Annotated in this window: 41 protein-coding genes (2 of these 41 cut by a window edge); 27 read left to right on the top strand and 14 right to left on the bottom strand. The window is 54.5% G+C overall.

Annotated features, from left to right (window positions below):
- From H6G52_RS04790 to H6G52_RS04770, 5 genes are all read left to right on the top strand, one after another.
- Positions 1 to 2,016 carry the 3' portion of a PhoX family phosphatase gene (locus tag H6G52_RS04790; RefSeq protein WP_190526796.1) on the top strand. 186 nt of this gene lie to the left of the window's left edge, so only the last 2,016 of its 2,202 coding nucleotides appear in the window; the start codon falls outside the window, past its left edge; its stop codon occupies positions 2,014 to 2,016.
- Positions 2,017 to 2,309: 293 nt separating this feature from the next.
- Positions 2,310 to 3,920, top strand: a complete 1,611-nt coding sequence (locus H6G52_RS04785) for an iron uptake porin (protein ID WP_099531593.1) — start codon at positions 2,310 to 2,312, stop codon at positions 3,918 to 3,920.
- 644 nt (positions 3,921 to 4,564) lie between these two features.
- Positions 4,565 to 5,935 carry an ATP-dependent protease ATP-binding subunit ClpX gene (gene clpX, locus H6G52_RS04780; RefSeq protein WP_099531592.1) on the top strand — a complete coding sequence of 457 codons (1,371 nt, stop codon included), beginning with the start codon at positions 4,565 to 4,567 and terminating at the stop codon, positions 5,933 to 5,935.
- A 142-nt stretch (positions 5,936 to 6,077) separates the two neighbouring features.
- Positions 6,078 to 6,932, top strand: coding sequence for an alpha/beta fold hydrolase (locus H6G52_RS04775; RefSeq protein ID WP_099531591.1), 855 nt, complete (start codon positions 6,078 to 6,080; stop codon positions 6,930 to 6,932).
- Positions 6,933 to 7,123: 191 nt separating this feature from the next.
- On the top strand, positions 7,124 to 7,912 hold the full coding sequence (locus H6G52_RS04770) for a glycoside hydrolase family protein (RefSeq protein ID WP_190526794.1): 789 nt from the start codon (positions 7,124 to 7,126) through the stop codon (positions 7,910 to 7,912).
- A 54-nt stretch (positions 7,913 to 7,966) separates the two neighbouring features.
- Here the strand turns inward: H6G52_RS04770 and H6G52_RS04765 are convergent, their stop codons facing one another.
- Complete coding sequence (locus H6G52_RS04765) at positions 7,967 to 8,938, bottom strand: DUF3598 family protein (protein WP_242026200.1); 972 nt, start codon at positions 8,936 to 8,938, stop codon at positions 7,967 to 7,969.
- On the opposite strand from H6G52_RS04765, the gene pyk reads away from it, so the two are divergent.
- Together pyk and clpP are read left to right on the top strand one after the other, a co-directional pair.
- Positions 8,892 to 10,655 carry a pyruvate kinase gene (gene pyk, locus H6G52_RS04760; RefSeq protein WP_190526793.1) on the top strand — a complete coding sequence of 588 codons (1,764 nt, stop codon included), beginning with the start codon at positions 8,892 to 8,894 and terminating at the stop codon, positions 10,653 to 10,655. The two genes, H6G52_RS04765 and pyk, sit on opposite strands and share 47 nt — an antisense overlap.
- A 1,052-nt stretch (positions 10,656 to 11,707) precedes the next feature.
- Positions 11,708 to 12,316, top strand: a complete 609-nt coding sequence (clpP, locus tag H6G52_RS04755) for an ATP-dependent Clp endopeptidase proteolytic subunit ClpP (RefSeq protein WP_099531589.1) — start codon at positions 11,708 to 11,710, stop codon at positions 12,314 to 12,316.
- Positions 12,317 to 12,582: 266 nt separating this feature from the next.
- Here the strand turns inward: clpP and H6G52_RS04750 are convergent, their stop codons facing one another.
- Positions 12,583 to 13,713 (bottom strand): metallophosphoesterase, encoded by a 1,131-nt coding sequence (locus H6G52_RS04750; protein WP_190526791.1) that lies wholly within the window; start codon positions 13,711 to 13,713, stop codon positions 12,583 to 12,585.
- 325 nt (positions 13,714 to 14,038) lie between these two features.
- Here H6G52_RS04750 and psb34 point away from each other — a divergent pair, with 325 nt between their 5' ends.
- Positions 14,039 to 14,218: a photosystem II assembly protein Psb34 gene (gene psb34 / locus H6G52_RS04745; RefSeq protein ID WP_190526789.1), complete on the top strand. Its 180-nt coding sequence runs from the start codon at positions 14,039 to 14,041 to the stop codon at positions 14,216 to 14,218.
- 579 nt (positions 14,219 to 14,797) lie between these two features.
- Here the strand turns inward: psb34 and H6G52_RS04740 are convergent.
- A complete protein-coding gene (locus tag H6G52_RS04740; protein WP_190355580.1) occupies positions 14,798 to 15,313 on the bottom strand; it encodes a hypothetical protein in 516 nt (171 codons plus the stop codon).
- A gap of 306 nt (positions 15,314 to 15,619) precedes the next feature.
- On the opposite strand from H6G52_RS04740, the gene hetZ reads away from it, so the two are divergent.
- From hetZ to H6G52_RS04725, 3 genes are all read left to right on the top strand, one after another.
- Positions 15,620 to 16,798, top strand: coding sequence for a heterocyst differentiation protein HetZ (gene hetZ, locus H6G52_RS04735; RefSeq protein ID WP_190526787.1), 1,179 nt, complete (start codon positions 15,620 to 15,622; stop codon positions 16,796 to 16,798).
- Positions 16,791 to 17,909, top strand: a complete 1,119-nt coding sequence (locus tag H6G52_RS04730) for a hypothetical protein (protein ID WP_190526785.1) — start codon at positions 16,791 to 16,793, stop codon at positions 17,907 to 17,909. The genes hetZ and H6G52_RS04730 overlap by 8 nt, the downstream gene beginning before the upstream one ends.
- Positions 17,910 to 18,200: 291 nt before the next feature.
- On the top strand, positions 18,201 to 18,437 hold the full coding sequence (locus H6G52_RS04725) for a NifU family protein (RefSeq protein ID WP_099531583.1): 237 nt from the start codon (positions 18,201 to 18,203) through the stop codon (positions 18,435 to 18,437).
- An 824-nt stretch (positions 18,438 to 19,261) separates the two neighbouring features.
- On the opposite strand, the gene H6G52_RS04720 is transcribed toward H6G52_RS04725, so the two are convergent.
- From H6G52_RS04720 to hemF, 3 genes are all read right to left on the bottom strand, one after another.
- Entirely contained in the window at positions 19,262 to 19,486 is a 225-nt protein-coding gene (locus H6G52_RS04720) for a DUF4327 family protein (protein ID WP_099531580.1), read from the bottom strand.
- Positions 19,487 to 20,070: 584 nt separating this feature from the next.
- Entirely contained in the window at positions 20,071 to 20,430 is a 360-nt protein-coding gene (locus H6G52_RS04715) for an STAS domain-containing protein (protein ID WP_099531579.1), read from the bottom strand.
- Between the two features lie 306 nt (positions 20,431 to 20,736).
- Positions 20,737 to 21,753 (bottom strand): oxygen-dependent coproporphyrinogen oxidase, encoded by a 1,017-nt coding sequence (gene hemF / locus H6G52_RS04710; RefSeq protein ID WP_242026213.1) that lies wholly within the window; start codon positions 21,751 to 21,753, stop codon positions 20,737 to 20,739.
- A 942-nt stretch (positions 21,754 to 22,695) separates the two neighbouring features.
- Between hemF and H6G52_RS04705 the strand changes: the two genes are divergently transcribed.
- From H6G52_RS04705 to H6G52_RS04665, 9 genes are all read left to right on the top strand, one after another.
- Positions 22,696 to 23,775, top strand: coding sequence for an Mrp/NBP35 family ATP-binding protein (locus H6G52_RS04705; RefSeq protein ID WP_099531576.1), 1,080 nt, complete (start codon positions 22,696 to 22,698; stop codon positions 23,773 to 23,775).
- Positions 23,776 to 23,876: 101 nt separating this feature from the next.
- Positions 23,877 to 25,136 (top strand): rod shape-determining protein RodA, encoded by a 1,260-nt coding sequence (gene rodA / locus H6G52_RS04700; RefSeq protein WP_242026199.1) that lies wholly within the window; start codon positions 23,877 to 23,879, stop codon positions 25,134 to 25,136.
- A gap of 293 nt (positions 25,137 to 25,429) precedes the next feature.
- A complete protein-coding gene (locus tag H6G52_RS04695) occupies positions 25,430 to 26,251 on the top strand; it encodes a sterol desaturase family protein (protein ID WP_190526781.1) in 822 nt (273 codons plus the stop codon).
- Positions 26,252 to 26,475: 224 nt separating this feature from the next.
- Positions 26,476 to 27,141, top strand: a complete 666-nt coding sequence (locus tag H6G52_RS04690; protein ID WP_190526779.1) for a riboflavin synthase — start codon at positions 26,476 to 26,478, stop codon at positions 27,139 to 27,141.
- 331 nt (positions 27,142 to 27,472) lie between these two features.
- The gene (locus H6G52_RS04685; protein WP_190526777.1) at positions 27,473 to 28,204 is read left to right on the top strand and encodes a GUN4 domain-containing protein; all 732 of its coding nucleotides are present in this window, start codon (positions 27,473 to 27,475) and stop codon (positions 28,202 to 28,204) included.
- Positions 28,205 to 28,400: 196 nt separating this feature from the next.
- On the top strand, positions 28,401 to 29,849 hold the full coding sequence (locus tag H6G52_RS04680; protein WP_190355609.1) for an IctB family putative bicarbonate transporter: 1,449 nt from the start codon (positions 28,401 to 28,403) through the stop codon (positions 29,847 to 29,849).
- Positions 29,850 to 30,057: 208 nt separating this feature from the next.
- A complete protein-coding gene (locus tag H6G52_RS04675; protein WP_190526774.1) occupies positions 30,058 to 31,467 on the top strand; it encodes a trypsin-like serine protease in 1,410 nt (469 codons plus the stop codon).
- Positions 31,468 to 31,528: 61 nt separating this feature from the next.
- Positions 31,529 to 32,386, top strand: a complete 858-nt coding sequence (locus tag H6G52_RS04670) for a GNAT family N-acetyltransferase (RefSeq protein WP_190526772.1) — start codon at positions 31,529 to 31,531, stop codon at positions 32,384 to 32,386.
- A 272-nt stretch (positions 32,387 to 32,658) separates the two neighbouring features.
- Complete coding sequence (locus H6G52_RS04665) at positions 32,659 to 38,070, top strand: ATP-binding sensor histidine kinase (RefSeq protein ID WP_190526770.1); 5,412 nt, start codon at positions 32,659 to 32,661, stop codon at positions 38,068 to 38,070.
- Between the two features lie 41 nt (positions 38,071 to 38,111).
- Here H6G52_RS04665 and H6G52_RS04660 read toward each other — a convergent pair whose 3' ends face one another.
- Both H6G52_RS04660 and plsX read right to left on the bottom strand, forming a co-directional pair.
- Complete coding sequence (locus H6G52_RS04660; protein ID WP_190526768.1) at positions 38,112 to 39,134, bottom strand: beta-ketoacyl-ACP synthase III; 1,023 nt, start codon at positions 39,132 to 39,134, stop codon at positions 38,112 to 38,114.
- A complete protein-coding gene (plsX, locus tag H6G52_RS04655; protein WP_190526766.1) occupies positions 39,134 to 40,171 on the bottom strand; it encodes a phosphate acyltransferase PlsX in 1,038 nt (345 codons plus the stop codon). Before plsX ends, H6G52_RS04660 begins: the two co-directional genes overlap by 1 nt.
- Positions 40,172 to 41,169: 998 nt before the next feature.
- Between plsX and H6G52_RS04650 the strand changes: the two genes are divergently transcribed.
- From H6G52_RS04650 to H6G52_RS04640, 3 genes are all read left to right on the top strand, one after another.
- Positions 41,170 to 43,023 carry a diguanylate cyclase domain-containing protein gene (locus tag H6G52_RS04650; protein WP_190526764.1) on the top strand — a complete coding sequence of 618 codons (1,854 nt, stop codon included), beginning with the start codon at positions 41,170 to 41,172 and terminating at the stop codon, positions 43,021 to 43,023.
- A gap of 212 nt (positions 43,024 to 43,235) precedes the next feature.
- A complete protein-coding gene (thrS, locus tag H6G52_RS04645; RefSeq protein ID WP_190526762.1) occupies positions 43,236 to 45,074 on the top strand; it encodes a threonine--tRNA ligase in 1,839 nt (612 codons plus the stop codon).
- Between the two features lie 187 nt (positions 45,075 to 45,261).
- Positions 45,262 to 45,750, top strand: coding sequence for a hypothetical protein (locus H6G52_RS04640; RefSeq protein WP_190355570.1), 489 nt, complete (start codon positions 45,262 to 45,264; stop codon positions 45,748 to 45,750).
- Positions 45,751 to 46,107: 357 nt separating this feature from the next.
- Here H6G52_RS04640 and H6G52_RS04635 read toward each other — a convergent pair whose 3' ends face one another.
- Positions 46,108 to 46,506, bottom strand: a complete 399-nt coding sequence (locus tag H6G52_RS04635) for a polymer-forming cytoskeletal protein (protein WP_099534580.1) — start codon at positions 46,504 to 46,506, stop codon at positions 46,108 to 46,110.
- 799 nt (positions 46,507 to 47,305) lie between these two features.
- Here H6G52_RS04635 and H6G52_RS04630 point away from each other — a divergent pair.
- Positions 47,306 to 48,268 (top strand): DUF72 domain-containing protein, encoded by a 963-nt coding sequence (locus tag H6G52_RS04630; RefSeq protein WP_190526760.1) that lies wholly within the window; start codon positions 47,306 to 47,308, stop codon positions 48,266 to 48,268.
- Positions 48,269 to 48,306: 38 nt separating this feature from the next.
- Here the strand turns inward: H6G52_RS04630 and H6G52_RS04625 are convergent, their stop codons facing one another.
- From H6G52_RS04625 to H6G52_RS04610, 4 genes are all read right to left on the bottom strand, one after another.
- The gene (locus H6G52_RS04625) at positions 48,307 to 48,477 is read right to left on the bottom strand and encodes a hypothetical protein (RefSeq protein WP_190355568.1); all 171 of its coding nucleotides are present in this window, start codon (positions 48,475 to 48,477) and stop codon (positions 48,307 to 48,309) included.
- A 720-nt stretch (positions 48,478 to 49,197) separates the two neighbouring features.
- The gene (gene hemG / locus H6G52_RS04620; protein ID WP_370567672.1) at positions 49,198 to 50,688 is read right to left on the bottom strand and encodes a protoporphyrinogen oxidase; all 1,491 of its coding nucleotides are present in this window, start codon (positions 50,686 to 50,688) and stop codon (positions 49,198 to 49,200) included.
- A 580-nt stretch (positions 50,689 to 51,268) separates the two neighbouring features.
- Positions 51,269 to 53,278: an AarF/ABC1/UbiB kinase family protein gene (locus tag H6G52_RS04615; protein ID WP_190526759.1), complete on the bottom strand. Its 2,010-nt coding sequence runs from the start codon at positions 53,276 to 53,278 to the stop codon at positions 51,269 to 51,271.
- A 192-nt stretch (positions 53,279 to 53,470) separates the two neighbouring features.
- Positions 53,471 to 53,701: a hypothetical protein gene (locus H6G52_RS04610; protein WP_190526757.1), complete on the bottom strand. Its 231-nt coding sequence runs from the start codon at positions 53,699 to 53,701 to the stop codon at positions 53,471 to 53,473.
- 460 nt (positions 53,702 to 54,161) lie between these two features.
- On the opposite strand from H6G52_RS04610, the gene H6G52_RS04605 reads away from it, so the two are divergent.
- Both H6G52_RS04605 and H6G52_RS04600 read left to right on the top strand, forming a co-directional pair.
- Complete coding sequence (locus tag H6G52_RS04605) at positions 54,162 to 54,413, top strand: hypothetical protein (RefSeq protein ID WP_099534583.1); 252 nt, start codon at positions 54,162 to 54,164, stop codon at positions 54,411 to 54,413.
- A 291-nt stretch (positions 54,414 to 54,704) separates the two neighbouring features.
- On the top strand, positions 54,705 to 55,634 hold the full coding sequence (locus tag H6G52_RS04600) for a Cof-type HAD-IIB family hydrolase (RefSeq protein ID WP_190526755.1): 930 nt from the start codon (positions 54,705 to 54,707) through the stop codon (positions 55,632 to 55,634).
- A gap of 61 nt (positions 55,635 to 55,695) precedes the next feature.
- Here H6G52_RS04600 and H6G52_RS04595 read toward each other — a convergent pair whose 3' ends face one another.
- Positions 55,696 to 56,097: a VOC family protein gene (locus tag H6G52_RS04595; RefSeq protein WP_199291598.1), complete on the bottom strand. Its 402-nt coding sequence runs from the start codon at positions 56,095 to 56,097 to the stop codon at positions 55,696 to 55,698.
- A gap of 728 nt (positions 56,098 to 56,825) precedes the next feature.
- Here H6G52_RS04595 and H6G52_RS04590 point away from each other — a divergent pair.
- A protein-coding gene (locus H6G52_RS04590; protein WP_190526754.1) for a calcium-binding protein crosses the window boundary here: on the top strand, positions 56,826 to 57,671 show its 5' portion. 1,386 nt of this gene lie beyond the right edge of the window; only the first 846 of its 2,232 coding nucleotides appear in the window; it begins with the start codon at positions 56,826 to 56,828; its stop codon lies off the right edge, out of view.

Genomic DNA, 57,671 nt, shown 5'->3' with positions numbered 1-57,671 from the left:
ATTGCCAGCCACTGCACGTTTACGGTGCAGGATAATTTGGTGCTGCCTGAGGGATTTACCTATGACCTGTTGGCGGTTTGGGGCGATCGCCTTGGAAACGGCCATGTGGGCTATAACAACGACTACCTGGGATTTGTGGCCACCGATCGTGATCGGGGAGATTTGGTGGTCAATTTTGAATATGTTTGCGCCAAGCCTTGGTTAGAGGCCTACGAAACGGTGATGGGGCGATCGCTCCCGATCGAGCCGGTGACCCGTGCCCTAGCCCAGGCCGGTGGTCAAGGCCTGGATTGGGGGCAACTGGCCCCCGCAGATCCCCTCCGCGAGGCCCTGCGGCAAATTGCCACCGCCGCTCTGGAAGACTTAGGGATCGGGGTCATCAGTATTCAGCGCGATCGCACTGGGCGCTGGCGGCGGCAACCGTCCCGCCGAGAACGGCGAGTGACAGGCCTTTCGGGACTAACTGACGGGCACTACCTGCAAGCCACGGGCCCCGCCACGGCCATTTTCCGAAAGGCCACCATGCGGGGCTACAACGACCAACTGGGCGATCGAATCATTGGCACCTTTGCCAACTGTGCGGGTGGCACTTCTCCTTGGGGAACGGTTTTCAGCGCCGAAGAAAACTTTCAAGACGTGGTGGTGGAGCCAGTTCACGCGGATGGCAGCTCCTTTGCCCCTGAAACACTCCGATTCAAGATGGACACCGACGACTTCATAGGCTGTGGCAGCCTGTTGGGTCTGGCGGGCAATAAATATGGCTGGATGGTGGAAATTGACCCCAAAAACCCTCAGGACTACGGAACCAAACACACCTGGCTGGGACGGTTTCGCCACGAAGCGGTGGCCCTGCGAGTTGTCCCCGATCGCCCCTTAGCAATCTATTCCGGGTGCGATCGACGGGGTGGCCACATCTACAAATTTGTGAGCCAGGGCCGGGTGCGCAACCCTCAAGACAAACGCAACTCCCAACTGCTTCAGGAAGGAATGCTTTACGCGGCCCAGTTTGATCCCGACGGGACAGGGCGTTGGATCCCCTTAGCCCCGGATACGCCAGTGGATCCGGTTTTGCCCAGCCATTGCGTCGGGGGAATGGTCACCTTGCCCCAGCGGCCGGCGGGTGGCATTACCTGGGTGCGAGATGATGCGGTGGCCCTGGCCTTCAAGGCGAAATTTGCCACCCTCGGAGACCTATATGAAGGCACACCCGCAGAACGCCAAGGCGCAATTTTAATTGATGCCCACTTTGCAGCCAATGCAGCCGGAGCCACTTGCACGGCTCGGCCGGAGGATACGGAATTGGCGGCCGATGGCTCGGTGCTAATTGCCTTCACCTCCGGTTCCACCAACAGCCTGGACGGTGGCCCCGATCGCCGCGTCTTTGTGGGGCCCCAAGGGGAAGGAGCCTATGAGTATGGTTGGGTTGCTCGCCTGGTGGAAACTGATCAGGATCCGGCGGCCCTCACCTTCCGCTGGCAGTTGATCGCCACAGGTGGGGAACCGGCGGCCGGAGGTTTGGGGTTTGCCAATCCCGATAATTTGGCCTTTGACCCGGGGGGTGATCTCTGGATGGTGACGGACATGAGCGGCGATAAACAAAATCGTCCGGTTCCTGCCGATCGCCGCGACTCCCAAGGCCAGCCCCTGAGCCAATCGAATCTCAGGGCTATCTATGGCAACAATTCCCTTTGGTGGTTGCCAACGCGCGGGCCAGCGGCCGGTTTGGCAATTCCCTTTGCCTATGGGCCCATGGAAACGGAACTAACGGGGCCTTGCTTTTTACCCGATCGCGCCACCCTACTGATTTCGGTGCAACACCCTGGCGAATTTGGCGGTACTCGTCGCCAGGATGCCACTCAAGTGGTGGAACTGGCGGTGATGGCCACCGATGGTACGCCTTTTATGCAGCGGCGCACTGTTCCGATTGGCTCCAATTGGCCGGAGGGTCATCGCAACCGACCGCCCCGACCGGGAATTGTGGCCATTCGTCGCGAAGATTTACAGCCCTTTTGCTAGTTGCACCCAATTTTGGGGGGTAGCTCTCCGGTTCGCTTGGATCCAAAAGATGCCAAAAACTTGAGATGCCATCAAATTTGACTGGATTTGATCGAATTCGATCAAGTTCGATCGAATCCTCCTGACCTTCCCGATTACCGATGAAATCAGGGGTTTCAGACCCTCCTTAACCGTAATTTTCGAGAATCTTTTCCAAGACTCGGTTCCGCCTCTTGTCGGTTCGATCTATAATCGCCACAGGAAGTGTACTGACTCAGTAACACTTTCACTGGTATCGGTGTGAGGAAACGCGAATGAAACTGTTCTGGAATGCACTGCGCCTGAGCCCGGCTGCTGCTGGCCTCTCGCTGTTGCTTGCTCAAGGCGCTTTTGCCGGTGAAGCAACGACCCAAACCAATATTGACGCTAGCCCTTCGGCGATCGAGCTTGGCCTGCAAGACGATCTCGCCAGCATGGACCAAGTGACCTCCGTGTCGCAATTGTCCGACGTGCAACCCACTGACTGGGCTTTCCAAGCGCTGCAATCGCTGGTTGAGCGCTATGGTTGCATCGCCGGTTATCCGGACGGCACCTTCAAGGGCAACCGCCCCTTGAGCCGCTACGAGTTTGCCGCCGGTTTGAACGCTTGCCTCGATCGGATCAACGACCTGATCAAGGCCGCTACCGATCCCCTGGCCACCAAGGAAGATCTGCGCAAGCTGCAAAAGCTGCAAGAAGAATTCGCGGCTGAATTGGCTGCCCTGCGCGGTCGCGTGGATGCTCTCGAAGCCCGCACCTCCGAGCTGGAAGCCAACCAATTCTCCACCACCACCAAGCTGACCGGTGAAGTGGTGATGGCCGTGGCTGCTGGCCTGTCGGATATTGTTGGTGATGACGACAACGACGAAGCAGACAACGCCACCTTCTCGCACCGCGTGCGCTTGAACTTCAACACCAGCTTCACTGGTAAGGACTTGCTGCGCACCCGTCTGCAAGTGGGTAACGTGCCTCGTTACTACAGCAGCGAGACCAACATGGCTCGTTTGGCTTGGGAATCGAACACCAGCAACAACTTCATCCTGGATGAGTTGTACTACCGCTTCCCCCTGAACAGCGCCAACACCTGGCGCGCCTTCGTGGGTACGACCGGTCTGGACATCGACGATATCCACTACACCGCCAACCCCCTGTTGGAATCCTCGGCTGATGGCGCTCTGTCGCGCTTCGGTCGCTACAACCCCTTGTTCCGCCAGCCCCAAGGCGCTGGTATCGGTGTGAACTACAAGGGCGAACGTTTCCGCTTTGCCGCCAGCTACCTGGCCAGCGAAGCCAACGATCCCCAAACCGGTGCTGGTTTGTTCGACGGTAGCTACAGCGCTGCTGCGAGCTTGTACTACTCCCCCAGCAAGACTTGGGATATCGGTCTGCTGTATGCCTACGCTTACCACAGCACCGATGCTCGCACCCGTCCGAGCTTGACCGGTGGTACCGGCAGCTTCCTGGGCGACAACCCCTTCCGCGACCCCACCACCGCTCACAACGTGGGCGTGCAAACCACCGCGAAGCTGAGCAAGAACTTCGTGCTGAGCGGCTGGGCCGGCTGGACGTTTGCTAACGCTGAAGACAACGGCGATGGCAACGCTGACCTGTTCAACTGGGCTTTGACCTTCGCGTTCCCCGACCTGTTCAAGGAAGGCAGCGTGGGCGCTCTGATTGTGGGTCAACAGCCTAACCTGTACAACGCCGACAACACTGTTGGTGGCGAAGATGATGACAATTCCTGGCACATCGAAGCTTTGTACAAGTTTGCGGTTAACGACAACATCTCGATCACCCCTGGCGTGATTGTGGTGACCGACCCCAACAACGACAACGACAACGACACTGCTGTGTTGGGTGTGTTGCGGACTGTCTTTAAGTTCTAAGTTGCAACCCCACTGCCGCGTTGAAATGACGGTGTAGTGGCCAATCAAGCTGGGCAGCAATCTCCGATTGACTAGCCCAGCTTATTTAAGGGCAACTTTAGAAACAGTGCTTGGCTGAACCCGTTTGTGGGAGCCGGCACAATCCAAATGAAGCCATTTTCAAAAGAGTAAGTGTTACCCATGCACTTGCTCTTTTGTTTTGGTTGCTTTTCTGGGTGGGGGCGCTTGTGTGGCGCTTCCATTGACGATCGGGATTATGGGGGTGGGGGCGATCGGGATCCTGAAAACTTCAGGGCAGCGCGATCGTTCGGCGTGCCTTTGCCAGGTTTTCAACGGCTTGCGGAGTGCTTGAGGCATAATGGAAAAAGGTATCCTCTGGTTAGATGTTTGCTCTCGCATTGTGACCATTAGGGTGACCACGCGCCCAAAGCCAGCGTTTGGCCAGCGGAAATGTTCGTGCGATCGCCCCTGAGACGGAACTCAGGTTCTGTCAAGGGTTCCACCGGTTTACGGGTGGAGCCAGGGACTTTGCAAATCTGCCATCAGCCAGATCTTGATTCACTACCAGCGCAGCACCCCTTTGCCATGAGCCAATGCCATGGGCAAATGCGGTAACGAGTGCGCGACTTCGAGGGGCAACCTGTATGTCGAAATTTGACTCCCATCTCAAGTGTTCGTTTTGTGGCAAGTCCCAAGAGCAAGTCCGCAAGCTTATTGCTGGGCCGGGAGTCTATATCTGCGATGAGTGCGTAGATCTGTGCAATGAGATTTTGGACGAAGAACTCTTCAACGGTGGCACGGCAACCCAAGCGCCGCCTCGTCCTGAACCGGCTGAGCGGACGCGCACCCGCACTCCCCGCACCACACCCCATCGGGTGCTGAAGCCCCGGGAAATCAAGAAATACCTCGATGACCATGTTATTGGCCAAGACGAAGCCAAAAAAGTCTTGTCAGTGGCGGTTTATAACCACTACAAACGGTTAGCCTGCTTGCAAGAAGCCGAAAATGGTCAGGGATCCGCAACAAGCCCCAGTAATCCTAGTGCGCCCGCTTTGGATGATGGGGTGGAACTCCAAAAGTCCAATATTTTGCTGATGGGCCCCACGGGGTGTGGCAAGACGCTGCTGGCTCAGACCTTAGCCAAAATTTTGGATGTGCCCTTTGCAGTGGCTGATGCCACAACCCTGACGGAGGCGGGCTACGTTGGGGAAGATGTGGAAAATATTCTGCTGCGTCTGTTGCAGGTGGCGGATTTTGACGTGGAGGAAGCCCAGCGCGGCATCATCTACATTGACGAAATTGATAAGGTGGCCCGCAAGAGCGAAAACCCCTCCATTACGCGCGACGTATCTGGGGAGGGGGTGCAACAGGCCCTGCTGAAGATGTTGGAAGGGACGGTGGCGAATGTGCCGCCTCAGGGGGGCCGTAAGCACCCTTACCAGGACTGCATCCAAATCGACACCAGCAATATTTTGTTCATTTGCGGTGGGGCGTTTGTTGGTTTGGAGAAGGTGGTGGAGCAGCGCACGGGCAAGAAGTCGATGGGCTTTGTGCGAGCGGGCGAAACCCAATCCCGGGAGCAACGCACGGCGGATACCTTGCGCCACCTGGAACCGGAAGACCTGGTGAAGTTCGGGATGATTCCAGAGTTTATTGGGCGGGTGCCGGTGCTGGCGGTGGTGGAGCCGTTGGATGAGGAGGCGCTGATTGCGATCCTGACGCAGCCGCGTAATGCGCTGGTGAAGCAATATCAAAAGCTGCTGCGGATGGATAATGTGCAATTGACGTTTGAGCCGGATGCGGTGCGGGCGATCGCCCAAGAGGCCTATCGACGGCGAACGGGGGCGAGGGCCCTGCGCAGCATTGTGGAAGAGCTGATGCTGGATGTGATGTATGAAGTGCCGTCGCGGAAGGATTTGACCCGCTGTCTGATTACGCGGCACATGGTGGAGCATCGATCGACTGCGGAGTTGTTGTTGCACCCGTCGTCGCTGCCGAAGCCGGAGTCTGCCTAGCCCTTCGGAAATTGGACTAGCTCAGCTCATTGGGCTAATGGCCCGATCAAGCCTGATGTTTGGGGCTTGGCACCCGATCTCGAAGTTTGATCTTGTGATCCACTAACCGTTTTGCATTAACCTTCTTTGCTGCTCTGCAACCATGGCCTATGTGGAGGTGCGCGGAACAGCGCATTATTACGAGTGGATTCGACAGGGGGGCGCAACGACCCCAACCGGCCGGCCCATTATGGTGTTTTTGCATGGCTGGGGCGGTTCCGGGCGCTATTGGCGATCGACTGCGGCGGCCCTGAGCGATCGCTTCGATGCGCTGATTTATGACCTGCGGGGATTTGGTCGATCGCGCTTGCCCCAAGACCACCCCCCGGCCGATTCTCCTGACTACTGGTTGGAAGCCTATGGGGAAGATTTGATCGCGCTGCTCGATCGCCTGGGCATCACGGAACCGGTGTATCTCAATGCCCACTCAATGGGGGCTTCGGTGGCCGTGTTGCTGATGCGGCAATCGCCCGATCGGATTCGGCAAGCCATCCTGACCTGTAGCGGCATTTTTGAATATGACGCGGCGGCCTTTGCGGCCTTTTACCGGTTTGGGGGCTATGTGGTGCAATTTCGCCCCCCTTGGCTGTCTCGCTTACCCCTAGCGCCACAACTGTTCATGGCGCGGTTTTTGCACCGCTCCATTCCGATCTCGGAGCAGCGTGCTTTCCTGGAGGACTTTACTCAGGCCGATCGCGCGGCGGCCCTGGGCACGATCTTCACCTCCGTTAGCCTGCGAGCCGTGGAAGAGATGCCCGCTGCCTTTGCGGCCTTGCCTGTGCCGACCCTGTTGGTGGCGGGACAGTTTGATCAAATCATTCCGCCGCGCCTGGGACAGCAGGCCGCTGCACTCAACCCTCGCATTACCTACCGCGAGCTGACAGCCACGGGGCATTTTCCAATGCTGGAGGATCCGGAAACTTACCTAGCCACAGTGCGCCAATTCCTGCATGGATGAAGCTGAGGTGGACAAGGGTGTTGTGGGGTGATTCCCCTCAGCCTGCTGGAAGATCGGGCTTTAGAATGTGCCTGAGGGGAGCGGTGGACTCAGGTATCGATCAAAACCAGACCGTTCGTCGATTCAGGCTCAGTTTCCCGATCGCCCAATTTTGCCCCCTTGCCTCCGGTGCTCTATCCGGCTTCTGGCCCATGCTTGACCATGCCAACAGTTCGCCTACCGAGTTGCCACCCAAGTTGCCCGCACCCTCACCCGCAGAGGGATCGACGACCTTTTGGGGATCTTTGGTCAACGGGGCGATCGCGGCGGGCAGTGCCATTACCCTGTTGTGGTTGGGCTTGAACCTGTCGGAGTTGTCGCCATCGGGGGCAAATTATTTGGGCCCAGCCTTGAAGCTGAGCGAAGGCGTGGCCATTCCACCTCTGGCCATGCAAGGCGGAGACCCTTACCTGCGGGCCTTGATGCGGACAATTTCCGTGAGTGAGGCGAATGGCCGTGATCCTTACGCAATGCTTTACGGCGGCCGACGGGTTCGGAACCTGAGCCAGCATCCCCAGGAATGCGTGACGATTTTGCTGGGGCCCAATATGGGCAATTGCTCCACGGCGGCGGGTCGCTATCAAATGCTCGATCGCACCTGGTTTGAAAAGGCGAAGGCCTATCACCCCGATCGCCACAGTTGGGGCGTTTTGGGCCGCTACAGTTTCGAGCCGGTTTATCAAGACTGGGTGGTCTATCGCTGGCTGAACGATCGGGCTGCTTGGGGAATTGATTTGCGCCAGGCCTTGCGCCAAGGCCAGCTCGATCGAGTGTTGCGCCGTTTGTCCGGGACTTGGACTAGTTTGGGCTACGGCATTGAAACCAACCGCATGACCCGTTTGCTGCCCAGTGCCTATCGTCAAATTTTGCGAGAAGAGTTGAAACGAACTCAGGGGCCCGCCCAACGCCCAGCCCAATCCAGCCCTGCACCAACGCCCTAGCCAGATATGGCGTTCGATCGCGCCTCGCCACTGGGCCAGGGTTGTTGGGGCAACTTAGGCGACGCGCTCTTCAGTCACCAGAGTTAGGCTAGCCCAGGCTCCTTGGGCATCGTAGCTGCGGATCAGCCGTTGGCGCAGATTGGGGTTGATTAGCCAACCGGCCTCCAAAAAGAGCGGCTGTCGATAATTGAGTTGCGTGGGAAAGGTGGCCGAAATCCCGTTGGGCAGCAGGAGCACTGTGCTGTTGCCTGCGCGGAACTCCAGCCGATTCCCCGTGATCGCCGCGTCAGAGCCGATCGCCTGATTCCCGAACTTGAGCGTTTGCACCAGTCGATCGCCCGATCGCCGAACTTCCAAGTGCGACATGCCTGTTTGGGCCGGCTGAAAATCGGGATAGACCGTCACCCACTGTCCTTGCCAAACCCCTGGCAGCGCGGTTAACAGCGCTTCAGGCGTGAGCGGCTCCCCCGGCGGCAAGGTTGGCATAGGATCCAGGGTTTCCCGAATCAGGGAAAGGGGCATTAACTGCGCCGCCTTGTCGTAGCGAATCACGACCCGCACCCGCAAGGGCCGAGCCACCAATCCCAACTCGGCCCCAAATTCGGAAAAGGGCCCTAATTGCATGGAACCTTGGGAAAATGCGCCGGTTTCGAGGGCTAAGAAGCCTCGCCCCAGGTTGCTGTAGGTGAGTTCTAAATCTTGAACGGGGGCAGCGGTTTCGATTTCAGGAAACTGTCCATCGGCCTTGGGGGCAAATTGGCGCACTCGCTGATAGATAGTTTTGCCGCCTTCGAGGGGGGTAATGCTGGTGATGCTGGGGCGATCGCTGAGGAGTTGTCCTTGGTCATCCACCGTAGCAAAGGAGCCGTACCACTCACCCACGTTCTCTAGCAAGCAGTCCCAGGTCGATCGCATGGCCCATAGCAGAGAGAGGACTCCATCGATGGTATCGTAGTACCCGCAACGTTTCGAGACATTCATGGACTCGCCACAGCCCTTGCGCCGCACCAAAATCGTCGCCACCATTGGCCCCGCCACTAACACGCCCGATGTGTTGCGATCGCTCATTGAAGCCGGTGCCACGACGCTTCGCCTCAACTTCTCCCATGGCAGCCATGCCGATCACCAGTCCAACATTAAGCTGATTCGGCAAATCTCCTTTGAGCTGAATCAGCCGGTGGCGATTCTGCAAGACCTTCAGGGCCCGAAAATTCGGCTCGGCAAATTTGCTGAAGGGTCGATCGTGTTGCAAAAGGGCGATCCCTTCGTGCTCACCAGCCGGGAAGTGGTGGGCACTCAGGACGCAAGCTCCGTCACTTACGATTTGCTGGCGGAAGAAGTTCCTGAAAATGCCACGATTTTGCTCGATGATGGGCGCGTGGAAATGGTCGTGGAACGGGTCGATCGAGCCAAGGGCGATCTCCACTGCCGCACCATTGTTGGCGGTCGCCTCTCAAACAACAAGGGCGTGAACTTCCCCGGGGTTTACCTGTCGATCAAAGCTTTGACCGACAAGGATAAAGAAGATTTGATGTTCGGCCTCGATCAAGGGGTCGATTGGGTGGCGTTGAGCTTTGTGCGCAATCCCCAAGATGTGCTGGAAATCCGCGAAATGATTGCCAGTCGGGGCAAAAACGTGCCCGTGATCGCCAAAATCGAAAAGCACGAGGCGATCGAGCAGATGGAGGCCATCCTCTCCCTTTGTAACGGGGTGATGGTGGCGCGGGGCGATCTGGGGGTTGAACTGCCCGCCGAAGACGTGCCCGTTCTGCAAAAACGCTTGATTCGCACGGCTAATCGTCTGGGCATCCCGATCATTACGGCCACCCAGATGCTCGACAGCATGGTCAGCAACCCGCGGCCCACCCGTGCGGAAATTTCCGACGTGGCGAATGCCATTTTGGATGGTACTGATGCGGTGATGCTGTCCAACGAAACCGCTGTGGGTCAATATCCCGTGGAAGCCGTGGCCACCATGGCTCGGATTGCCGTGCGGATTGAACAGGAGAAATTCCAGTTCGATTTGGACAGTGCTGGGCGATCGATCCCGAATGCGATTTCTAAGGCCGTTGGGGACATTGCGGCCCAGTTGGATGCAGCGGCGATCGTAACCCTCACCAAGTCCGGAGCCACCGCCCGCAACGTTTCCAAATTCCGTCCTAGTACGCCAATTTTGGCCGTCACGCCCCATGTCAACATTGCCCGCCAATTGCAATTGGTGTGGGGAGTGCGGCCGCTGATGGTGTTGGATTTGCCATCTCCCACCCAAACCCTGCAAGCGGCGATCGGGCTGGCCCAAGAACAGTACGTTCTGCGCGAAGGGGATTTGGTGGTGATGACCGCCGGTACGTTGCAAGGCATCTCCGGTTCCACAGACTTGATCAAAGTAGAAGTGGTGACCTCCGTGTTGGGCCGTGGCCGTGGCATTGGCCAAAGCTCCGTTAGCGGTCGGGCTCGGGTGGTGAAAAACCTGATGGATGCCAACTCCCTGGAAGCGGGCGAAATCCTTGTGGCTCCTGCTACCAGTGTTGATTGCATTGAAGCGATTCGCCGTGCCGGTGGCGTAATTACCGAAGATGGCAGCCTGACGGGTCACGCCGCCACGATCGCCCAGCGGTTAGGCATTCCCGTAATTGTGGGTGTGGACGGGGCCACCGATGCCATTCGTGACGGGGCGATCATAACCTTGGATGCACCGCGCGGAGCCATCTATTCGGGAGCGGTGGGAGCCATCAGCGAATAGTTCACGAATCGTTTGCGAGCGACTCATTGAATTAATTAGTTAGTTCAACGAGAGGAGCGGGCTGGGGGTGACCCAGGCGATCGCCCTGTGGCGATCAAAAAACTGACCCCCGCCCTTTCCAAATCAGAGTTCAACCGGCAAAATACTGGCATCCCCCCGCCTGGTCAGCCCCGATCGCCAAAAGTTGGATCATCTCCACGGGCGAACCAAGTGGCGGGAAACGATCAACCCTGCTTTGGCGTGTAAAGCTGGCCGAAAATAAGCCAGTCACAAGGAATGCGGACCGCGGATAGCAGATAACCAGACGGTTAGATAGTCAGACAGTCAGACACGGATAAAAAACAGATGGGGTAAACGCTGGGCGAGAAGTCGTTTAACCAGTTGCAATGCTGGGTCAACCTCTCAGCCCCATTCAACTCAACCCAATTCAATTCAGCCCTTGTCCTTGGAGCCTGGTAATTCTTTACCAAAGGTTCATACGGAATGGGCGAAAGTTCATCCTAGCTTTACAGACAGCTAGGGGTTTTCGCATACCCTTAAAGTTATGAAAGTGCTGAAAACGCAATAAGGGCTAAAAACTCCATTGCATTCACGCGCTTGCGGACGAAACAAAAAAGTCACCCCTTTGGGGTCTCCGCAGCGTGCCATCTCTGTCTGACATCTCTGACAATCTCCACAGACCCTGCTCTAACTCTCTTTTCCTGCTCTAACTCTCTTTTTACGACAACGGTTCATTGGGTGAGTGTGATTGACACACCACCCCTTTTTTTGTCTCTGGATTTTTTGTCTCTGGGTTTTTGGTGTAGCGTTGCTGATCTTGTGCTCTGGCTGGCTGAGAAATCGCCGGAGAATGGTGGATCAGCCTATTGAGCGCCTATCAACCTTGCTCAGAATCGAGAGCGTGAAATGGGCAACTAGCCTGTTCAGCCTAGGCTCCATCGCGATCGAGCAGACCTGAGGGCGGAGACCCGTATCGAGACCCCTAGAAGGTATTTGGCGCAACTCGCTAGAATCAAGGTTGTTTCAGGTCATTCACAAGCCATAGGACGCGCATGATCCCGACTGTTATCGAACAATCTGGCCGCGGCGAACGCGCTTTTGATATTTATTCCCGGTTGCTGCGGGAGCGCATTGTGTTTTTGGGAACGGCGATCGATGCGGATGTGGCCAACTCGATCGTGGCGCAGCTCCTGTTCCTTGACGCGGAAGATCCCGAACAGGATATCTACCTGTACATCAACTCCCCTGGGGGTTCGGTGACGGCTGGCATGGGCATCTATGACACGATGAATCACATCCGCCCGAGCGTTTGCACCATCTGCGTTGGGCTGGCGGCCAGCATGGGAGCGTTTTTGCTCAGTGCCGGTGAAAAGGGCAAACGGATGAGCTTGCCGAACTCCCGAATTATGATTCACCAACCCTTGGGCGGCGCACAGGGCCAAGCAACGGATATCGAAATCCAAGCTAAGGAAATTCTGTATCACAAGGCCAATCTCAACCGTTGCCTGGCGGATCACACGGGTCAACCCCTGAGCCGCATTGAAGAGGACACGGAACGTGATTTCTTCATGTCGGCTGGAGAAGCCCAGGACTATGGCCTGATTGACCAGGTGATTAATCGTCGGCCGTCGGCTTCGGAGCCGTTGGTGGCTGCGGTTTAGGATGCGGCGGCGCTGCGGCGTGGCTGAGACTGTGTAACCGGCGCTGCATGATTTGCACTGTGGGGCGATTGGCTTGCAGTGATGAAAAAGCTGAGGGCGCGGAATTTGGCATTGAATAGCCAACGATCGCGCGGGGGCAAGGGGCTTAAGCCCCTTGTCTGCTTTTGGTGGCCCCTTGTCTGCGTTTGGGGGCCCCTTGCCTGTTTTTGGTGGATAAGGCCAGGGCGAGCCGTTGCCTTGAAGATGGCTGGCGGGGCTTGATGTTTCTAGAGGCGCAGGGCGATGTGGTTGTCGATGCGTGCGATCGAGCCGTCGGGGCCGATCGCCCCAAATTGTTGGCAATAGTCCCGCACGATCGGGGGCAATTGCTGAAACTCAAAGAGTGTGTCCCCATTGGCCACATCGGCCCAGAAATTCCGCAACTGGGGAGTTAACAGGAGCGCTTCGTCTTGCGACAGCCCCAAACCGCCATACATCAACATTTTCAACATAAACGGCGGACTCCGATCGCCCATCCACTGCCGAGAAAGGGCGGGCAAATCTTCCCAACCGGGAACAGACTTCACGCGGCCCGATTCCACCTCCAACCAAGGATGACCCGCGCGATCGCGCCGCAAGGTGACCAAACGGAATGGATGGGGGTAACTGACTAAGGAGCCGGTGGTGATGTCATAGAGGCCGTCAGCTTCGGCAATGTCCTGCACATGGAGATGGCCCGTAAAAACTAACTGGATCCCGGCCGATCGCAGCTTTTGGCGCAGTTCGATCGCGTTTTGGAGCATGTAGCGACTGCCCAGGGGGTGAGTCGCCTGTTCCGGCAAATGTTCCACCACATTGTGATGCACCATCACCAGGGTCAGATCCTGCGGGTTGAGCTGGGCAAGGGTGCGATCGAGCCAGTCCATTTGCTCCGCATCGATCGCCCCAACAATTTCCTTGCCATCCTCTGAAAGTTGATTGGAATTCAGACCAATCAGTTTCAGGCCGGGCAACAACTCTTGAATGTAATAGGGCTGCGGAGAATCCCCATAGCCAAAGTCCCGATACAGCGTCACAAACTCCGGCAGGGTCGTGATGCGTGGGTAACTCGATTGGGCAGGAAAATCATGGTTGCCCGGAACCACATAAACCGGATAGGGCAACTGTTTCAGCCGTTGCACCAACCACTGATGATTTTCTGGCTCGCCATGTTGAGTCAGGTCACCAGGCAACAACAGGAAATCTAAATTTAGTAGCTCCAGTCGCTCCAGGATTTGCTCCAGGGCCGGAATCGCCACCTCCACCAAGTGAAATCGACTCGGATGATCCCAAACCGTGTGGGGCAAAGCGACATGTAAATCGCTGATGACGGCAAAGCGGCAAGGGCGATCGGGCCACGGGGCGATCGGGGAGGACATAGGAAGCGGTGAACAGGGGCTGAAGAACTGGACAAGGACGATCCCCGCTCAAAAACGAGTATAGCCTTGCGTTTCCGCCCCCGGGTGCGATCGGGCCCAAAGCAAGCAATCTGTAGTGATTTTTAAATCGTTATTAACGCATGTGTCTATTAAACGATGAAATGTGGGTTGATCCGAGAGCTGGACTGATGACTACAAAGGCTTTTGGCTCCGAATGAGGAAAATAAAATAATTTTCGTCAAGTATGTTGCAAGAAAAATTTACATAGTGTTATACTGTGAAACACAGGGCAACAAACAGCCCCCACACCCTTTGGAGCAGTGCCATGTACACCACCATTAACGAAACCGGCCAACTGAATAACTACGCTAAAGAGCCGAAGATGTACTACGCGCATTACCCCACCTTCTGGGAACAGCGCCGCTACGCACAACTGGGTGGGGCCGCTGTCTTATTCCTGGGGCTAACTTTGGCAGTTGCCTTCGCTGCATCCTCAGTGGTCTAAGGTGTTGTAATCTTCAGGCTTGGTGTTAGTAAAGTCAGCAGTTTTCTGCGCCCTTCGTAGTCATGATTGACTTCTGAGCCTGTTGATAACCCACAACAATAATTCATGGTGATTTCTTAAAGTGACAGTCTGCGATCGTCGTTCGCAGTAATGACTTGCCACTACAACTGTTAGTCATTGCGAGTCACAGTCGCTGGCAATGAGTCAATCGCCACAAATAATACGAAAGTCACCTCAATGGTTAACACTGAGGTGACTCTTGTTGTTTTTAAGACTCGAATGGGAATTGCCAGCCTGCTTGTGCCGTAACTCCTGCTCTTTCCTGAAGTGGAGGAGAGACAGAAATAATGTTGATCACTCAATTACTTCGTCAAGGCTCATCCTTCTTCTGTTTTGAGGATGCCTGTGAAAGGGGCAGCAAGGGGCTAGATGAGTGCAAGTGATCGCGTGATTGACTAGAGACTGGTCGAGTGCCCGTTGGGGGTTGATTGGACTGAATCCCAATCAATGGTCATCAATTGCTACTGTGAACTGATGAGTCTGGATTGCAGAACTGGCTCAACGCTTTCTATGTAAATTCTATGCGAAATCTGAAGGGATCGTTGTGGCGCTATTGGGCAGCGGATTGGGAATCATGTCGCCTTCTTGCCACTGTTGAACTTGGGAAAAGAGGTTGCGAACGGTTTCTTGAAAGGCTTCTCGGGTCACTTCAATGCCCTGCATCACATCGCCGGGGATGTCGAAAAACACGAGGCTATCGATCGTTTCCATTGCCATCAGTTGAAACAGGATATGCGTGACGGGAAACGGGGCGGCCATCAAGTTGGGATCTTTGGTGGGCATGGGGCCGCGGGCTGCGTCTTGCAAGGTGGGAAAGGCGTAGACCACATTTTTCTCGATTCCCTGTTCGCGGCGGTTTCCGAGGGTGACGCGCACCCAATCGCCATTCAGGGTTTGTAGGATGTAGTAGTCTTCGCGACTCAGTTGGTTGGCGAAGTAGATCAATGCTGGGGCGATCGCGGCAACGATTTCGGGAGTTTGACCGTCTTGGGGGGCATTGTCGATCAGAATTTGAATTTGGCTTTCAATATCCATAGGTTCAATGAAAAAGACGAAAAATGACGGTCAAGCTAGGCAGGGCGGGCAGCGGCTTTGGCAATCGCCCTAGTAACAGTCCTAGCAACGATCGCTCGTGCCACAACCATCGTTGCGCTTGGCCGCAAGCATTGTACCTGCGGATTTTGTGGCAAGTTGTTGGGGGCTAATTGGGGTTACCGATCGCACAGGCAGCGTAATCGCTCGTGGTGGTCATCGCTGAGTCGATTATGCTTGTCATGGTAAACCGTTCCGTAGGACATCTCCGGAGTCTTGGGGTGGCATCAGTCGCAATGGTCGGTTGTAATGTTGGCATCAGACGAGAGTTGTAGGGGCGTGGAATCGACGATCGATTTATTGCAGCGGGAGTTGCGGTCAGGAACGACGGCTCCAGAGGCGGTTTGTACAGCGGTGGCCGATCGAATTGCGGCGGAAGTCGATCGCATCTGTACTGAAAGTCGTCGGATCCAGTCTTCCGGGGATGTGTTGGGTTGGGCCCACAGCCTGGCTCGTCACCGATTGCAACAGAATTTGCGCTATTACCAGTTGGGATCCCAACGCGGCCGAGCCGAGTTGCACAGTACCCTCAGCGCCATCATTTACCGATACATTTCCCCAGCCCGATCGCGCACGAGCTATCAAGCGCGGCTGTTGGCGATCGAGGATTTCCTCCAGGGATTTTACGTGGAGGCGCTGGGGGCCTTTCGGCGCGAAAACCAGTTGCCCCCGGACTACACCCCTCGGGTACGGCTGGAGTTGGCGGAATATATGGCGTTTGTGGAGCGCTACGCCAAGCGCCGGATTCCGTTGCCCGGTGGACGATCGCAGCAGTTAATTGTGTTGCGGGCCCAAACCTTTGCCCGTCAACAGCCCCCGGAAACTTCGATCGACATGGATCAGGCCGCCGAAAGCGCCAGTGATAGCGGTGAGGGCTACTCCTGGGATGATGCATCGGTGCAGCAGGTGCGCGATCGAATCAGCGCCAAGGAATCCACCGATGTGATGGATGGGGCCCTGCGCCAGGCGGTTGTGGATGAATTAATTGCTTATCTGCGCGATCGCAACCAAGAGGAATGCGTTAACTATTTGGTGCTGCGATTAAAAGACTTATCCGCCAGCGAAATTGAAAAGGTGTTGGGGCTGGATGCTCGTCAGCGCGATTACTTACAACAACGTTTCAAATATCACCTCATTCGCTTTGCCTTGCTCCACCGTTGGGAATTGGTTCACCAGTGGCTTGATGTGGATTTGGAGCGCGATTTAGGCTTAACCCCTCGTCAATGGGAAAGTTTGCTCAATCAACTGGGCCCGGAAATTACCAAATTGGTGGAGTTAAAACGCGCGGGATCAGACGATCGAACCGTGGCCCAATCGATGGGGATCAGCGCTTCTCAAGTGCAAAAGCTATGGTTCAAGTTGCTGGAAACCGCTTGGGAAATTCGTAATCGCACAGAGTCCGGAACGAGGAGGGGGACAGATGAATAGCAACTTAGATAGCGTTCCCGGTGCGTTGCAAGCGCAGCTCTTGGGCCAGTTATTGGATGTGGCCAAGGAACTCGACCCCACAACCACCCCTGATCAGTCCCGATCGCTTGAGCCGATTGAACTTGGGGCAACCCAGCTTGAGCCGATCGAGATTGATCAGGCGATCGAACAGGCCCTCGCTGCCCATGCCTTCGATCCCGCTGACCTCCTAGAGAGTGACTTTTCCGCTCTTGAGGATCCGGCGATCAACCCCGCACCAGCGCGATCGCTATCCTCCAGCGATTTATCGGTTGCGAATCCTATGCTCGAACTTGATGCAATGCCTGTCGTTGACCAGCGCTATCATGCCCTGCTGAAACAGCGGTTGATTCTAGAAGCGTCCCAGCGTCCTCCCCTGTTTCCCTGGGAGTCGCCCGAAACAGTGCTAGATTATCGCGACACGTACGAGGACGCGCCCTCGATCGCCCAAGTTCCCCAAAATCCCTGGCTACGGCAGTTCCAGCAGCTCAACCTGCCCACGAACCTGCCAGCGGAATTGGCCGAACGACTCTTAGCCGCTTGTCAAACCGTTGCCGCCCAGGCTCTCAAAGAAGGCGTAGCCCTCATGCAAGCCGTGGATGAGCTATTTCCCGACCAAGATCGCCTGCTGAATGCCCAAGCCTCCGTCGTGTTGCGCTGGGCAACGGCCGTGCGTACCGGTGCTGCCAATCGTTTTCCCATGGAATATGTGGAATACGATCGCGCCAACCCCCAGCAGCAAATGACCATTGCCCTGTTGGCCGCGCGGGAACTGCTGAACCGCCTGACCCTCGAACTCAGCGCCAAAACCCCCCAGGTCACCCAAGAATGGCTAGCTGACGGTGGTGCTTTGCGAATTGAGGCCCACTACATCCCCCAAGCCGATCGCCCTGCCTTGAACCTCACCCTCCGGCTTCCCGGTACGGGCACTGCCACCCTCAACGGCCCACAAGCCTCGGTGCAAGCGGCTGGGGAAGGCCTCCTGCGCCTGTCCATGCGGAACGTCAAACCGGGCGATCGCTACCGACTGTCCGTGGCCCAAGTGGGCGAAACGGAGCTTCCTCCCTTGACCTTCACGATTTTGGTGCGCTAGCTGCCACGAGCAAATAGCCACGAACGAACAGCCACAAACGAGCGGCCCGGGCAACTGGCCGTGAGCGATTCGCCATGAACTGAGATCCCGTCAAATTGCGGGCATGACTCAAGAGCACGACTCGGGAGCATGAACCAGATTTAGCAACTTGCCTGTTGTAAAAGTAATCAAGTCAGGCGATACACTAAAGGACGGGCGATCGCACGATCCAGCGACCTATCCATCGCCCGCCCTGAGGTCATCCCTCCAAGGAAAATCCTCATTCGTTTTGCTAAATCCAGAACGCTCGCCATGACCCTACCCCTCACTGTTGAAAACGTCGAAACCACCCTTGATGAACTGCGCCCCTACCTGATGGCTGACGGCGGCAACGTTCAGCTTGTTGAAATTGACGGGCCCGTTGTCAAGCTGCGTCTCCAAGGTGCTTGTGGTTCTTGTCCCAGCTCGGCCATGACCCTGCGGATGGGCATTGAGCGTCGTCTGAAGGAAGTGATCCCCGAAATTGCCGAAATTGAACAAGTGGTTTAAGGCGTTTGCCTGAGCCTTCGGTTTGAGTCTCAAAACTGAAACCTTCGACTCTCAAAAGCAAGTCAACACAGCAACTAAATACACAACCAAATACAACTGATCGATCGCTGATAAAACAAGGGGCTTTTGCTCCTTGTTTTCTTGTTTGATTTTCCTGTTGTGGATTATTTTCTGTAAATTATTTTCTGCAAATTTTCTTGCTTAAGCTCTCTTCAAAATCTAAAAACTTAGCCATCTAAAAACTAAAATTAGATACAGCCTTTACTTAAAATAATTGGCACGTCATATCGCAAATGCCATGAATCAACGGTTCGGTGGGCACTGCCCACCCTACAGACAACTGTGCTTAGTAATCGAGATAAGGGCTGTAGTAGAAGTTTTTCTGAAAATATTTTAGTAAAACAGTTTAAACATAAACAGGCAAGGAACGTCAGCTCCTTGCCTGGTCAACAATTGTGCCGTTTGGCAGTCTAAATTACTTCAGCGTGGTTTCAGATATCCATGGAGAGTCATCGATCGATGTTCCGTTCAATCCATTGATTGATAAATTAAGTCAAATTAATCAATGCAATAAATTCAACCGGAGTTAACTAGACCTGATTAGGACTGCTTAGATCTTTGGGTGAGTCTCAATGAAGCTGAATCCGAATAGGTCTGGATGAATCGCAGTGGGAGAATTTATGTGCCTCAGCCGATCGGCAGTTGATTGTTTGATCTGGCGAGCGAAAGTTGAAAATTTGATGGGTAACAGCGCCCACGTCATCTCACGCGATAGCTTAGGGTTTGGCAAGCCAATTAATGTGCGCTTGATGGGGCTGCTGGTCTTAATCGTTAGTCCATTCTTCGTGACTGAGCAGGTCTCCCACGCAGTCCCGGAGTAGATAGTCACACCGCTCTAGCTCAAACTCCACACAAGTCCATTCCCGAGGCGGAATAAATTGGCAGAGGACATAGAGGGGCTGATGACGATCCACGTTTCCCGTTTCCACGAGATGGCGGGCTTCGTCTCGGATCTCGTCGATCGAGTAACGCAGTTTCGTTTGCAGCATATAGAAGGCCCTCTTGGCGATCGATTCGGATGGTTCGGTATGGCTCGATTCAAATGCACCCTACTGTAACGCACCAAATTTATCTATGGCTGTTGCTTAGTAGCGGGCAATACTGAACTTTTACCTATTCTCATCCTTGCCCGAGGGCTTAGCACAGGTCTGGCCGTTAAAAATTCTTAAAGACTGCGACTGTCCTGCAATATTTGATCATCCCCCTTATCATGGCTCTTGGATCGTGACTGGGCGGGTCGATCAAATCCGTCACGTCACTGGGCAGCCTCAGTCAAGCTCTGGAACCGTGGGCAATGGCAATGGTTGTGAATAGTTGCCAGATAGTGGCGCGAAGAGTGGCGCGAGCAGTGGCCGGAGGCAAAAAGTACCCAATTTGGCCCATAAACCGCAAGCACCGGAAGATCCATGGGACTCATCTTCCAGTGCTTGTGGTGGGTGATGCTATGCGCTAGCTGAAAGGTTGGCTGTTCCCGATCGGGCAGCCCGGGGTTTGCGCTGCTTAGGAGACGATCGCCCCTTTTGTTTGATAACAACCTAATTGCAACGGGCAGATGGCGCGCTAGGGTGAAGGCCTAGCTAGCGATCGTGCGAGGAGTGCCCTCAAGGGCTTGGTCTTCACTATCAAAAATTTCAAATACGGAATCCATCATGGTGACCTCGAAAACCAGCTTGGCTTCGGGGTGTACCTGACAGAGGCGAAAACTGCCTTTTTCCTTATCGGCATCCCGCATCCCGGCAACGAGCGAGGTGAGGCCAGAACTGTCAATGAAGTTGACCTTGCTGAGATTCACGACGATATGAGGACTCAGCTTAGAAATACATTCTTGCAGTTTGAGGCGAAATTGCCAGGCTGTCGTAATGTCCAGCCGTCCTTCAGGGGTGAGAACAATTACCGTCGTGCCATCTTTGGTCGTGTGGGTCTTCTGCTCCATGATGGATTGTTCGCTCTTGGGGGACTAGGAAGGGGGCTGGCCGACAGATCGTGTTGAGGACAGCGGCGGATCGGCAAGCACTTCATGACCATACCCAAACTCGGGGGCCAGTGGACGTGCAAAGAACGATCCCGGTCAGGACACGGAGATCGAAACAAAGCTGGGGGCTTGATGCTTCGATTTGATCGCACCGGCTACGAGCACCACGCAATCGGAAGCAGCGCTCGACAGGTAAGTCTCCTTCGGATTGTATCACGGCACCCCAGGAGACTTAAGTGGTCTCGGAGTGCCGTTTTCCCCAAGCTGCTAGGCAAGTCCAGGCACTTGAGGGGGTGCATTGAGCCAATCCTGCGGCTTCAGGAAGATCTCATAGAGACTCGCTTCCCGCGTGTTGGGGTCGGGCTGGTAGCCATATTCCCAACGCACGAGTGGCGGCAAAGACATCAAAATTGACTCTGTGCGACCGTTGGTTTGCAGCCCGAAGATCGTGCCGCGATCGTACACCAAGTTAAACTCAACGTACCGTCCCCGACGATAAAGCTGGAAATTTCGCTCCCGATCGCCATATTCCTGGGACTGACGACGCTCAATGATCGGCACGTAGGCCGGTAGGAACGCTCGGCCGCAATCTTGCACGAAGCCGAACAACTCTTCCCAATTTCGCTGAGCCGGTACGCCCACTTGCTTGCTGTGGTGGGCGGCGGGGCCTTGGGCATCAGGGCCGCGATAGAGTTCGTTGGTGCCGTCTTGGTAATCGAAGAAGATGCCGCCGACCCCACGAGTTTCATTGCGGTGCTTCAGGAAGAAATATTCATCGCACCAGAGTTTGAAGGTGTCGTAGTAGTGCGGATTGTGGCGATCGCACGCATCCTTCAGGGTTTGATGAAAATGCACCACGTCCTCCACAAAGGGATAGTAGGGGGTGAGGTCAATGCCGCCACCAAACCACCACACGGGGCCCGCTTCAAAGTAGCGGTAGTTGAGGTGAACCGTGGGGATGTAGGGATTTTTGGGGTGCAGCACCATGGAGGTACCGGTGGCATAGAAGCCATGGCCGGCGGCTTCCGGGCGCTGGGTCAAAATCGAAGGGGGCAATTGAGTGCCCCACACTTCCGAGAAGTTGACTCCGCCTTGCTCAAATACGCCGCCGTTGGTGATGACGCGCGATCGCCCGCCGCCCCCTTCGGGCCGCTCCCAGGCATCTTCACGGAACTGACCCGCCCCATCGGCGGCCGTCAGTCCCTGGCAAATTTCATCTTGAATTTGGCGCATCCATTGGCCAACCCGTTCACGGGAGTCGGCTGGCGGTGCGCCCGCAACCATGGGTTGGGCCTGGCCGTTGGCCTCGGGATGGGTGATCGATGATTTGGCGGGGGTTGCGAATGCGGTCATAGCTAATGTCTAACGCAGTTTGTTAGGAAGCTTTAGGAAAAGGAAACGCCCGCGATCGACCTAAATTTAGGAACTCCCTCAGCCTGGGACGGGGGACGACGATCGATCTTGGTAGAAAACAGGTTCTGGCGGTTGGGTCAGTTTCCTCACCCGAACGACAACCAGTGCCACGGTTGCTATTGACCCTCTAGCGTACCGGAGGCCCCTAAAAGTCCGGCCAAGCAGTCGTAGAACTTAACAATTTTGTTGTAATCCTGCTGCTGAATCGGAATTAATCGTTGGTATGAGCGCTTGATCGCTCCCGATCGCCTAAGCCGCCGTCTGTCAACTTCCCTTAACAAGACTGGGATCAAGGTGGGGATCAGCTTGAAATTGATGAGCGCCCAGAGCCATGAGAGCGACTCAAACAGATACTCAAATCAATACCCATCAATACCCATCAATACCCAAACAGAACTCAAACAATACCCAAACAGAACTCAAGCAGATGGAGAAGCAACTTCTAGAATCCAACCCAGACCCCTGAGCACCGAGCCTCCCCTGATTTCCCCAACTCTCGATCTTGCAAGCCCTGAGAACAATCAGGACATTCAGAACATAAGCAGCCTTCTGCTCGATCGGTAGCAGCCCACCGGCAAACGGTAAGATTTCAAAACATACAAACTCTGAGTACAAATCCTTAGAATCACCCAAAAGTTCCTGAATCCCCCCGACTCGCTGCCATGGCCGAACCATCGGCCCCCGTAGTCCGAGCCTTGGAAACTTCAGTGAATTCGGGATCTCTGAGGGATCTGTTCGGGATCTCTTTTAGCCTCAGCTTCCGATTAAGACTCAGCTTTCGACTCAGCTACGCCAACGAATTCCCACTCACCCATGACTGCTACCGCCCTCAGTCCCGAAGCCGTGCTTGAGATTTTGCGCCCCGTGGAAGATCCGGAACTGCGCAAAAGCCTCGTTGAGTTGAACATGATCCGCAACGTCAGCATCGATGGCGGCGCTGTGCGGTTCACCCTGGTGCTGACAACCCCCGCTTGCCCCTTGCGGGAATTTATTGTGGATGACTGCAAGCGGGCGGTGAAAACCCTGCCCGGCGTGGAGTCGGTGGATGTGGAAGTGACGGCTGAAACGCCGCAACAAAAATCCTTGCCCGATCGCGCGGGGATTTCCGGCGTGAAAAATATCCTGGCCGTGTCCAGCGGCAAGGGTGGCGTGGGCAAAAGCACCGTAGCCGTGAATATTGCCGTTTCCCTGGCCCAGTCGGGGGCCAAAGTGGGGCTAATTGATGCTGATATTTATGGGCCCAACGTGCCAACCATGCTGGGTTTAACCCAGGCGGAGGTGATGGTGCGGCCAGGGCAGGGGCAAGGACAAGACATCTTGGAACCGGCGGAAAACCACGGCGTGAAGATGGTGTCCATGGGCTTCTTGATTGACCCCGATCAACCGGTAATTTGGCGGGGGCCGATGCTGAACGGCATCATTCGCCAATTCCTGTACCAAGTGGACTGGGGCGAGTTGGACTACTTAATTGTGGATATGCCGCCTGGAACGGGGGATGCCCAGTTGACCATGGCCCAAGCTGTGCCCATGGCGGGGGCGGTGATTGTGACCACGCCCCAAACGGTGTCGCTGATTGATGCGCGGCGGGGGCTGAAGATGTTCCAGCAGCTCAGTGTGCCGGTGTTGGGGATCGTGGAAAATATGAGCTACTTCATTCCGCCGGATCTGCCCGATCGCCAATACGACCTATTTGGTTCGGGTGGAGGCAAAAAGACAGCGGAAGAATTAGCAGTGCCGCTGCTGGGCTGTGTGCCCTTGGAAATGCCTGTGCGGGAAGGGGGCGATCGGGGTGTGCCCATTGTGGTGTCGGCTCCGGATTCGGCCTCAGCCCAGGCCCTGAAGGCGATCGCCCAGGCCGTGGCGGCACGGGTTTCGGTAATGGCCCTGAGCTAGTTTGCCTGAACTAGTTTGGGCGTTACCGGCGACTGGCGGTGAACCATCGGGCCATCGCTCCGCTACTGTTTGATCCAATCCTCGCCCTTTGCTTGCACTCAATGGCTTCTTCCATGTTGCGCTCCAGTCGCTGGAATCTCAAATCGCTGATTCAACCCTGGGCTGATATTGACTGGGTGTTGCTGCTGGCGGTCACGGTAATGACCGTCATTGGTGGCATCAGCATCCGCAGCGTCGAACTCAGCTCCGGGGGCACGAACTGGATTCAACACCTGGTGATGGGAGCCATTGGTTTAATCATTGCCCTCTGGCTGGCCCGATCGCGCTATGAGGAAGTGGAGCGTTGGCGCTGGTGGATCTATGGCGGCATTAACCTGCTGTTGATTGCGGTGATGCTGTTTGGGACAACGGCTTTGGGGGCAGAACGTTGGCTGACGATCGGGAACTTTAATATTCAGCCTTCGGAGTTTGCCAAGGTGGGGCTAATCATCACCCTGGCCAGCGCCATCAACCAAGAAAGCATTTCCACCCTGCCGCGCTTGTTTCAGGTGCTAGCGGTGACGGCCGTGCCTGCCGCCCTGGTGTTCTTGCAGCCCAGCTTGGGATCAACGTTGGTGCTGGGGTCGATTTGCATGAGCATGTTGTATTGGGGCAATGCCAATCCCGGTTGGCTGGCGCTGCTGGTGTCGCCGGTCATTTCCGCCGTGTTGTTTAACGTTTACTTGCCCGCTTGGTTGGCTTGGGTGGCCTTGATGGGGTTTGCGGCTTGGAAAAGTCTGCCCTGGCGCATCTATGGCAGCTTGGGGGCGATCGTGGTGAACCTGACTTCCGGGGGGTTGGGCAAAATCTTTTGGGACTTTTTGAAGCCATACCAAAAGGCCCGAATCACCATGTTTCTCAACCCAGATCAGGATCCGATGGGTGGGGGCTATCACTTGATCCAGTCGCGGATCGCGATCGGGGCGGGGGAGCTTTGGGGCCAGGGGTTGTTCAAAGGAACCCAAACCCAGTTGAACTTCATTCCCGAGCAGGACACAGACTTTATCTTTGCGGCGGTGGGCGAAGAGCTGGGTTTTATTGGCTCGATCGTGGTGCTGGCCCTGTTTTGGATTATTTGCTTGCGGTTGGTGTCGATCGCCCAATCCGCGAAAGATAACTTTGGCTCGGCGATCGCGATTGGCGTGTTGGGAATGTTGATTTTCCAAATCACGGTCAACATTGGGATGACGATCGGCTTGGCTCCCATCACGGGGATTCCCTTGCCCTGGTTGAGTTATGGGCGATCGGCAATGCTCACCAATTTTGTGGCGATCGGGCTGGTGCTGTCGGTGGCCAACCATCGCCAGCGGTTGCGATTCTAGCGGCTGCGACTCTGAACTCGGATTTCGCCACCGAAATTTTGACGACTTGGCGTGGCGGAAAATTGGGTGGTGAACGTCGAATACTCTGGTCTTGAGCGTTGATTATGTCAACTCCTTGATCACCCAAAACTCAACCAATCAAGATGCCGTGCTACTGAAATCGCTGGCTGGGAAATCACACCATCCTTCACCTGGGGCAAATCGCAATTGCCGGTTTCAGATACAATAAAAAAGACCGTCAACACTCTACAAAATGATAAATTCTTACCGAAATGAATTGTTTAGAAAAATCAATGCAAAAACTTCTTAACTTTGCTCCTGGTATTGAGTTTTATATCAAAGTGGCAATTGCCTGTACGCTCATTCAGCAAGTATTCTTCTACTTTCTGGGAAATTCTCAGATTTCATTTATTAATCAAGTTTTTCTCTATTGGGCAGTTGGCTCTATTTCATTTTATGGCGTTGGCTTTCTGATTGAAAAAAATATTAAAAGCAATGATTTTCTGGCGAAAAAACTAACCGCAAGAGTAGTTAAAGTCAAAAAACAGACATTTCCTGCTTTTACAGTCAAAGGAATTGTTTTGGGTGAACTTAGGTCTTTGGCAGCAGCATTTGTAATTCTATACTTGGCTCCGGAGGTTCACAGAGGGAATAGCTTACTCCTTAACATCGCATGGTTTTTGGCAAGAATTATTGTTGCAGATCTTTGCTTTTATATTGCACACTGGCTGCTTCATAGACAAGCTTTTATAAAAATTCACCTTAAACATCATGAATTTCGTGACTCTTCCAGCTTCGTTGCTGGATATAAGAGTTTTCCTGAATACCTGATTACGACCCTTACGGATCTTTTGCCTATTTTTATATTTGGGTATGATATTACTCAAGTCTGTGCATGGGTCATCGTCGGTAATATCTACAATTTAGAAGGACATAGCTCATTATCAATTTTCTTTATTTCATCGGATTTCCATGATCTCCACCACACCTGTTTTAATGGGAATTACGGTATTCAAGATTTTTGGGATCGTGTATTCAACACATTAAGACCGACCAAAAAACAGCTACGGCCCATTTTTCCAGCAAATTATCTGGCATCTAGCGATCACCACTAAATTCTGAGACCAGAAGGATTTAGGGCTACAGAGGGGGAATTACATGGCGGGAAGTTTAGTCTATGAGCCTATCAGTTCCCCATTCGGTTGACGCATGACCGACGACTTGTCCCTGTTCTCAATGGTTTTGATTTGGTGGTTTTGATTCGGTGGTTTTGATCAGCGGCTTTGGTCGGCAGTTTTGATCAGTAGCTTTTAACGGCATCAGGTATTAGGACTCAGCAGTGTTTACAGGATTGGTGCAAGGACTGGGAACCCTGGAACGACTGGGGAACGATCGGGTGGTGATTACCTGCGAACCCGAGGCGATCGGGGCGATTGTCCCCGGCTTGGAACTGGGTGATAGCGTGGCGGTGAATGGGGTGTGCTTGACGGTGGAAACCCTGTTGCCCGATGGGTTTGTGGCGGCTGTGTCCCCGGAAACCATCGATCGCACCACCCTGGGGCAAGTGCAGCGCGTGAACTTGGAACCTTCGTTGCGGGTGGGCAGCAAAATTGGCGGCCACTTCGTGACGGGGCATGTGGACGGGCCCGGCTGGTTTGAATCGGCGATCGCCACGGCCACCTCCTGGGAACTGAGTTTTCAGGCGAGCGATCGGGTCGCACGCTACATCGTTCAAAAGGGCAGCATCGCGATCGATGGCATCAGCCTGACGATCGCCGATTGTTCGGACGATGGCCGCTGGTTCAAGGTGGCCGCCATTCCCCACACCTACGCCCACACCACCTTGCAGGACTTGCAACCCGGGGCCGCCGTCAACCTGGAAGGGGACGTGTTGGGGAAATATGTTGAAAAACTCCTGCGATCGGGAGCGGGCCCCCTGAACGGCAGCGCGGGGGAGAGCTATGCCATCACCCCCGACTTTTTAGCGGAGCATGGCTATCTTTAGAAGCCCGATCGCTCGTGGCCCGAACCAGTCCCATGCAGGGGCCCATAGAGGCGCTGCTGAGGAATACCGGGGCGATCGGGCAAGGGCCGCGAAACCCAGTACCATAGATCCCGAAGCTCCCGAAAGCTCCCGAAGCTTAAGCAGCAAGATCAAGCCAATCCCTGAGCAGCGCTCAACGATTGGTAATCATGATTTGCAATCTCGAAGCCTGGGCAAACCGATCAATCCGCTCGTGGTTTTGGGGTTTGCGCCGTAGTCCCTGATGCGCCATTTCCGGCCAATTTTCCTTTAACAACCATTTCTTGAAAACGCTGGTTCTTCCTAGGTTGGCATGAGCGATTCCCCTGCGTCCGCCGTCATTGATCCGTCTACCGCCCTCGACTCCCTGGCCACCGCGCTCAACAGCGGCAACCTGAAAAAGCAATTGGCCGCCCTTCCGGCGTTAGCGGCCCTGGATGATGGCGCGGCCTTGCTGATCGACTTTGCCAAAGATCGATCGCCCCAGCCCTTGGCCATTGACACGATCGATCCGCTGCTGGGTCGCATCTGCCAACTATTGAACCGGGCCGACTTGCCCCAGGCTCGCAACTTCCTCGAAGGCTACTATCCCGATGGGGTGGTGGAGTTGCCCGGGGAATGCACCGTGGACTACCAACCCATTCAAACGGCGTTGCTTGAGGAAGATTTTGATCAGGCCGATCGAATCACCATCCAAAAACTGTGCGAGCTGGCGGGCCCCGAAGCCGTCAAACGCAAATGGCTGTACTTCACCGAGGTCGATCGCTTCCCCGCCCTCGATCTGCAAGTGATTGATGGCCTGTGGCGCACCTATTCCGAAGGGAAATTTGGCTTTTCGATTCAGCGCGAAATTTGGTTGGGTGTGGGGCAAGATTGGGAAAAATTCTGGCCCAAAATTAACTGGAAACAGGGTAACCACTGGACGCGCTGGCCCGGTGAATTTACCTGGAGTTTGGCAGCGCCCCGAGGCCATTTGCCCACCACCAATCAACTGCGGGGCGTGCGGGTGATGAATGCCCTGATGCGCCATCCGGCTTGGTCTTAGGCGTGAGCCAAGGGTTGCGCTAGGGGTTGCGCTGGTAGTGATGCTGGTAGTGGTGCTGGTAGTCACGCAAAGGGGTGCGCGAATCGTTGAGCCAATTTGGGAAAACCGCCAGCGGCGCGATCGCTAGCCATTGGGCCCCGATCGACCTAGGCTAAATGTGCTGTTTTCCACACAGGCATCGCCGCCACCTCCTCGCATGACCCATTGGGACACGATCGGGCAAACCCTCACCCTCTCTGGAGTCGCCTTAACCCAGTGGCGACAAACAAGCTGGCTGGGTCGTTGGATTGGGGCCCTCAGCGCTTGGCGACAAAGTAGCTGGCTGCTGCATTGGGGCGAAACCCTGCTGGCCCTGTTGGCGGCCACGGTTTTTGGCTTGGCTCCCTTTGCCGAAACGGATTTGCTGGGGCTGTTGCTGTTGGCGGCCGGCGCTTTTTGGGTGTTGCTAACGGTGACCGATCGCCCCGTTGCCGCTGCGGAAGCTGGCGATCAGCCTGGATTGTTCACCCCCATTCACCTGTTGGTGTTGCTTTATGGGGCGATCGCCACCGTGGCCGTGGCCTTTTCGCCCGTCCAGGCTGCCGCTTTCGTGGGCTGGACTAAGTTGATTTTGTACCTGGTTTTCTTCTGTGTTCTGGCACGGGTCACCCGGCTGGAACGGGGCCGCGCCATCATCACCACCGTCTACCTGCTGGCCGCCTTAGCCACCAGCGTCTATGGTTTGCGGCAATGGATCTTTGGAGCCGATGCCCTGGCCACCTGGGTTGATCCAGAATCACCCCTCAGCAAAACAACCCGGGTCTACAGCTATTTGGGCAATCCCAATCTGCTAGCCGGTTACCTAGAAGCCTCGGTTCCCCTGAGTGTGGCAGCGATCTTGGCCTGGAAAGGCTGGATCCAAAAAATCTTAGGCGTGGTGCTGTTGGGGCTGAATGGAACCTGCCTGGTGCTCACCTTCAGCCGAGGTGGTTGGATTGGGCTGGTGGTGGAGTTGGCAGTGCTGGGAATTTTGCTGCTCTATTGGTGGTCTGTGCGGTTCACTCCCTTTTGGCGACGCTGGGCGATGCCGGCCCTGCTGGGCGGTGGCACAACCCTGATGGTGTTGGCGGTGGCGGCTTTGGAACCCCTGCGCGATCGGGTCTTCAGCATCTTTGCGGGTCGGGGCGACAGCAGCAACAACTTCCGCATTAACGTTTGGCAAGCGGTTTTGCAGATGATCCAAGACCGCCCTTGGTTAGGCATTGGCCCCGGTAATGTGGCCTTCAACCGCGTCTATCCACGTTACCAAAAGCCGAAGTTCAGCGCCCTCAGTGCCTATTCCGTGGTTTTGGAAGTGTTGGTGGAAACGGGTGTGATTGGTTTCACCTGCTTTGTTTGGCTGTTGGGCATGACGGCGTATCAAGGGGGACGGGCCCTCAATCGACTGCGACAACTGCAAGCCAGCCAGGGCTACTGGTTGCTGGCTGCCTTGGCCACCATGGCCGGTATGTTGGCCCATGGTTTGGTGGATACGGTTTGGTATCGCCCCCAGGTCAGCACGCTTTTCTGGTTAATGTTGGCCCTGGTGGCGGGGTTCTATCAACCACCGACCATCGCTTCAGCGGCAACCCCCGATCGCCCAAACTTGGCCAGCGAAGAGAGTTAAGCCGCCCGTTGATGATTCAACAGCCCAATTCACTGCCTTAACCGAGTTCACCGAATCGAATCAACCCAGCGAAACCATCAGGCGATTAGTCAAGCGCTGGAGAATTTTGCAGCCAGCGGGGGCAGATTGCTGGTTTGGGAAACCCGATCGAGCCGATCGGAGTCGAATCCCGCAGTGGCCTGTTGATGAATTCGGTTAACGGATAGTTATGACCCTTGAATCGCTCGATCGCCGTTCGCGCATTGCCGTTGCTTCCAATGAGGCGAACGATGTGCGGTTTTTGTCCTCCACAGGTCAGGGATTTGATGGGGTTGTGGGCTATGGCACGGGGGGCCAAGTGGACTGCACCGGTTCGCTGCTGTTGTCGGGCCAGCATGTGGTGACGGCGGCTCACTGTGTGGCCGATCGCCTGGTGAGCGACAACAGCTATCAGGTGTATTTCGATGTGCCCGAGGGGCGACAGTCAGTGCGGGTGCAGCAAATTTTTGTCCACCCCAACTGGGACAGCTCTGATCCAGATTCCAACAATGATGTGGCGATTCTGTGGCTTGCTTCTTCGGCTCCCGATGGGGCCGATCGCTACGATATTTACCGCAACGGCGATGAAGTGGGGCAGGTGGCGACCCTGGTGGGCTATGGTCAGCCGGGCACGGGCAGCGTTGGGGAACTAGTGGGTGATTTTCCCGCCATTCGTCGGTTAGGAACCAATCGCATTGATGGGCTAGGGGATGTTTTAAACCGCCAGTCAAATGTGGCCGTGTTGCCTGGAACCCAGTTGATCTATGACTTTGACAATGGAACTGATCGCAATGATGGCCTAGGGCGTGATTTTGGCCTGCGCGATCGGGGCACTGGCAGCACTGAAGTGGGATCCAGCAGTGGCGACTCCGGGGGGCCTTTGTTTCTTGGCAACCGCGTGGCCGGGGTGGTGTCCTATGGCGCTGTGCCCCGGGCCACGGGAGCCGACGTGACCGGCGCAAACGACACCAGCTACGGCGAAATTTTTGCGGCGACCCGGCTTTCGGCCTTTGCCAGTTGGATTGACAGCACGATCGCGCGGACTCTTTCCAGCAGCGATCTGTTGATCGGTACCAATCGCCCCGACACCCTGTCCGGAAACCAAGGCAACGACACCCTTTCCGGTCGTGGTGGGAATGATTTTCTCTCCGGTGGTCGCGATGACGATCGCCTCGAAGGCGGTGATGGGGATGATGATCTGTATGGCAACCTGGGCAATGACCTGTTGTTTGGGGAAGCGGGCAACGACAGCCTCTTCGGTGGTCAAGGCGATGACACGCTGATTGGCGGCGATGGGAATGATTGGCTGAGTGGCGATCGAGGAGTGGATTTGCTGACGGGTGGGGCTGGGGTCGATCAATTCATTCTCAATCCCACCACCGCCGACAGTAACCCCGCCCTAGCCGACATCATCACCGACTTCAGCGCGGAAGATGTGATTGGCCTCGCGGGAGGCTTAACGGCCAGTGCGATCGCCTTGGAAGTGGGCAATCTGCGCAACACGCCAGGGACATTTATTCGTGGTGCAGGCGTTGTGTTGGGATTTGTCAACAACACCGATCCCAGTCAGTTAGCCGGCCGTTTTGAGGCGATCGGGTAACGTCGCTTGCTAGAACGGAGGGCAGTGCCCGCTTGCTTGACCGTTCTTGAGGAATTACCCCATGTCGTTTCCATCCCAGGACTACCAAATTGCTGTCATGGCTCGCGAGGAACTATCGATCGCGATCGATTGGGCGAGGGTAGAGGGTTGGAATCCTGGGCTACAGGACGCGGACTGTTTCTATGCAGCAGATCCCCAGGGATTTTTGGTGGGCAAGCTGGATCGCCAACCAATTGCCACCATTTCCGCTGTCAAATACGGCCATTCCTTTGGCTTCATCGGGTTTTACATCGTCCACCCAGACGCTCGGCATCAAGGCTATGGCATCCAAATTTGGCAGCGTGCCATCGAGATCCTTGAAGGCCGAACAATCGGCTTAGATGGCGTGGTTGCCCAACAAGAGAATTATCAAAAATCAGGATTTACCTTTGCCCATCGCAATATTCGCTTTGCGGGCATTAGCGATCGCGCTGACCAACTCCACCCCGACCTTGTGCCGCTATCCGCCATCCCCTTTGAGCAACTGAAACAGTGCGATCGTCGCTTTTTTCCTGAGCAACGCGAGCAATTTTTACGGGCTTGGATTGATCAGCCTGACGCTCAGTCCATGGGAATTTTGCAGGGCGATCGGCTCTGTGCCTATGGCGTGATTCGTGCGTGCCACACCGGCTACAAAATCGGCCCACTCAATGCTGAAACCCCTGATCTGGCTGATGCACTTGTCCAAGCCTTGATGGCCACGATTCCATTAGGATCAACCTTCTATTTAGATGTCCCTGAACCTAATCCGCAGGCGATCAAACTGGCCCAGAAATACAAAATGACACCAGCTTTTGAAACTGCCCGAATGTACCGAGGGTGCTCGCCGGAGCTGCCTTTGGGTCAGATATTTGGCATTACCAGTTTTGAGCTGGGATAACCCTGGGTATCATCATGGAGCATCAAAGCATAGCTGCCTGACTGACCAGATCTGGGACGGTCACCAATTTTGACGGAGATCGCCGCACCAAAACTATTGCGTCCCTCAAGATTATAAAATAGTAAAATACGCGAAAAACTATTTTGCTATAGAAGTCTCTGTATCTTATTAGACTAAAATGTATGACTAATATACTGAAATTTTAAAAATAGTTGAAAAAATCTCAAAGTGCTTCCTTGTCTATTTCTGCGTCTTTTCCTGGGTCTACTCTAATGCTGGTAAATTGTCAACTATCGGGTTATCAATTCATTGAAGAAATTTACCAAGGTTCTCGAACTGCTGTTTATCGCGGAATGCAGTTACCGTCACAACAGCCTGTTGTGATTAAAATTCTGCGATCAACTTATCCCAGTTTTGAGGAATTATTGCAGTTCCGAAATCAGTACACGATTTCCCAAGCCTTGGACATGCCAGGACTCGTCCGTTCCTACGCTTTGGCCGCCTATGAAAATAGTTATGCATTAATCATGGAAGATTTCGGAGGAATTTCTCTTCGTGAATATGCTCAAAATCAGCCATTATCTTTGCATGAAGTTTTGTCTATCGCTCTGCAATTGTCCGTAATTTTGGATTACTTGCATCAACAAAAAGTCATTCACAAAGATATTAAGCCGGCCAATATTTTGATTCATCCCTCCTCGGGAAAAATTAAATTAACTGACTTTAGTATTGCTTCCCTGTTGCCCCGCGAAGCCCAATATCTTCAGAGTCCCACTAGCTTGGAAGGCACGTTGGCTTATCTGGCTCCTGAACAAACGGGGCGGATGAATCGCGGGATTGACTACCGCAGCGATTTTTATGCTTTGGGTGTGAGTTTGTATGAGCTGCTGACCGGCCAACTTCCATTCCCCACCACTGATCCCATGGAGTTGGTGCATTGCCACTTGGCAAGACAGCCGATCGCCCCTTCAGCTCTGAATTCAGAAATTCCGCCCGTGGTTTCTGCGATTGTGCTGAAACTGATGGCTAAAAATGCTGAAGATCGCTACCAGAGTGCTCGCGGACTGGGCCACGATTTGCAAATTTGCCTAGATCAATTACAAGCGCAAGAGGCAATTTCAGATTTTGAGTTGGGTACTAGGGATCTCAGTGATCACTTCTTAATTCCTGAAAAGCTCTATGGTCGCGAATCAGAAGTAAAAACTCTGCTCGATGCGTTTGAGCGAGTTCAATCAGGAAAAACTGAGTTGATGCTGGTTGCAGGGTTTTCTGGAATTGGCAAAACAGCCGTCATCAATGAAATTCACAAACCCATTACGCGCCAAAAGGGATACTTTATTAAAGGAAAATTTGATCAATTCAATCGCAATATTCCCCTGTCAGCCTTTGTCCAAGCGTTTCAAAGTCTGATCGGGCAGTTGCTCTCGGAATCTGACCAAAAATTGCAAGATTGGAAATCAAAAATCCTGGAAGCATTGGGTAACCAAGCGCAGGTTTTACTGGAAGTGATTCCAGGACTAGAACGCATCATTGGCTCACAGCCACCTGCACCAGAATTGTCGGGAACGGCTGCTCAAAATCGATTCAAGCTGCTATTTCAAAAATTTATCCAGGTTTTTACGACCACTGAACATCCCCTCGTGATTTTTCTCGATGACTTGCAATGGGCAGATCCAGCCTCCTTGCAAGTGCTAAAAGTCTTGATGGAAGATCAAGGATATTTATTGATACTAGGAGCCTATCGAGACAACGAAGTTTCAGTGGCTCATCCATTAATCTTGACTCTGCAAGAGTTACAAAAATCTCAAGCAACAGTTAATACAATCACGCTCCAACCGCTGACTATTCAAAATTTAAACCATTTAATTGCTGACACCTTTCATTGTTTGCCTAATTTGGCACTGCCACTGACAAAACTGATCCATCAAAAAACACAGGGAAATCCCTTTTTTACAACACAATTCTTGAAGACACTGCATGAAGAGGGTTACATCACCTTTAATGCCAACCACTGCCATTGGGAATGTGACCTAGCACAAATTAATGTCCTCGCTTTGGCTGATGATGTGGTGGAGTTTATGGCGGCGCAACTGCAAAAACTACCCCCTGCAACTCAGCAAGGCTTGCAGTTGGCGGCCTGTATTGGTAATCAGTTTGATCTAGAAACATTGGCAGTGATTGCAGAGCAATCTTTGATGGAAGCGGCCGCCGCACTGTGGCGATCGCTTCAGGAAGGGATGATTGTGCCCGTAAATCAGGCTTATAAGCTCTTTCAAGCGGCAGCGACTGCCCAGGGTGATCGCCCCTATGACTTGAACCCAACCTATCGATTTCTACACGATCGCATTCAGCAAGCGGCCTATTCATTAATTGCGGAGACGGAGCGACCTGCCCTCCATTACCGAATTGGTCGGCTGTTGGTTCAGCACTTTACCCAAAGTGATCAAGAGGATCGAATTTTTGAAATCGTTAATCACCTCAATTTGGGTCGTCATTTAATTACTGATGATTTTGAGCGGCGTGAGTTGGTTGGTTTAAATTTACAAGCAGGTCGCAAAGCAATTGCTTCGGCGGCCTATGGGGCCGCCTTGGATTATTTGAATCAGGGCATTGATTTGTTACCGAATGATGCTTGGCAGCAAGAATATGATCTGACTCTTGAGCTACACCAACAACGCCTAGAAGCGGCCTACTTCAACACGGAGTTTGAACAGCTAAAAACTTGGGGCGAAGTGATTTTGCAGCACAGCACTTCGGTGTTGGATCAAATTAAAGTTTATGAAACCCGAATGCTGGTTTTGCAGGCACAGAGTGAATTTGCACAAGTGATTGATTTAGGGTTACAGGTTTTGCAACAACTGGGGATTGAATTCCCCTTGCAGCCAACACCCGCAGAAATTAATGCAGCTTATGAGCGATCGCGCCAGGACTGGGAAGCGCAAGATCCGTTGAGTTTGCTGGATTTGCCACCAATGGAAGATCCAAAACTCTTAGCCGCCATGCAGATTTTGACAAACTTGTCGCACTCTGCATGTATGGCAGCTCCGGCTCTATTGCCACTCCTGATTTTTAAACAAATCGACCTTTCAATTCATCACGGAAACTGTGCGGTTTCTGTGGTTTCCTATGCAGATTACGGAATGGTTCTTTGCGGAATCATGAATGATATTCCGGCAGGATATCAATTTGCGCAGCTTTCGCTGGCACTTCTGGAAAAATTGCAAGCTAATGCGTTTAAAAGCCGAGTTTATCTGGTTGTGAATACCTTTGCTCGTCACTGGTGCGAGCCGCTACAAGAGGTAACTCCAGCTTTGTTGGAGGGCTGCCGCAGTGGCTTGGAAAGTGGCGATTGGGAATGTGTAGCGCTGAATTTATTTACCTATTCTAATCATCAATACTGGAGTGGGCGAGAGCTGCTGGGCTTAGCGGAAGAACTGCTGAGCCATGAAGTTGTGATTGAGCAAGTGAAGCAGCAAGCAGCCTTGCGTGCCCATCAGTCTTATCTACAAGCGGTGCTGAATCTCCTGGGTAGATCGACTGTTCCCTATCGTTTGCAGGGCGATGTTTTTGATCTGGAGCAATTGGTTCCCTCCCTCAAGGCGGGGAATGATCGAGCCTCTCTGTTCAGTGGTTATTTGCATCAAATCTTCCTGTACTACCTATTTGAAGAATATGAAGCAGCTATAGCGTTAATTCCAAGGGTTCAAGAGTATCAGGATGCAGGAATTGGCTTCTTTTCAATGTCTACTTGGGTGTTTTACCAAGCGCTGATCGAGCTTCAACAGTATCCCTTGGCAACCTCGTCCGAACAGGTCAAAATTTGGGAGTCAGTGCAAGGGGCCCAAGATCGCCTCAAACAATGGGCGACGGATGCGCCAGAAAATCAAGCCCATCGTTGGCAATTGGTGGCGGCTGAGGTTAATCGAGTGTTGGGGCACAAAACTGAAGCGATCGAGACCTATGACTGTGCGATCGCTGATGCTAAAAAAAGTGGGTTTTCCCATGAGGAAGCTCTGGCCAATGAGCTGGCAGCAAAGTTCTACCTCCAATGGGGTAAAGAAAAGGTGGCCGCCGGTTATATGCAAGAGGCTTACTATGGCTATGCGCGTTGGGGTGCGAAGGCCAAAACTGCGGATTTGGAGCGACGCTATCCACAGTTGTTGAGTCCAATTTTGCGAGCACCTGCGCCAGTTTTTAATCCCTTAGAAACGCTGGCAGCGGCTACAATTCCGCCGGCACTCCGCACATCTGCAATTCACAATTCTTCAGGCCAGGTTAGTGGTACGCCCAGTTCTTCTGCTTCCGACGTGAATGAAATGTTGGATTTGGCGGCGGTCATTCGTGTTTCTCAGACCTTGGCCGGTACGATTCAGTTAGATGATTTGTTGCGGCAACTAACACAAATTGTTTTGCAATGTTCGGGTGGCGATCGCTGTGCGCTGGTGGTTGCCGGTGGCGAAGGTGATTGGCAGGTGCGGGCGATCGCCCAGCCAGAATCAGTGAAAGTCTGCACAGAATCTTTGGAAACTTGCCCCGTTTTGCCAGTGCAGTTGGTGCAGTACGTGAAAAACACTGAGACAACAGTGGTGATTAATCACGGCCAAACCAGCCTGCCCATTACAGATCAATATTTGATTCAGGCTGCCCCTAAAAGCGTGTTGTGCTTGCCAATTTTGAACCAATCGCAGTTGGTGGCGATTTTATATTTAGAAAATAGTGCGGTGGCCAATGTTTTTACGAACGATCGCCTACTGGTCTTGAACTTTCTCTGTGCCCAGGCTGCGATTTCTCTGGAAAATTCACGCCTATATCAGCAAGCCCAAACCTATGCCCACCAGCTTGAGCAGTCCCAATTACAGGTGGTGCAAAGCGAAAAAATGGCCTCGTTGGGCAATTTGGTAGCTGGTGTGGCCCATGAAATTAATAACCCGATCGGCTTTTTAAATGGCAGTATCCAAAATCTTCAGGATTCCATTGGAGATTTGCTAAGCCATCTATCGCTTTATCAGCAATATTACCCTGATCCTGAATCGGCCATTGAAAGCCATGCGGAAGCGATCGAACTGGACTTCTTAAGTGAAGATTTGCCGACGCTCTTGAAGTCTATGCAGTTAGCAACCGATCGAATCAAGGGCATTAGTAATAGCTTGCGAACCTTCTCGAGGGCGGACACCCAATATAAGATTCAGGCTCATCTTCACGAAGGGATTGATAGTACGCTGCTAATTTTGAAATATCGACTGAAGGCGAATGAGTATCGCCCAGCAATTCAAGTGATTCAAGACTATGGCAATGTGCCCCCGATCGATTGCTTTCCGGGGCAACTGAACCAGGTGTTTATGAATTTGCTGGCCAACGCGATCGATATGTTTGATGAGTTGGCCCAGGGGGCATCCTTTGAGCATTGGGTTGCCCATCCGCAACAAATTACAATCTGTACCCAAGTTGTGGATCAACAGGTGCAAATTGCTATTCGGGATAATGGGAAAGGGATGAGCGAAGCGGTGCGATCGAATATTTTTGACCATGCCTTCACGACAAAAGCCGTGGGCAAGGGAACGGGGTTGGGATTAGCGATCGCCCGCCAAATTGTTGTGGATAAACACGGGGGGAGCTTGGAGGTGCGATCCGAGATTGGCCAAGGCGCAGAATTTCTGATCAGCTTGCCAATTCGTGGAGATTAAGGCTGTGAGATTAAGGCTGTGAGTCGGTTGGGCTGTGGCGGTCAGCGGCCCCAACGGACAATGACCGCGCCCCAGGACAGACCAGCCCCGAACCCAGCCAGGGCCAAGGTTTGGCCGGACTGAATCCGTCCGTCACGAACCGCTTCATCAAGGGCGATTGGGATGGAGGCGGCGGATGTGTTGCCGTAGCGCTCTAAGTTGCTGATGGTTTTTTCGTGGGGCAACCCAAGGCGATCGGCCACCGCATCGATGATTCGTTGATTCGCTTGGTGCAACAGCAGCCAATCTACTTGCTCGATCGACCGTTCCGCCCGATGCAAGGCCTTCTCGATCGCCTCGGGAACTCGCTTAACGGCAAAACGATAGACTTCCTGACCGTTCATGGTAATCGGCTGAAAATTGCCTTGACCCACCACGGTTCCGTTTTTGAGGGGCTGCTCGATCGTCTCCCCCGCCAGGTTCAAGACATGGTTCATGGAGCCATCGCTGCGTAGCTCAAACCCCAGCAAAGCATCGCTAGCGGCGGGTTGCTCCTGCAAATCGATCGCCTGTAACACCACAGCCCCTGCCCCGTCGCCAAACAGGATGCAAGTGCCCCGATCGTTCCAGTTCACCCAGCGCGAGAGCACATCGGCCCCAATCAGCAGCACATTGCGATAAACACCCGATCGCAAAAACTGAGCCGCCGTCACCAAGCCAAACGCAAACCCCGAGCAAGCCGCCGTCAAATCCATCGCCACCGCGTGGCTCGCCCCGATCGCCCCTTGGATCGCCCCAGCACTCCCGAACAAATCATCGGGCGTGGAGGTGGCCAGCAGAATCAAATCCAAATCAGCCGCCTGGAGATCCGCCATCGCCAACGCCCGCTGAGCAGCCTTTGCGGCCAACGGCGTGAGGGACTCCTGCGGTTGCGCCAAACGCCGTTGACGGATTCCCGTCCGCGTGGCAATCCACTCGTCGGAGGTTTCAACCAACTGCTCTAGGGCGAGGTTGTCTAAAATTCCATCCGGCAAAGCTGAACCGCTGCCAATGAGGGCGATTCCAAAGGGCGATCGCGTTTGCATTAATTCTCCGAAGCAACAGCCTGCTGCACGCTTTGTTGATACTGGGCTTGGATTCGCTCAATCACACGAGATTCCACAGCCGCCTTGGCGAGGCGGATCGCCCCAAAGGCTGAAGGGGCCCGCGAGCTGCCATGGCCAATAATGCAAACCCCGTTCACGCCCAGCAACAAACCGCCCCCATGCTCCGCATGATCGACCCGTTGCTTAATGCGCTTCAGGTTGTGCTTCAACACCGTGACCCCAATTTTGCCGCGTGTGCCCTTGGGTAGTTCTTCCTTCACCACCTGAAGCATCGCGCTGCCCACCGCTTCCGCGAACTTCAGCAGCACATTGCCCACAAAGCCATCACAAACAGCCACATCGAACTGACCTGAGAGGATATCGCGCCCCTCGGCATTGCCCGCAAAGTGAATGACGGGATTTTCCGACAGCAACTGATGGGCCCGCAGGGCCAGTTCATTGCCCTTACATTCCTCTTCGCCAATGTTGACCAAGCCCACGTTGGGCCGTTCCACCCCCAAAACATGTTGGCTGTAGATGGAACCCATCACGGCAAATTGCTCTAGGAATTTGGGGCGACAGTCCACATTGGCCCCCACATCCAAGATCAAAACTTGCTTGCCGTTGACCTGGGTTGGCAACACGGCCCCGATCGCGGGGCGTTCAATGCCCGGAATTCGTCCCAACCGCAGCAGTGCCGCCGCCATGGACGCGCCCGAGTGCCCCGCCGAAACCACAGCATCGGCTCGGCCTTCCTTGACCAGACTCGTGGCCACATTGATGGAAGAATTGGGTTTGCGGCGCAGGGCGGTTAATGGCTCTTCGTCCATCTCCACCACACCATCGGCGGGCACAATTTCGAGGTTTGAACCAGCATTGTGCTCTTTCAGGCAAGCCTCGATTTTGTGGGGATCACCGACTAGCAGAACCTTAACCCCCAGTTCTTCGCTGGCGCGCACGGCTCCGGCGACGATTTCTTCGGGGGCATAGTCGCCGCCCATTGCGTCAATTGCGATTCGATCCCCAGTTGACCCCATAGAAGCCGAACACGGTAGAAGTCTCCCAAATTTTACCAGACAGGGTGCAAATGGCTGTCGTTTGGCAATTGGGTTTGGCAATTAGGTCGAATCGCTGGGCTTGGCAATTGGGTTTGGCGGCTTTTGGGGAGAGCGGCCGGTGGCTGCTGGGGAATGGTGAACCCCGTGAGCCGATGCAACCGAGACTCCGGCCCTAAGTTAGAGTTAAGTTCGGGGCCGATCATCGATTGAGCTTGGGTTGGTTTGGGTTGACTTGGGGTTGTTGGCCGCCAAACATTGAGCACAGCACTGAACACAGCAAGGTTAGATGAGCACAGCCCTGTGGCCGGTTGCTTGTGGTTCGGGATCGGCTGCCTGCGCTTGCAGCCTAGATTTGCGGTCTACGATTTGCGGTTCTAAGATCGATTGTCTTCATCCATCCGTTTAATCAATGCCGATCGAGCCACAGCCGAGGGGTAATGGGGTGATCGCCCTTGATGAAACTGGTTGCATCTCCGGTGATCCCCTGTGATCGATCAAGGGAAGATGGTTCGCCATCAACTGCATGAGTGATTTCATGACCGATCATGCGTGATGCACTGGGGGAATCGATCGGGACTCAGATCAACGACTGATTGACCCATCATCGATCACAATCAACTTGAGATTCACAGTCCCCTTGATCAGTACCCCTTGATCAGTACCCATTGATGAGACTGATCGGCCCGATCAGACCGATCACGTTAACTGATCGCTACTGCGCCAATCCATTAAATCCAATGATTGGGTGAGGGCGATCGGGAAAATTGGGGCGATCGAGGGTGGTCAAGGTGATCGAAAGGTGATCAAATCGACGGCGATCAAGGCGATCAAACTTAATGAAATCGATTGACCTAGAGCCATCTGCATGGAGATCAGGCGATCGATGACATTAATGGAGATCCGCAATGAAATCCGCAACCCCAATGCTCAAATATCTTGCGCAATCTACTGTCTGAGCCTGTCGGTGGCCAGGATGCATGGAAATTGAAGCGGCTGTTCAACGAACCTTTGCCACAGGCTCAGCGTCTGGATCGGTGGCGGAAGCGGCACGGCGCTGGATGGCTCTGCCCGATAGTGCTGCCCGATCGAGTTGTTTGCTGGTTCTCGAAAGCAATCAGCTTAAGGGCGTGGTCTTGCCTCGGGATCTCTTGCGGGCCCTGGCCACTCAGCCCACGCGGCTGCTGGGAACCATTGCCCAGGCCGTCCAACCAATCTTGCTCAAGGACTTGGGGCAATGGATTGGCACTATTGAGGGCCTCCGAACCCTGTTAGATCTGTTTACCCGCCAAGGCCTCGATATTTTGCCCGTGGTGGATGGGGGACTGCGCCCCCTCGGGGTGTTGCCACTGATGGTTGTCTCCCAAGAACTGATTTTGCGCCTGCAACAACAGGCCGATCACCGTGACCTGGCCGAGCAGCAGTTAATGACTGCCTATGCCGAAATGCGGGGCATGTTGGAAGCCCTGCCGGATCTGGTGCTGGAACTGTCAACGGAGCAGGCCCATGTGCGGGTGATGCCCACCCAGTTGGCCCAGGTGTCGAATCATGGGGGTGAGCTGATTAATCAGATGGTGGAAATTCTGACGGATTCCACCCGATCGGGCCCTTGGTTGGCCGCTGCGCGGGAAGCCATTCGGCAACAACGTTCCCTGTCCTTGGAATATTCCCTGCGGTTGGGAGAACAGGAGGCTTGGTTTATTGCCAACATTGCCCCCACCTCCCACAGCAGCGTGATTTGGGTGGCGCGTGATATCAGCGATCGCAAACGGGCCGAGCGGGCCCTGGCCGAAGCCAATGTTCAGCTCAAGGCTTGGATTGATACCCTAGAGCGCCGTAACCAGGAGTTGAAACTGCTGGGCGATCTCAGCGGTCTGCTGCAAACTTGCCTGAGCATCGCTGAGGCGGGCCGCGCCTTGCCCAGTGTGTTGATGGCTTTGTTTCCCCGCTGTAGTGGAGGGGTGTTTTTATACGACGACAGCAAGGGCGTATTTTCCCTGATCAGCCAGTGGGGCGATAGTTTTTCCAGCCAATCGACCTTTGCCTTTCGCCATTGCTGGGCCCTGCGGCGTGGGCGATCGCACCGAGTAGAATCGGGGCCGCAAAACCTGCGCTGTCAGCACGCCTTTGAGGGGTTCATTGGCGAATCTCTCTGTATGCCTTTGGTGGGGCGGGGGCAAACCTTGGGCCTGTTGCACCTTTGCACCCAGCCCAATCAGCGTCTGATTTCCGAATACCAACCCATGGCCACGGCCGTGGCGGAGCACTTGGGCTTGGCCTTGTCTGATATGCAATCGCGCCAAAAACATAACCTGGTGACGCTTCAAGATGAGGATGCACAACTGTTCAATCGGCAATATTTAGAGCAGCGACTTCAGCGCGATTTGCTAAATATGGCTCGTGCCCAGCAACCCTTGAGTTTGTTGGCGATCGCCCTGGATGGGTTGGCTGTGGCGGAGCGTCTTTCGGGCCAAGATACCAGCCGATATTTGTTGCAACGGGTGGTGATGCGGTTGCGCAACCATATTTCTGAGTTGGAAGCCCTGGGGCGCTACGGCAAATACGACTTGGTGCTGTTGTTGCCCAACACGGAGATTGAGGAAGCCTGTCGCCGAGCGGAGCGGTTGCGCCAACTGTTGTCGTCGTTGGATGCGTCCCTGCTGGAGTTTGCGCCCCAAGGAATTGGCGTGGCGATCGGGATTGCCAGTTTCCCAGACCATGGCCGCACGGCGGCTGAGTTGTTGCACCGGGCAGACGTGGCCCTTTATCGGGCCCGATCGGGCAAGGGTAACGGGATTGTGCCCTATAGCTTGCCCGACAGCGATCGCGCCTAAACTGCCCATTTCCGCCCATTTCCGCCCATTCGCCCTGATTGTGCCCCTGAGCGTCCTGTCCCGAAACGCTACCCGATCGCGGGCCTCGCTAAGATAGAAGGCCCCAAGCGGCGGTTCGCGAACCAAAAGTCGGGCCACGTCGTCAATTAGCGTTAGAGTAGCCACGATGCGCGATCGACCGTCGCTTTCTACTGTTGTTGAGTTTCGTTGGTATGGTTCAGCAATTGCCCGATCGTCCCCTGCCCGCCGCCGACCAGGTTGATAAAATCACCCTGCCGAAAACTAGCGAATCGGAAACGCTGAAAAAAATTCGCCACACCACTTCCCACGTGATGGCCATGGCGGTGCAGCGCTTGTTTCCCAAGGCTCAAGTGACGATCGGCCCCTGGATCGAAAACGGCTTTTACTACGATTTTGATAGCCCCGAACCCTTCAGTGAAGAGGCGTTGAAGGCGATCAAAAAAGAGATGATCAAAATCATCAACAAAAAGCTGCCGGTGATTCGCGAAGAGGTATCCCGCGAGGAAGCCAAGCGCCGGATTGAGGCGATCGGGGAACCCTACAAGCTGGAAATTCTCGACGACATCAAAACCGAGCCGATCACTCTCTATCACCTGGGTGATCAGTGGTGGGATCTTTGCGCCGGCCCCCACCTGGAAAACACCTCGGAAATTAACCCCAAGGCGATCGAACTGGAAACCGTGGCCGGAGCCTATTGGCGCGGCGATGCCACCAAGGCCCAGCTCCAGCGGATCTATGGCACGGCCTGGGAAACCCCCGAGCAACTGACCGAATATAAACGCCGCAAGGAAGAAGCCCTGAAGCGCGATCACCGCAAACTGGGCAAAGACTTGGGCTTGTTTATCTTTGCCGATCCCGTGGGCCCCGGCTTGCCCCTCTGGACTCCCAAGGGCACGATGCTGCGATCGATCCTGGAGGACTTCCTCAAAGGCGAACAGGTCAAGCGCGGCTATTTGCCCGTGGTCACGCCCCACATTGCCCGCGTGGATTTGTTCAAAACCTCCGGCCACTGGCAAAAGTACAAGGAAGACATGTTCCCGATGATGGCCGAGTCGCCGGAAGAGGCGGCCGCCGAGTTGGGCTTTGTGCTGAAGCCGATGAACTGCCCCTTCCACATCCAAATCTTTAAGAGCCAGTTGCGATCGTACCGGGAGCTGCCGATGCGCCTGGCGGAATTCGGCACGGTCTATCGCTACGAGCAGTCCGGCGAGTTGGGCGGCCTAACGCGGGTGCGCGGCTTCACCGTGGATGACTCCCACCTGTTTGTTGCGCCTGAGCAGTTGGATGCAGAATTCCTGAAGGTGGTGGATCTGATCCTGACGGTGTTCAGGGCGCTGCAACTGAAGAATTTCAAAGCGCGTCTCAGCTTCCGCGATCCCGACTCCGACAAGTACATCGGCTCCGATGAGGCCTGGAACAAGGCCGAAAACGCCATTCGATCGGCCGTGCAAACCCTGGGCATGGATTCCTTCGAGGCTCCCGGCGAAGCGGCCTTCTACGGGCCCAAGCTGGACTTCATTTTCCAAGATGCCCTAGAGCGCGAATGGCAACTGGGAACGGTGCAGGTGGATTACAACCTGCCGGAGCGGTTTGATCTGGAATACGTCGCCGCCGATGGCAGCCGTCAGCGGCCGGTGATGATCCACCGGGCCCCGTTCGGCTCGATCGAACGGCTGGTGGGCATCCTGATCGAAGAATACGCCGGAGATTTCCCCTTCTGGCTGGCTCCCGAGCAAATCCGGCTGTTGCCCGTGGGTGACAATTTCCGCGACTACGCCGACCAAGTGGTGACGCAACTGCAACTGGCGGGCATTCGGGCCACGGTGGATGGTTCGGGCGATCGGCTGGGCAAAATCGTCCGCAACGCCGAAAAGGAAAAAATCCCCGTGATGGCTGTGGTCGGCGAAAAAGAGCTGGAAACCAACAGCCTCAGCCTCCGTACCCGCGCCGACGGCGATTTGGGATCGGTGACGGTGGCCACCACGATCGAACGGGCCACGGCCGCCAACCGCGATCGCACCAATTTTTAGAGTTCAGGGCAGCGCCAGCCCAGAAAAGCTCTAGCCTAGGGAGGTGGAAACGGCCGACCGTGCCCCTGTTCCCGATCGAGGATGTGCCTCGTTTGCCCATCGCCCCGTCCTCGATCGTCCAACGGCTCAACAGTTCCTCATCTAGTTCCCATCAAGTCCCCATCACAAGTACCGCTTGAACTTTGCGATGAAACTTCAATCCACAATCGCAGCGATCGCCCTGGGTTTGCCGCTGCTGCTGACCCCCACCGCTGCCCAAGCCAACGAATACGATCGCTGTGTGCGCGACCTGCGCGACTCCAACATCAGCCCCGACCTGATTGCTAGCTCCTGTGCCTATGTGCTCCACCCCGAGGACTTGGGCGACTGCGTGGAGCGAATTGACGAAAAAACCACCATCTCAGCGGAGGCGGCCCTCAGAACCTGTCGGCAAGCTCGCCGCCCGATCGACACCGCCAACTGTGTGGTCAGCATCTCGCGGGCCGGAGCCGTTGACGGCAGCGCCGTTTTGGATCATTGTCGCCGCAGTTTGCTGCCCGAACGGTTTGCCCGCTGCGTCACCACCCTGAATCGCCAGGTGACCAGTGACCTCACCACCGCCATGGGCCAATGCATTGACGGGCGCGATCGCCCCCGTGACATGTATCCCGAATATCCCGGGCGATCGGGCAACTGAAATCGGTGACTGAGATCGTGAAACTGAGGCCGTAAATCAGCGTTTTGGTTGATTTGGGTCCCAGTTGATTTGGGTTCGATCGGGTTTGGCCCACCTGTCCGTTGCCCTGCCAAGCCCACGCCCCCCTCAAGAGAACTGGATCTATCTCCTAGGGTTAAGCCGCAGTCGTTGAGGCTGAACTGCTAACCCCAGGAGATAGACCCAATCTCGATGATCTCAATGGTCAGTAGGATCTGTAGTCCTGACGGCAATTGGGGCCCGGTCGTTGGTCGGTTGTTTTTGAATGGTTGATGGATTGTTCACGGCATGGTGCCCCCTCTCACCTTGCCTAGTGTCCTAGGAAATCCCTGGAAATCCCTACTCGCTGCGGCCCACCAATTTGGGAATCGGTGGAGCGACGGGCAACAGGTTGGCATCCTTGGTGACAATGTGGCCCACGTAGAAAGCCCCCGCTTCAATATTCAAGGCGCTAACCACCACATCCCCCTCCAAGCGCGAGGTGCGCGTTAGGGTCAGACTCCCTTCGGCCACAATACTGGCCTTCACTGTGCCGTGAATGATGATGTTGCCGGCTTTGACCTCGGGCCCTTCGATTGAGCCAGTCGCCGAAATCTCCAAATCCCCATTCACTTCAACCGTGCCCCGCACTGCACCATCAACCCGTAAACCGCCCTGGACTCTTAAGTTTCCTTGAAAATCACTTCCCTCAGCCAAATAGGTCACTGACGGCATTAGTTTTTTGCTACGTCCAAACATCGGTTAACTCCAGAGTCACTATTGCATTGATCCATCTCCGCGTTTCTCCCAGCACGCGGCCTCGCGATCGAGGCCTGCTTCATTTTTCAACTCCTTGAAACTGCCTGAACTACTTTGCAAGTTTGCTGGGTCAGTGACCCAGTTGGTGTTGCCATCAACAACAATTTATACTTCCGATCCTTGTTGTTTTTCTGACCTCTTAGTTTTTCTGGCCCCTGCGTTTAAGGCTTTTTACTGATGGTGGACTGTCCTGGGGGATAGAGTTGTCTTGAGATTAATATCCGCAGCCTGATCTCAGGGTTTTTACGGAATAAGATGCACTGATTTGAGTAGTGGATGAAACTGTGAATCAACTATCGCCAAACAGTTTTGCGCTTGTGGTTGATGCAAGAGGCGCAAATAGGGGCTAAGTTCTAAAATTCCCAAAAATTGCCCAAAATAAGCTCAAAATCCTGAAAAATTTGACTTTTCTCGACAATGATCGCCAAGAATTTTCTGAACGACGGTTTTCTAAACTTCAGAACAATCAATGCGACTCAGACCCTATAAACCCAAACGAACACAAATCAATCACAGTCAGTCTTTGAGCGTAATTTTGCCAGGATCATTGGGCTTGCGACTAATAGAGAGTTGATCTATTGGCGAGGGCTACTGAATTTGGATGTCGCTTTACCCGTGACGGGTCATGCCCCCTGGAGGATTGTGGGACATTTTGGAGAAGCAATGATTGCAAGATACTCTGAAGGATCTATTTTGAAGGATCTATAGGGTATGGCAATAGAGGGTATAGCAATAGGGTATGGCGATCGACTGGCAATTTCGGCTCGGCTGTGCCGTGTGGTCTTATCCCGGTTGGGTGGGTTCGGTGTATCCGCCGGGAACTTCGGGGCAAAAAGCCCTGCGTTGTTATGGCGAGCGGTTTTGGGCCGTTGAGGGCAACACGACGTTTTATGGTGTGCCCACGGCAGCCACGGTGCAGCGCTGGGGATCGTTGGTTCCCGATGGATTTCGCTTTTGCCTGAAGTTGCCTCGGGATGTGACCCATCTGGGGCCCTTGCTCGATCGCGGGCCGGCAGCGTTGGCCTTTGCGGAGCGGGCGGCGGCCTTGGGCGATCGGTGCGGGCCCTTGTTTGCCCAGCTTCCCCCTAGCTACGGCCCCAGCCAGAGCGCAGATCTACGACAGTTTTTGAGCCGATGGCGACAGTCAACCGATGTTCCTTTGGCTTTGGAGGTGCGTCACCGGAATTGGTTTTTGCCCCATTGGCGCGATCGCCTCAATGGTTGGTTACGGGAACTGGGGATTGGTCGGGTGGTGTTGGACACGCGGCCCATTTATCGGGGTTTGGATTTGGCCCGGGACGATCCCCAACAGCAATCCCAGCGCCGCAAACCGGATTTGCCGCTGCAAGCCTGTGTAACGGCGGAGTTCGCGATCATCCGGTTCATTTCCCACCCGGAAGCCTGGCGCAATGAGGCTTATTTGTTGGAATGGCGCGATCGAGTGTTACGCTGGCTGGAGCGAGGAGTGCAACTGTATTTTTTTGTCCATTGCCCGATCGAGGAGCATTCGCCCCACACGGCCCGCCAGTTTCAGGCTTTACTAGAGGCGGCGACGGTTCCGGCCGTGGCCGCGATCGCCCCGTTGCCTTGGAATCAGTTATCAATCACCGAAGGCGCGGCAGCAATGGCCAGGAATCGGACTGGGGGCGATCGCCTCGGATCCCAAAACGATTCCCAAAACGATCAGCTTTCCCTGTTTTAGGGAGCCGTATTTTAGGAAAAGAGACCGCAGCGAGGCGACTACATCAAACCGGTGCGATCGACCAACAGGGCCACACCTGCCGAAAAAGCCGTAATGCCCATCGCGATCCAGGGGCTTTGGCCGAACGCCACCGCGAAGGACACCGCCACACCGGCTCCAACGGCAGCGGAAATAACACCAGTGACCAAATCTTTTTGCTCGGGTTGCATGGTTTTTTCCCTTGATGATTTCTTAAACAAAAGGCACTAATAAGAACCGCTAATGAGCGGCTGTGCTGTCCCAAATTACCATCCCGATTTAGCTGGGTGTTTGGGAAAGTCCCGGCTTTGCAATTAACCTTTAATAAGCTTGAGAATTCTTGAAATTTCGCGATAAAAATTCACAAATCAGCCAAATTTTCGTCGATCAGAACGCAATAAACGGTAACGACTAAACGAGTAGCAGTTCCAATGCAGTCGCCTAAAAACGGGAGTGCCAAGGGCCGATCAGTGAAATGGCCGTGAACTAGTTGGCGAGTTGGTCAACAGGCCTCTAGGAGCCAGAAAAACCGTAGAAATCTGTGAAAAAGATAAGCAAATGAACAATATCAATCAATAAACGAATTAAAAAATGAATTTAAGGGCAGATCTAGACATGAAAACCAGAAAAATCAGCAACATAGCCGGAACAATCGTCAAAAGCACAACAATCAATAAACAGGGATCAACAACCAATAATCAACCAATCATCCACAAGTAGGGATCAACAAGTAGGGATCAACCAGCAGCTATTAGAACGTAGGTATTAGAACAAAGAGCGCACAGCGAAAGGAGAACTGTGCGCCCTTTGAGAAATGGTTGAACGTAATTCAAAACAATTCAACGCGATCCAAAATCCAAAAATAGACTCCCGATCGGGTGGGTGGGGGCTGATTGCCTAGACTCGACTGCCTAGACTCGACTGCCGAGGAACTGCTCGATCGCGTCGGCCTGTTCCCAACCATGGCGCACGCAATCACCCAGCGCTACGCCGCCTTCATAGTTGCTGCAAGCAAAGAGGCCAGGCCAATGCTGAAGCTCCTGGTGCAAGGTGGCCAGGCGAGACCCATGCCCGATCGTGTATTGCGGGATCGCCCGTCGCCAGAGTTTGACCGACAGCACCTTGGGCGGCACGTCCTGTTTCAGCAAAATCCGCCGCACGTCCGCATGAACCATTTGGGCGATTTCGTCTTCGGTTTTGTGGATCAGGGTGGGATTTTGTGCGCCGCCAATGAAGTTGATTAGGTGGGCCCAACCTTGGGGAGCGCGTCCCGCAAACAGGCTGGAAGCCCAAATGGTTCCTAGGGTTTGCAGGCCCAGGCTGCGGGGAATCAGGTTGCCAAAGCCGCGCAGGGACTGGGCAAAGGCGGTTTCGGGATAGGCCAAAATCACGCAGGCAACGGCGGGGTAGGGAATGGCGTTGAGGGCGGTGCTGGCTCGGGGGGCGAGGGGTTCTAGCAGTTGAGCCGTGACCGGAGCCGGGGTGGCCAGAATGATCGATCGAGCCGTGATCTGTTGGGGGCCATCGGGGCTGGCGATCGTAACCTGGTAAGTGCCTTGGGGATCACGGGCGATCGCCTCCACCTGCCAACCCAACTTGACCCGATCGCCCAAACCGCGTGCCACCGCTTCCGGCAAAGCTTGCAGGCCCTCGCGGAAGGATCCCAACTCCCCGGACTTGGGCTTGGGTAAGCGGGGATCGGCTGGGGGTGCTTGTTTGGCCGCTTGGCGTTTGGCCCAGAGAATTCGCGCTGCCCCGGCTCCCAAGCCACCACCGGCCGCTTGCATGGCGGCCATTTTGCGGAAGGCTGCCGAAGCACTGAGGGCATTGGGATCTCCGGCATAAACCCCCGAGATAAAGGGATCCACGAGGCGCTCCATGGCTTCTTGACCCAGGTGGCGAGTGAAGAATTCACGGACGGTTTCTTCGCCGCCCCTTGCCGAAATGGCTGCACCCACGATCGGGGGCACAAAACCCGCCGCACCTAACAGCAGTCTGGCTTTGCCCCGATCGCTCAGCAAGGTGGAATTCCAAAATGCGCCGGGACTCATGGGAATGGCTTGTAACCGACCGTCCCAGTAGACAAATCGGGGCAGCTTGCCATCCGCAAACACCAGCTCATCCTTCAACCCCACTTCCACGGCGAGTTTCAGCAGCTCTGGCGTGGGGGCGAAGCTGTTGGGCCCCTCTTCCCACAGGAACCCATCGGCCGATCGGGTGGTGATGTTGCCGCCCACACGGTTTTGCGCTTCCACCACCAGGGTCGATCGCCCTCGGTTGCCCGGGTGATTAACCAAACGGTGGGCAGCGCTCAAGCCCGTTAAACCCGCGCCGACAATCAACACATCGATCGTCGTCGATCGATCCGTTGTCCCTTCAACCCCAATCGGTGCAGCAACCACCACGGCTTGATCTCCTTTTTTCAAGTTTTCTCAAAACAATTTCAAATTCAAACGCCAGCCCACGAATGGGGCTAGTTGCGCTAGTTGCGTTAATTGCACTAGTTGCCCTGGCTTCCCTGAGTTCAATCAATCGCTTGAAGGACGGGTGATTCCAGGTGCTTGCAGTTATTCGCAGGCGCTCGCGGTTGATTTCAGTCGATGCGATCTCGATGCGATTTCAAGCGATGTGGGATCGATCGAGTGAATTGATTTAATTGTGCGGTTTTTGGGGCTGGGGCGATCGGGTCTCGCGAGGAGGGGCGATCGGCCAGCCAACCGCTTCTTAATTTAACCGTTGATGGTCTTTTATCTTTTTATCGTTATTGGGTTATGAAAAATCAATAATGACCCTCAAGGAATGCTGAGTGAGCCAATGCTGGGCGAGCTAATGCGGGGTTACCGGGTAACTGAGGATCGCGCTCTGAACGTAGAAGGCGATCGCCCGATCGAGCAATCGCCTTCTACTCAAGTAACCCTTCAATTAAGCCTCAAGTAACCCTGAGCACCAGTTCCAAGGGATCCAAATTTTCCCGATGATTGCCTAACGCAGAGCTGCGATCGGGACGGCCGCCTTGGAATCGGTCATTGGCTGGGGTGATCGCGCCACCAATACCTCCCGAATCAACCGGGCGATCGCGCGTTGGGCTAACTCTCCGGCGATTTGTTGACCCAACTGCTGGGTTTCCGGCCGCACTAGGATCCGCGCCGCCAACTGCAACAGCTTCATGGAATCAAACCCAGGCGTTTCCTGAAGCAACTGCCAAATGCGTTGCAACCGCTCCAGGGTTTCGCGCGGGTCGCTGGGGTTGGTTCCCGGGTTGGAACTGGCCGGACTGCCTGGGTTGCGGTTCAGGAACTTGCCCCAATTGTCCAGGAGCGATCGCCAAGCACTTTGGCCCGCCGCGTCGATCGCTTCCACTAACCGATTGGCGACCTGCTGGCGAATAAATTCCCCACGCTCCGAAAACAGAAACTCCGCTGCCCGATCGATCCCTTCATTGAGATCATAATCAGCACTGTCCTTGGCATTGCGCAACAGATTTTCTAACCGATTCCAACGAAAATCTCCTTCCCGGAACAGCAAATCTTGCAACGAAGCCCGCAGTTCTGGAGCCGGATCCGTGAGCAATCGTTTGGCAATGTAAGGATAGGCTTTGCTGAGCACTTTGAATTCCGGATCCACATTGATCGCAATCCCTTCGAGGGTCACCAGCGATCGAATAATCAGGGCATAGTAAGCCGGAACTCGAAACGGATATTCATACATCACCCCTGACAATTGATCGGTGATGTTTTTGAAATTCAGCTCCGAAACACTCGATCCCAACGCATTGCTAAACACGCCAGATAGGGCTTGGGAAATTGGCTCCAAATTGGTGTCAGGGGTCAAAAACTCTAGCTTCACATAGTCTTCCGCCAATCGAGCAAAATCGCGATTCACCATGTGAACCACCGCTTCAATCAGTCCGTAGCGCTGATATTTTTTAACCCGGCTCATCATCCCAAAATCGAGATAAGCCAATTGACCATTGGGCATGGCTAACAGGTTGCCCGGGTGGGGATCCGCATGGAAAAAACCATGTTCCAGCAATTGCCGCAGAGAACACTGCACCCCCACATTTACCAAGTGGGTGGCATCAATGCCTTGTGCGGCCACTTCTTTCAAATTGGTGAGCTTTGTTCCCGAAATCCACTCCATGGTTAACACCCGTTTGCCGGTGTATTGCCAATAGATTTTGGGCACGTAAATTTCTGCCATGGAGCCATAGAGCTTGGCAAATTGTTCTGCGTTTCGCCCTTCTTGGGAATAGTCCATTTCCTCAAAAATACGGGCCGCAAATTCATCGGTAATGGCAACTAGGTTGCTCCGCAGTCGCTTGACATTTTTCATGGCCCACTTGGCAAGGCCACGCATGATGTAAACGTCAAGTGTGATTTGCTCCGTGAGTCCGGGGCGCTGCACTTTCACGGCAACAGCTTCCCCAGTTTTCAATTTGCCGCGATAGACTTGCCCCAGGCTGGCGGCGGCAACGGGTTTTTCGCTGAGTTCGGCAAAGCAATTTTCGGGGCGATCGCCCAATTCTTCCTCAATGAATCGGTAGGCAATTTCATTCGGAAAAGCTGGCAATTGATCTTGCAGTTGGGTCAACTCTTCCAAATAAACCGGCGGCACGAGGTCGGGTCGGGTGGAAAGGGCTTGGCCCACTTTGATGAAGGCGGGCCCCAACTGGGTCAGCAATTCTCGTAACTGGCGGGCGCGGCGGGCTTCGTTGCGCTTGACTTGGTTGCTCTGGCGATCGCGCCAAATCGCAAAGGCAAACGTGAAGCAGGGCCACAAAACGGCGATCGCCCGTTGCAGCACCGCCCACCAGCGTCCTCGATAGGCCGCGTCGATCGCGTCTGGGTCGTAGTGGGGCGATCGATAGGTTTCGATGTCTTCGTCGTCGGTGGGCCCCTGATTTGGCGATACCGGCGCGGAAACATCCTCTGCCACTGCCCGTGCCTCGATCGTGGCCCGTTTGGGATCCGTCGCATCAAACACAGGAGTCATCGCTGAAGTCATGGCGAACGTTGCCTGAACCAGTTACTTAGTAACCAATTGTAAATACTGTCGCCATCAATCGTTGGATTTCGATGGCGATTGATAGGAATTGATTGATAACGGGACAGCCTTAGAGGGCAAACGGGGAGCTGAGTTCAGTGGATCGCCACGGCCCGTAAGGCTCTCCGCGATGGTTCACGGTTAACCGAAATAATCAGAACCATTCCCGAGCTTTCCGATCTTTTTGACGAATCGTCTCGAATCCTTAAGGAACTGGGCCTTGGCCCATCGAAAAGCCCCGGTTTCCTCCATGATGGTTAATTGTTCTCGGCTTTTCGCGCCCTGCAACTCTAACGGAAACGTCGCTTGAAACGTTGGTGAATCAGGCCTTGAACGATCCTGATTGACTGGACTGAGGGGAGAAAAAGCCAAGGGCGAAAAGCCCAGAGTGCAAAACCAAAATCCAAGGGGGGCGTGATGATGTCGATCGGGCTGGAGGACGATCGCGATCGCAGTGTTTCTCCGCAATTTCAGGGATGCTGAAACTAATCAATTTCTCCAGCGATCGGATCTTTTTCCGATCAGTCCCTAATCTCTCCCTGGAATATTGATGTCTTGATCGGGTGCAAAATCTTAACCCAGTCCAGTTCAGGTCAGGTGCTTGACAAATTTTCCAAATTCAGGCCCAAAATTCCAAAACTAGGTTAAACTTAGGTTAAGAAGCCCTTAAGGGAGCTTCGTTCGCGCCCAACTCACGCCGTTACCGCGATCGCCCAGCGTTATCCTCCAACCAGGTGCAATCAGACCTTAACCCTCTGCTCTAACATCTTCCGGAAGCTCGCGATCGCCTCTTCGTCCATTCACAAATCGTGTATGACCTGGAGGTTATCCCATGAAAGACCATGCGACCTTTATCGCTCCTTGCTCCACCTATCGCGGCGTAGTTCGCCCCGAGAATTTGGTCTTTAACGCGAACCTCCAAGAGTTTGCCCAACGAGTTGGCTTCATTTGCAACTTGGAGACCAACGGCAAGCTCTCACCCGAGGAAGCTTTTCATGAACTGCAATCCCTGTGGGCTTCCCTGGAAGGGAGTTATGAAAACCTTGGCGTTGGCCAAGAACCTTTTGGATCCAATCCGCAATAGTGGCCATGCTCGCGACCAACCACTTTAGCGAAGGCTGTGGATGGTTGCGAGTGGCGCGGCGACCCAAGTTTGGGTTTTTGGCGGATCCACTGTTTGGACTCGCAGACTCGCCATCGATGTATTCCCGATGCGCCATTGCGGCCTAGCCCCACGGCTGCGCGTAGTTGCTGAATGCTCCATGGTTCGATCGCCCTCCCCCTGCCAGAGACCGTTCTTGGCTAGGTTTGGCCCTGGGGAGAGCGTTAGACTTTGGAGCGTTCAAGCCGTGACTTCAGGGCGAGGGGCCTTCCGATGGTGTTTACAGAAGCTTGGCAATCGGGCAGTGGCGGACAGCAGCCATTTCCCCATCATTTGGCCCGTGCAATTCGGTTGATTGTGTTGGACATTGACGGCACAATCGCGGGTCGAAATAACCAAATTAATCCCCCGGTTCTGGCCGCGATCCAAGCGGCTCAGGCTCGGGGTTTGGCTGTCACCATTGCCACAGGGCGTATGTATTGCTCGGCGTTGCGGTTTCATCGGGAGATTCAAACCCCCCTACCGCTGATTGCCTATCAGGGGGCTTGGATGGATCAACCTGACCACAGCCAACCGGCCGATCGCCCTAAGCCCAAGCCACTGTTTCACCGCCCGCTGGATCGGACTGTGGCGCGGGAGGTGGTTGACTTTTTGGAGGAGCCAGCCTGGGGCGATCGCCTGTCGGTGCATTTGTATGTGAACGATCGCTTGCTGATTCGTCAACTAACACCGGCCAGCCAAGATTATGCCGATCGCACGGGCGTGACCCCGATCGAAGTGGGAGATTTGCGGCAAGTGCTAGCTCAGGGCCCCGAACCCACGAAGGTGTTGGCCCTCAGTCCCGATCGCCACTTAACCCGCGATCTTTTGGAAAAACTGCGCCAGCGCTACTGTGCCCAGGAAGCTTACCTCACCACGTCCGTGTCCACCTTTTTGGAAGTGGCGCACCCGGATGTGAACAAGGGCAATGCACTGCGGCACTTGGCGGAGCAACAGTTGGGTTTACGGCCGGAGCAGGTGATGTTTGTGGGCGATAACTTCAATGATTTGGAAGCGATCGCCTATGCCGGTTTGGGGGTGGCCATGGGGGATGCGCCGGAACCGGTCAAGGCGATCGCCCAATGGGTTGCGCCGTCGGTGGAGGAGGATGGGGCCGCTCGGGCGATCGAGCAAGTTTTGGCCGCCAGTGGCTCAGTTCTTTAGTTTTTGATCAAGTTGTTGATCAATAGCTGTCGATCAAGTCCTTGAGTTCAAGTCCTTGAGTTCAAGAATTCTTAATTCCAGAATTCGCCAATTCATTTGGCTCATAGAGAATCAAACGGTTCCCCGCCGGGTCGATCGCGTCAATTTCCCGGCCGTGGCTCGCAATGCGCACCGGCCCCGCCAAGGTGGCCCCCCGATCGCTCACTAGGGCGATCGCTTGATCCAAATTCACCACTTCCAAGCAGAGACAAAAGCCCCCCGTTGCGCCCTGAAAGCGTTCCATCTGTTCGGGTTGGGGCCGAAAAATTCCTAAGCGCAGACCGCCCGTTAGCCCAAATTCCCAATAGCCCGAACCGATCGATCGCACCGGATCTCCCAGGAGCGATCGATAAAACGCGCCCAACTGTCCCCCCATCCCATCCGCCAAAACCACCAGCGCTCCACGATAGTCCAACCGATCCACAGTGCAACTCCACAAGCCCGGCGCATCCGGTTAACTGCTCATTCCACCCTACCCCAAGCATCCCTTCAGAACATCAGTTTGGGCAAAGGTTGGGCAAAGATAGGGATCAGCAAATTAGGGTCAACAGTCACGGGGCCATTAGCCGGTTTCCAACCTGTCATAAGCGTCCGATTTCGCAGTCAATCATCCTGTAGAAGTTGGGAGTTATTGCCAGGCTCGAATCGCTCTCTTGCAGCAGAGTCTTGCGGTTGTGATCCTAAAAAATTCCGCTAAAAATAATCTTGCAAATTTTCTTAGATTACCCAACTTTCTGCGGGAATTATCATGCATTTCACAGTAATTCAAAAAAATTATGGTCACAGACCCATGCAAAAAAATATCCAGAATTTTAGAAATTGAACGGGAACCAATTTGGGAACCCTTCGTCTGACAAGGCAGAGATGCCAAAAGCTCGTAACAGCAAACCGATCGACTCAGTAACTGACCTGAATCGATCGGCTATAGGAAATTTCAATCCTAAGCATTTGGGTGTATCGCAATTATTTCGATGCAGGCTGTGGGCTGTGAAATGACACACCATCAGCAAATCATTGTTTCCCGATCGCCCGAAATACGATTGCCCAGCCCATGGACTGCGATCAAAATGGCAGGTGAACAAGCCCGTTCATCTGTCTCATCCAGTCGAGATCTAGGGACTTAATCAGCAATATCTGAGGACATCAACAACCATGGCTACAACACCCACCACGGACACTGTAGTTATTCCAACTTCCACCACCCCAACCACCACATCCGGAACCACGGGCACGACTGGAACCACCGGAACTACGGGAACCACGGGCACGACTGGTACGACGGGAACCACCGGGACGACCACGGGAACCACGGGCACGACCGGAACCACCGGGACGACCACGGGAACCACGGGCACGACTGGAACCACCGGGACAACTACGGGCACAACGGGAACCACCGGGACAACTACGGGAACCACCGGGACAACTACCGGAACCACCGGGACAACTACGGGCACAACGGGAACCACCGGGACAACGACCGGAACAACTGGTACGACCGGAACCACCGGGACAACTGGTACGACCGGAACCACGAGTACCACGGGCACGACTGGAACCACGGGTACAACCCCCGATCCCACCGGAACCACAACGGGAGCCGCGATCGACCCGTCCCTTTGCTTCGACGAAAAGTTCTATCTGGAGCAAAATCCTGATGTGGTCGCCGCTGTGCAAAGTGGCTCCATCAAGAGCGCCTATCAGCACTTCCTAACGGTTGGGCAGTTTGAAGATCGGGCCCCTTCGTTGGTCTTCGATCCGAAGGCATATCTGGAGCTAAACGTTGACCTGAAGATTTCGCTGAAAGCTAGCGGCTTCCGCAGCGCCTTTGAACACTTCATCAAAGCCGGTGTTCAAGAACGGCGGGTGGGCAGCTACTTCTTCAACCCCAATGAATATCTGAAGACCAACGGTGATGTTGATGGGTTCATTCTGTTCAACAATCTGTCGTTTTCCTACAGCTACAAGCACTTCTTGACTGTTGGGGTCAAGGAAGGA

The sequence above is a fragment of the Limnothrix sp. FACHB-881 genome (genome assembly GCF_014698135.1).
GTDB lineage: Bacteria > Cyanobacteriota > Cyanobacteriia > CACIAM-69d > CACIAM-69d > CACIAM-69d.
The sequence above is the reverse complement of the archived record's forward strand: the minus strand, read 5'-3'. Positions and strand labels throughout refer to the sequence as shown.

Bases quoted from the DNA above. Each gene is read 5' to 3' on its own strand.
- H6G52_RS04615 (WP_190526759.1), bottom strand. From the start codon at position 53,278: ATGACTCCTGTGTTTGATGCGACGGATCCCAAACGGGCCACGATCGAG.
- H6G52_RS04695 (WP_190526781.1), top strand. From the start codon at position 25,430: ATGCAAAAACTTCTTAACTTTGCTCCTGGTATTGAGTTTTATATCAAA.
- H6G52_RS04600 (WP_190526755.1), top strand. From the start codon at position 54,705: ATGGTGTTTACAGAAGCTTGGCAATCGGGCAGTGGCGGACAGCAGCCA.
- H6G52_RS04625 (WP_190355568.1), bottom strand. From the start codon at position 48,477: ATGCAACCCGAGCAAAAAGATTTGGTCACTGGTGTTATTTCCGCTGCC.
- H6G52_RS04750 (WP_190526791.1), bottom strand. From the start codon at position 13,713: ATGTCCTCCCCGATCGCCCCGTGGCCCGATCGCCCTTGCCGCTTTGCC.
- pyk (WP_190526793.1), top strand. From the start codon at position 8,892: ATGGACTCGCCACAGCCCTTGCGCCGCACCAAAATCGTCGCCACCATT.
- H6G52_RS04730 (WP_190526785.1), top strand. From the start codon at position 16,791: ATGAATAGCAACTTAGATAGCGTTCCCGGTGCGTTGCAAGCGCAGCTC.
- H6G52_RS04650 (WP_190526764.1), top strand. From the start codon at position 41,170: ATGGAAATTGAAGCGGCTGTTCAACGAACCTTTGCCACAGGCTCAGCG.
- H6G52_RS04720 (WP_099531580.1), bottom strand. From the start codon at position 19,486: ATGCTGCAAACGAAACTGCGTTACTCGATCGACGAGATCCGAGACGAA.
- plsX (WP_190526766.1), bottom strand. From the start codon at position 40,171: ATGGGGTCAACTGGGGATCGAATCGCAATTGACGCAATGGGCGGCGAC.
- H6G52_RS04605 (WP_099534583.1), top strand. From the start codon at position 54,162: ATGAAAGACCATGCGACCTTTATCGCTCCTTGCTCCACCTATCGCGGC.
- H6G52_RS04765 (WP_242026200.1), bottom strand. From the start codon at position 8,938: ATGGTGGCGACGATTTTGGTGCGGCGCAAGGGCTGTGGCGAGTCCATG.
- H6G52_RS04670 (WP_190526772.1), top strand. From the start codon at position 31,529: ATGTCGTTTCCATCCCAGGACTACCAAATTGCTGTCATGGCTCGCGAG.
- H6G52_RS04660 (WP_190526768.1), bottom strand. From the start codon at position 39,134: ATGCAAACGCGATCGCCCTTTGGAATCGCCCTCATTGGCAGCGGTTCA.
- hemF (WP_242026213.1), bottom strand. From the start codon at position 21,753: ATGGTTGCGGGCGCACCGCCAGCCGACTCCCGTGAACGGGTTGGCCAA.
- H6G52_RS04715 (WP_099531579.1), bottom strand. From the start codon at position 20,430: ATGGAGCAGAAGACCCACACGACCAAAGATGGCACGACGGTAATTGTT.
- H6G52_RS04675 (WP_190526774.1), top strand. From the start codon at position 30,058: ATGACCCTTGAATCGCTCGATCGCCGTTCGCGCATTGCCGTTGCTTCC.
- H6G52_RS04640 (WP_190355570.1), top strand. From the start codon at position 45,262: ATGAAACTTCAATCCACAATCGCAGCGATCGCCCTGGGTTTGCCGCTG.
- H6G52_RS04685 (WP_190526777.1), top strand. From the start codon at position 27,473: ATGAGCGATTCCCCTGCGTCCGCCGTCATTGATCCGTCTACCGCCCTC.
- hetZ (WP_190526787.1), top strand. From the start codon at position 15,620: ATGTTGGCATCAGACGAGAGTTGTAGGGGCGTGGAATCGACGATCGAT.
- H6G52_RS04680 (WP_190355609.1), top strand. From the start codon at position 28,401: ATGACCCATTGGGACACGATCGGGCAAACCCTCACCCTCTCTGGAGTC.
- H6G52_RS04785 (WP_099531593.1), top strand. From the start codon at position 2,310: ATGAAACTGTTCTGGAATGCACTGCGCCTGAGCCCGGCTGCTGCTGGC.
- clpX (WP_099531592.1), top strand. From the start codon at position 4,565: ATGTCGAAATTTGACTCCCATCTCAAGTGTTCGTTTTGTGGCAAGTCC.
- H6G52_RS04705 (WP_099531576.1), top strand. From the start codon at position 22,696: ATGACTGCTACCGCCCTCAGTCCCGAAGCCGTGCTTGAGATTTTGCGC.
- thrS (WP_190526762.1), top strand. From the start codon at position 43,236: ATGGTTCAGCAATTGCCCGATCGTCCCCTGCCCGCCGCCGACCAGGTT.
- H6G52_RS04740 (WP_190355580.1), bottom strand. From the start codon at position 15,313: ATGGATATTGAAAGCCAAATTCAAATTCTGATCGACAATGCCCCCCAA.
- H6G52_RS04665 (WP_190526770.1), top strand. From the start codon at position 32,659: ATGCTGGTAAATTGTCAACTATCGGGTTATCAATTCATTGAAGAAATT.
- H6G52_RS04725 (WP_099531583.1), top strand. From the start codon at position 18,201: ATGACCCTACCCCTCACTGTTGAAAACGTCGAAACCACCCTTGATGAA.
- clpP (WP_099531589.1), top strand. From the start codon at position 11,708: ATGATCCCGACTGTTATCGAACAATCTGGCCGCGGCGAACGCGCTTTT.
- H6G52_RS04635 (WP_099534580.1), bottom strand. From the start codon at position 46,506: ATGTTTGGACGTAGCAAAAAACTAATGCCGTCAGTGACCTATTTGGCT.
- rodA (WP_242026199.1), top strand. From the start codon at position 23,877: ATGGCTTCTTCCATGTTGCGCTCCAGTCGCTGGAATCTCAAATCGCTG.
- H6G52_RS04775 (WP_099531591.1), top strand. From the start codon at position 6,078: ATGGCCTATGTGGAGGTGCGCGGAACAGCGCATTATTACGAGTGGATT.
- psb34 (WP_190526789.1), top strand. From the start codon at position 14,039: ATGTACACCACCATTAACGAAACCGGCCAACTGAATAACTACGCTAAA.
- H6G52_RS04630 (WP_190526760.1), top strand. From the start codon at position 47,306: ATGGCGATCGACTGGCAATTTCGGCTCGGCTGTGCCGTGTGGTCTTAT.
- H6G52_RS04770 (WP_190526794.1), top strand. From the start codon at position 7,124: ATGCTTGACCATGCCAACAGTTCGCCTACCGAGTTGCCACCCAAGTTG.